The sequence below is a fragment of the Flavobacterium denitrificans DSM 15936 genome (assembly GCF_000425445.1).
Taxonomy (GTDB): domain Bacteria; phylum Bacteroidota; class Bacteroidia; order Flavobacteriales; family Flavobacteriaceae; genus Flavobacterium; species Flavobacterium denitrificans.
The window spans coordinates 898,098-955,768 of record NZ_KE384377.1 but is presented as its reverse complement, the minus strand read 5'-3'; the positions used below and the strand labels follow the sequence as shown (position 1 = coordinate 955,768).

Genomic DNA, 57,671 nt, shown 5'->3' with positions numbered 1-57,671 from the left:
GTAATTGTAAAAACACTTCCAGAAGGAACTAAATTTGTTACTCTTGATGATGTTGAAAGAACATTGCACAAAGAAGATTTAATGATTTGTGACGAAAAAGGACCATTGTGTATCGCCGGTGTTTTTGGAGGAAAAAAATCTGGTGTTACAGAGGGAACTACTACAATCTTCTTGGAAAGTGCTTACTTTGACGCTGTAAGCATTCGTAAAACAGCAAAAAGACATCAATTAAACACTGATGCTTCTTTTAGGTTTGAAAGAGGAATCGACCCAACAATTACAGAATATGCTTTGAAACGTGCCGCGCTTTTGATTCAGGAAGTTGCAGGCGGTAAAATCACTTCAGATGTTGTTGAAGTGTACCCTAAAAAAGTTGAAGACTTTTCTGTTTTATTAAATTTCAGTCATGTTTACAAAATCATTGGGCAAGAAATTTCGAAAGATACTATCAAAAAAATATTAGTTTCTTTAGATATAAAAGTTAACAGCGTATCAGATTCTGGTTTAGGCTTGACTATTCCTGCCTACAGAGTTGATGTACAACGTGAAATTGATGTTATTGAAGAAATTTTGCGTGTTTACGGTTATAACAACATTAATTTTTCTAAAAAATTCAATGCAACTGTAGCAAATTCGCCAAGAACAGAAGATTATAAGGTTCAAAATGTAATTGCCTCTCAGTTGAATTCTCAAGGTTTCCATGAGATGATGGCAAACTCCCTGACAACAGCTGCGTATGCAAAACTTTCAGCTTCTTTAAAGGAAGAACATAATGTGACTATGTTGAATCCTTTAAGCAGTGATTTGTCGACAATGCGCCAATCGTTATTATTTTCTGGATTAGAGGCTATTTCATATAACATCAACAGAAAAAATTCGGATTTAAAATTATTTGAATTCGGAAAAACATATCATAAATATTTAAGTGGATATGAAGAGCACAAACATCTAACTTTGTCGATTTCTGGAAACAGAAACAAAGAAAGCTGGACAAACCCTCAAAAAACGACAGATTTTTTCTTGTTAAAGGGTTATGTTAAAGCTGTTTTGGCTCGTTTAGGAATAGATAAGGTTTCAAATGCTCCTGTTAAATCTGATGTTTTTTCAGAAGGAACAGCAATTTACTACAACAACGATACTTTAGTTGAAATGGGCGTAGTTAAAAAATCAATTTTAAAGCATTTCGGAATCAAACAAGATGTTTATTTTGCTGATTTCAATTGGGATTTAGTATTGAAAATCATCACAGGAAAAATCAAATATACTGAAATTCCGAAATATCCAGAAGTTCGCAGAGATTTAGCATTATTGATTGATCAAAATACTACTTATGAAAGTATTTTCAATTTAGCAAAACAGACAGAAAAATCACTTTTAAAAGATGTGAACTTATTTGATGTTTATGAAGGAGACAAACTCCCTGCAGGAAAAAAATCGTATGCACTGAGTTTTACTATTCAAGACAATACAAAAACGCTTACAGATGCTCAAATCGACAAAATCATGACGAAATTACAACAGACTTTCGAAAATGAACTTGGAGCAAGCTTAAGATAAAAGTTGTTTATAAAAAAATCCCGATTCTTTCTTCAGAATCGGGATTTTGTTTTTTTGTAAGCTTATCAGATTAGTAAGTAATAGCCGAAAAAATTGGGTGATCTTTAATTTTTTCTCTTCCATTCAAAAAAGACAATTCCATCAGGAAATTGCATTGAACAATTTCGCCTCCTAATTTTTCTACCAATTCACAAACTGCTTTTGCTGTTCCTCCTGTTGCCAAAACATCATCATGAACTAATACACGATCTCCATTTTTAATAGCGTCTGTATGCATCTCTAAACTATCGAAACCATATTCGAGCTCGTAAGATGCCGAAATCGTTTCAAATGGAAGTTTTTTTGGCTTTCTCACCGGAATAAAACCTGCATTTAATTCTTGTGCCAATAACATTCCGAAGAAAAAGCCTCTACTTTCTGCCCCTACTACTTTGTCAATTTTCTGACCTTTTAGGGAATCAACTAAAATTTTAAGGCAATTTGTTCGCGCTTCAGGGTTATTTAGCAAAGGTGTGATATCTTTAAACAAAATTCCTTCCTTAGGAAAGTCCTGAATATCACGTATATAATTTTTTATGTTCATTTTTTTTTATTTTTATCTAAATTTTCTCTTGTATATCTCACATTTATGTCTATCTTTGCACCCGCAATAAGCAATCAACAAAGCTACAAAAAAATAGCTAATTGATAACAAAAAAGGCCTCGTGGCGCAACTGAATAGCGCATCTGATTACGGCTCAGAAGGTTACTGGTTTGAATCCAGTCGAGGTCACTACTCGGGACAAAAGAAAAATATCATCTTTTGTTCCGTTTTTTTTTTGCCCGTAATCTATTGTTTACCAAATAGATACAGTTAACCGATTGAAACGGATAGAGGGAAAAAGCTCCTAAAAAAAATTATATACAATTGAGACGGGACTGAGCACAAAGTCTGCTTTGTCATTATACTGCCACTCAGATGCAACGCATATCGGGAAGAACTCCCAAAAAATAATATTAAACCTCAAAGAAAATTCCCAGAGATCAAAATCTGCTGATGCATGAATCCGGACCGCACAGAATTCTTCCTGCCTGCATCTCAAAAAAAAAAAAGGATTATTGCTCAAAATCAAAGCCTTAAAAATCACAAAAGCCAGGTAAGGCTTGAATAGACCCATTTTGGTTTTTACCCCTTGCCTGCCATTTCCAGTCGCTTTCCAATATCTCCAAAAGCACCTCCTTGAGCCCCGAAAAGGAGCTGGGCTTCACGGCATACAGGTCGGCCCCCAGCTCAAAGGCCCGGCGATATTCTCCGGCGAGCCGCTGGTGGATAGCACCACCACCTTCACAGCCCTTAAGGGCCCCTCTGTTCTTCTGATCTGCTCCAGGCATTCAAAGCCGCCTATTGCGGGCATATTGATATCCAGGAATATGATTTCAGGGAGCTGTACAGGCTTATGGAAAAGCAGATCCAGAAGCTTCTGCTCGTCTTCTGCCTGCTGCACACTGACTGGCAGATCAAGTTCATCCACGGCATCGGTAAAGAGCAGGCGGTCGTCCTCATCGTCATCTGCGTGGTAAATAGTCTTAATGGGGCTGCAGCGTTCTGTCATCGTTTTCAGATTTAGGGCAGTCCAAGGCAAGAGCCTAAGGATCTGCAGAGTGTTATACTAAAAAAAAATACAAGACTTTGTAAACAAGCAAACGATCGATTTATGTTTTGTGCAGGTGCGGCTGGTGAAAAGCAAAGATACGGCTAATTTTTAAGAAAAGTACTAAAAATCATGCAAATCATCCAGGACCGCCCAAAAAAAAGCAAAGCCATGACACCAAGCGATCCTTTTCTTGGCATAAAGCGTCCGCTGCAAAGCCGATCGCAGGAATGCAATTCCTGCAAAACCGCTTTTGCGTAAATTCTGAATAAAGCGTTTTAGACAATCAAAAACTGTTTTTCGAATGCCCTGAAAAATAAGGTTTTTTAAATTTTGTTATTATTTAAAACATTCAATTTTTAAAAATTGTTACTGACTGTACTAATTTTGACAAGCATAAAATGATCAAGATTATGAACCGGGCAATTGTACACATTGACATGAACACCTTTTTTGTCTCCTGCGAAAGGCTTGCCAATTCAGAGCTTAACGGCATTCCGCTGATCATCGGCGGCGGCGAAAGGGGCGTCGTGGCCTCCTGCTCCTATGAGGCGCGACGTTTCGGGGTGCGCTCGGCCATGCCCATCGGGGATATTAAGTCAGACGGTTGACACAAGGCAAACGGACGATGGCGTATGAAGTATAATGATTAGGCCATCATTGATCAAGTCCGATGATGTTCTTAGACGGCGAATATGAACTCAATTGAATGAATTCCTGAACTCAAGCGGTGAAAAATTGGTTTTTGCTTTAAACAGTTTATTGAATGACTGCGGGTGCTCAAAACCCAATTCATAGGCGATCTCACTTATGGTAAGTTCAGTTGTGGAAAGTCTCTCTTTGGCTTTTTCGATTAATTTTTCATGGATGATCTGCTGCGTTGTTTGGCCTGTAAGCGATTTGAGCAGTCCCCGCATGTATTGTGGAGACATATTCAGCGTTTCGGAAAGCAGTTGTACCGTAGGCAGGCCATGCTCGATAATGTTTTTTCCTTCAAAATAATCCGAAAGGAAATTTTCGAGCTTCTCCAAAAACTGATGACTGCCTTTCTTACGTGTTATAAACTGGCGCTGGTAAAAACGCTCAGAATAATTAAACAGGGTCTCCAATTGGGAAATGATAATGTTTTGGCTGAACTGGTCTATATTGCTCTGATATTCCTGCTGGATGTTTTCGATGACCTGCTGCATTTTTTGTTCCTCTTCTTCTGATAGGAACAGCGCTTCATTAACCGAATAATCAAAAAACTCATATCTTTTGATCGAAGCGGAAAGCGCCGTATTCCAAAGAAAGTCCGGATGGATCATCAGCATCCATCCGGAAGGATTCTTTCCCTGTTCTTGACGTATTACACTTAAAACCTGATACGGGGCCATGCAGAACATCACGCCTTGATCAAAATCATAGTCATTCTGTCCATACCTGTACTTGTGGTCCATGTCACGTTTTACCGAAATCATATAAAAATCAAACAGCAGGCTCTGTTTTCCGGCCTTTGCATGCTCGCCCATATCATCAAAATTGATCACACTGATCAGCGGATGCTTAGGCCCGGGCAAACCGCGCAGTTTGTGAAAATCGGAAATGGTCTTAATACGAACGGGCTTATTATCGGACATGGAATTATCTGCTTTTACAATTAAATAGATGAGAACAAAAATACAGATTATCGGATTTCCGAAAAATAATACGAACCTTTTAAATCTTCCAGTAAAGTTGGATGTACCGGGTTCCAGCCCAGCGTATTTCTTGTCCATTTGCTTGAACTCACGTTATCAAGCTTTGCAAAATGAGTAAACCACGAAAAATGCTGTTCAGCTTCCTGAGAATTCAGTGAGATCAATGGAATATTTAAACGCTCCGCAATTTCAGAGGCCACAGTCTTAAGCTCAATTCCCTCTTCCGATACTGCATGATATCTGGTTCCACTATCAAATGGTTTTTCCAGCGCCAAACGATAAAGCCTTGCCGCATCCAGGTGGTGCACAGCTGGCCAACGGTTAAATCCATCGGCAATGATTGCTGAAACGCCTTTTTCCCTTGCAATTTTAATAAATAGCGGAACAAAACCGATTTTATCTCCTTGGCCATGCACAGATGGCGGTAACCTAATAACGGCGGCATGCACGCCTTTCGCGGCCTGATCGTCTGCTGCATTTTCAGTTGCAATCCTCGGATGCGTGTTATTGACACTGCGATCCTGCTCTGTTGTAATGCCATCTTTTGAAAAAAGCGCGGTGCCTGAAGTGATCAGAAAGGGCTTGTCCGTACCGGTCAGAGCATCTCCTATGGCGCCGATTACTTGCTTATCCAATTCACACATTTCCTGAAAGCGGCCAAAATCATGAACAAATCCTAAGTGTATAACAGCATCAGCGACATTAGCTCCCGATTTTAGACCTTCAAAATCAGTAAGCTCACCATGGTGAACCTCTGCTCCTGCTTTAATTAACTTCTTTGCAGATTCTTCCGATCTTGCAAGTCCGAGAACCTCGTGACCAGCTTCTAATAATTCCTACACTACAGCTGTTCCAACGAATCCTGTAGCGCCTGTAACAAATACTTTCATCTCTAATATTATTTATGAAGCAAAGTTCAGGATTCTTATACCGCTAAATGTATCCAAAAATAGTTTTATTGTAGCCAAAACTACCAATGTAGTTAAAAGTGATAAGGTCTAATATATGCATTTGTCTTTTGAGATAATTCGCATTTAATCAGTTAAAGCAATCGTCTGTTTTGCTACAAGATCCAAAATGAATTGTGTATTGCAGCATTTTGCATATCAGTTATTTAGAAATAACAATATCAATCCTTTCGATGCGAAAAACCTGATTTGAAGCAATAGAAACATCACTCCGTCATGAAGCCGTAATGGCTTTGACCATATTTGAATGCAGCATCAATGCTGCAGTTTATAGAAATATAATATAGGGCAAAGACAAAAATTTTTGTTGTTTATTTCTTTGGGACATGCAGCTTTACATGTTTATTGAAAAAAAAATATTTTCAAATTGCGCACTGTATAATTATACTCTAAATGTGCAAAGATTCTCTATGAATTCGGCTTATATAAAATATTCTCGAACATCCTCTTGATATAAGTAAGCTGGTTTTAACTTGTCATTTATTTTAAAGTTAATGTTTTTGTTTTAAAATAAAAACTGGAATGAGCCAGAAAACAGTTTTCTTCTGTAAATGGCATAATTGATTCTGGATTGCTGTCTGCAACACAAATCATGCTGTTTAAATAATTGCCTTTTTGATTGCTAAAAAGCATAATATCTTCGCCGACTATTCTAACTTTAAAAAAAATATTATGAAGAATACCTCTTTTATTTTAATGTTGCTATGCTGCTTTTCTTTAGCAATTAATGCTAAAAATACAGAAGTTTATCCAACAAATTGGTGGGTAGGAATGAAGACCAATTCCATTCAATTATTAATTCGAAGTACTGATGACTCTTTTACTACAGATAAAATCAACATCAATTATCCGGGAATAGCGATAAACAAAACTTATTCCTTTCCAAATTCAAAATACATTGCGGTAGATATTACTATTTCACCCGAAACTGCTGCTGGTGATGTAATTATTGAATTGAATCAAAAATCTGGGAAACAGAAAATAAAATGGCCTATATACAACCGAAGAGCTGGTAACGGAATACAATATGCTCAGGGAGTGACTTCCAGCGACTTTATCGAATTGATTATGGTTGATCGCTTTAGTAATGGAGATACTGCCAATGATAAAATCAAAGGAATGCGTGACCAGTCCCTTAATCGAAAAGAAATGTATGATCGTCATGGAGGAGATTTGCAAGGTGTGATTAATAATCTGGACTATATTCAGGGGCTTGGAGTTACAGCATTGTGGTTTACTCCGGTTATGGAAAATGATATGGAGAAAAGAACTGAGCATGGTTACGCAATTACAAATCATTACAAAATTGATCGAAGATATGGAGGAGATGCGATGTATGAAAAATTGAGCAATCAGCTTCACTCAAGAGGAATGAAGCTTATTTTTGATGCAGTTTATAATCACATCGGATCGTTTCATTTTCTAGAATTAGATCCTCCTGCAAATGACTGGGTTCACCGCTGGCCAGAATATACTCAAACCAATTATAGAGAAATCCCGCTTTTTGATCCTTACGGAACAAAATCTGACAAAAAGAAAATGAGCGATGGCTGGTTTGATAAAATAATGCCAGACATTAATCAAGATAATCCGTTTATGGCCAATTTCATTATCCAAAATTGCATTTGGCATATTGAAAAGTTTGGTATTGATGGAGTTCGCCTTGATACTTATACCTATAATGACCTGAATTTTGCCAACCGCTGCAACAAAGCTATAATGGATGAGTTTCCTAAGATTTCCATTTTTGGCGAAATCATGGTGCACGGGGTAGCAAATCAGGCTTATTTTGAGCAGAATAATATAGATACACCGTTCAAAAGCAATTTGCCTTCAGTTGTAGATTTTCAGAGTCTGTATTACGGAATCATTCCAGCTTTGACAGAACCTTTTGGGTGGAAAGGCGGAGTCAATCAATTGTATTATACTTTGAGCAGTGATTTTTTGAGTAAAAATCCAATGCAGAAAGTATTGCTTTTGGACAATCATGACGAGGCTCGATTTTTTTCATTAATGGGAGAAAATGCAGAAAAGCAAAAAATTGGGTTTCAGTGGCTGCTGACCTGCAGAGGAATTCCACAGCTATATTATGGTTCTGAAGTTTTGATGAAGGGATTTAAAAATCCAGATGGCTTACTAAGAGCTGATTTTCCAGGAGGATGGAAAGAAGATGAGAAAAATGCTTTTACAGGAAAAGGAATGACTGATGACGAAAAATCGACACAGGAATTGGTTCGCAAGCTGGCTAATTTTAGAAAAAATGCATCAGCAATCAAAACGGGAAAAATGATGCACTATACGCCTGTAGATGGCTTATATGTTTATTTTAGATATGATGACAGCCAAACAATAATGTGTGTGATGAATACAAGCAATTCTGAAAAAGAAATTGATTTTCAAAAATACAATGAAAGGACAGCCGGTTTTGCTTCTGCTAAAAATGTTATTACAGAAGAAAAAATTTCGACTTCTCAAAAAACAGTTATTCCAGCAACAAAAATGTGGGTTCTGGAATTAAGTAAATAAAAAAATCGGCAAAAATAACCAATATGGCTTTACAACGAATAAAGATTTTGCTGACAGTCTTCTTTTCAATTCAATATTGTTTAGCACAGGAACAGTCTAAAATTGAAAAAAGAAGTTATACCACAAAATCATTAGAAAATAATAAAGCTCCAATAATTGATGGAATTTTAACCGATTCAAGCTGGGATATCGTAGATTGGCAAACCGATTTTATAGAGAATCTTCCCGATGAAAATACAGCTCCAACAGAGCAGACTAAGTTTAAAATTCTTTACGATGCTAAATTTTTATATGTTGCTTTCAAGTGTTATGATAAAGAGCCCGAAAAAATTGTAAAACGTTTGTCAAGACGAGATGGTTTTGACGGCGATTTTGTCGAAGTGAATATTGATAGTTATCACGACAAGCGTACTGGATTTTCGTTTACTATTTCGGCATCGGGAGTTAAAAGCGATGAATTTATTGCAGATAATGGGAATAACTGGGATGCAAGCTGGAATCCGATTTGGTATGTAAAAACAAATATTGACTCAGAAGGCTGGACTGCTGAAATGAAAATTCCGCTCAGTCAGTTAAAATTCAGTGCGGGCAAAGATCAAATTTGGGGTTTTCAAGCTACGCGCAGGTATTTTCGAAAACAGGAGCGATCGGTTTGGCAACGTATCCCGGCTGATGCGCCGGGCTGGGTAAGTGAATTTGGAAATTTAGAGGGTTTAGCCAATCTTAAACCCCAAAAACAATTGGAAATTCAGCCTTACTTTTTAACGCAGCTTGATACATATGAACAAGAAAACGGAAATCCATTTAGAGACGGGGAAGATCTCACATTAAATGCGGGACTTGATGCTAAAATTGGAGTTACAAATGATTTGACGCTGGATTTGACTATAAACCCTGATTTTGGTCAGGTTGAGGCCGATCCTGCTGTAATTGCTTTGGATGGATTTCAGATATTTCTTCAAGAGAGACGTCCTTTTTTTATCGAAAACAAAAACATTTTCGATTGCAATTTTGGAAACAATGAAGACAATCTTTTTTATTCCAGACGTATCGGTCGAAGTCCGCAAGGGATAATTACAACTCAAAAAGAAGATTTTATCAAACGTCCTCAAAATACAACCATTTTGGGTGCCGCAAAATTTAGCGGGAAAACAAAAAATGGTTGGTCATTAGGAATTATGGAAAGCGTTACGGCAGACGAATATGTCAAAATCGATAACGGTCAAGAACGACAAGAAGTTCATGTAGAACCGCTTACCAATTATTTTGTAGGCCGTGTTCAAAAAGATTTTAATGACCGAAATAGTTTTCTGGGAGCAATCTTAACGGCAACCAACAGAAATACAGATGAACCGCAATTTCTACTTTTGCGAAAAGCAGCATATACCGGCGGATTGGATTTCAAGCACAATTGGAAAAATCGGAAATATTTTATAGGTGGAAATGTAATTTTAAGTCATGTCTTAGGTTCAAGAGAATCGATTACGAACACGCAGAAAGAAATTTCACATTTGTTTCAAAGAGCAGATGCTGATTATGTTTCTGTTGATGAAAGCAGAACGTCACTTACGGGGACGGGAGGAAAGATTGAAGCAGGAAAAGCAGCTGAGGGACACTGGCGATATAATGCGACACTAACCTGGCGTTCGCCGGAATTGGAGCTCAATGACATTGGCTTTCTGCGTCAGGCGGATGAAATCAAGCAGACTTTCTATGTAAGCTATCAATCTTTAAAACCTTTTGGGATTTTCAGAAGCGGAATGGTGCGTTTAGAACCTTTTGTAACCTACGATTTTGGAGGTTTTCACAATCGGACTTATTATGATCTTTTGGGGAAATCAGAATTTAAGAACTATTGGTGGGCGAATATCGGTTTTTCTTATAAACCTAGAATCTATAATAATGCCTATTTGCAGGGCGGGCCAAAATTTAGATTTTCAGAAGAATTTGTAAGCTATAATACTTTTGGTTCGGATCCGCGAAAAAAGCTTCGTTTTCAAGCTGGAGTGTTTTTCGCCCAAGGAAAAAACAATTCTTTCTCGTATAAGGCAATAGATCCTAGTGTGACGTATCAGCCAACAAATGCGTTGTCGATTACTTTGAATCCAAATTTCAATGTTAATCAGAGTAAAACACAATATGTAACGCAATCAAATTATGAAAACGGAATTCGATATATAACTTCGCATTTGGAACAGCAGACATTAAGCGCTTCATTGCGGCTCAATTATAGCATAAATCCCAATTTTACTATTCAGTATTATGGACAGCCATTTGTGTCAACTGGAAAATATTCAGATTTTAATTACGTTACCAACCCCCGTGCAGCCTATTTTGCAGATAGAGTTGTAACATACAATCAAAAGCAGATTTCATTTGATAGTGCAACAAATATTTATAATGTTGACGAAAATCAAAATGGGACCAAAGACTATTCCTTTCGTAATCCTGACTTTTCATTTGTTCAGTTCCGCTCCAATTTGGTTTTAAGATGGGAATATATACCAGGCTCAGAAATTTATTTGGTTTGGTCGCAAGGAACAAATGGTTCGGGAAATCCTATGGACGATTTATTTGTTAATCTGGACACACAAATTTTAGGCAAACAACCGCAGAATACATTTATTTTCAAAATGACCTATCGCTTTTTGCTATGAAGAAAAAACTAATCTCTAAAAAATAAAAAATGTTTAAAAAAAATATACTCTTACTTCTGATTCTTTTTCCTCTTTGTATCTTTTCGCAATCGGATGAGATTGAAAAATCAGTCCAATATTTATCCAATAACAAAAATACGCCAGAGGAATATATTGCTTCAAAATTTGCTCAAAAGGATATAATCCTTCTGTCAGAAGAGCATCGGGTTAAGGAAAACCTTCAATTTGTAAAGAGTTTGATTCCTGTTTTATATCAAAATAAAGTATATAATTTAGGAATGGAATTTGGCGCAAGTGAAAATCAAGCGCAATTAGATTCTTTAATTTCTGCTCCTGAATATAACAAGGATTTAGCTCGAAAATTAATGTTTAACTACAATTCAGGGTGGGCTTTTAAGGGGTATACCGATTTGTATGAGGCTGCATGGTCATTTAATAGATCCCTTCCTAAATCTTCGAAAAAATTTCGTATTTTAAATTTAAGCTATCGTTACGATTGGTCTTCCTTTTCTGGACAACGAACTTCTGAAAAAATGAAGAAAGTTTTTTACAAAGGAAACACTGAAACATATCGATTCTCTATTGTAGAGAAAGAAATTGTTACTAAGAGAGAGAAAATTTTGATTCTCACCGGAGATGTCCATGCATTTACAAAGTATAAATTTCCAGTTTATGATTTTTTGGGTACTGATTTTATAAGATTTGAAGATGGCTATTTTGGGAATCAGCTTTATGCTAAATATCCACGATTAGTTTATTCTGTTTTATTGCATAAACCTTTCAGTAATCGTCCTGATACAAAACCGAATTTGATTTCTCCGGCAGATGGAAAAATCGAAATTATAATGGAGAAAATCAATAATACACCAGTTGGTTTCGATTTGGCTGATACTCCACTTGGAAAGCTTAAGGATAATAGTTATTATTCAATGGGATATCAGGACTTTACTTTGGAAAATTTTTATGATGGCTATATATTTCTGGCACCAATAAATAAACTTTCTGGTTGCGATATTGATCCGAAATTTTTAACTGCGAGCAATTGGAATGAAGCCCAGGAAAATGTAGCAGATCCTGATTGGAGGCCAAGGCCAAAAAACATGGAGGAATATTGGAAACAGATTCGGGAATATGGAGATATTGCAAAGAAATATGGTGAGGTAGACAAGTATTGAGGTTAAACGCATTCAAATTAAAAATCCCTATTTCATAGCAGGCCACCGCTTTGCAAGAAACCATACATTATCTAACCGAAGTCATACTGCATAAATGCGGCCTTTACAAATAGCGGTACATGAGAATGCACCGCTAATTGACGCAAAACCATCTATGCCACCAGCTATTCCTCGATTGCTTCGCCAGTTCGTTTTGCTAATGTGCAGTGGAAATCCCTTTGTGAACGCACAGTTGGAAAAGCTCATGAAAAACAATATTAAACCTAAAAAAACATTAAATACAATGACGATACTGATCACCCAAATTAGATTCCGCTGACCATTGCTGATACTAATTAATTTACCGGCCAGATTATCTGATAGCTATTTTAAGCGTTACCCGCATAACTGGTCCAAACCTTCCTCCAAAAAACAATAGTAGAAATAATTAAAAAAATAAAATGACAACACAGATCTACCGGAAAATGTCGGCCATGATGGCAAGAATTTTAAAAATAAAAACAAGAGGTTCTTACAAATCCATCTTGATTTTTTTGTATATATAATAAATCGAGTTATTGACCATCCATGCATAAGCACATAAACCTTGCCATAGTTTTTGAAAGCCCACCCTTGGGTACGGAAAACCAATAGTCCAAATACGTCAGTAGCTCATCCATATAACTATTGCAGCTCACGGGTATAGCACCTCAGAAGATTACAAGTACATTTAACCCTGCAGATAATCATTCTGTTTTCAATAAATTTAGTAAAAATCAACATCAGTTATATAATATAACCTTTTCGGTCAAGTAAAGATGCAGCCATGCCAGAAAAAACACAAACCAATACCGACAGATGGTGTATTCTAATACCGATTTTTGCTCCAATAGAGATTCCTGCCAGAACCATACTGCTGGAAGAAGGCAGTGTTTCAAAAACAATGTTTTTCATTGAAAAAGGATGTCTTAGGACCTGTACCTAAATCATACAAGTCATCCCACAACATTACATTGCTTCCTATTTTAGGCATCACATCTATATCGCTCATCAGGGTTCTCAACAGGCGATAAAAACTTTTTTTTAAAACAATTGTTATCGATAGTCTGTCTAGTGATTTGCTAATTTTGCGGTTTATCCTTACAGAAGAAAATTACAGAACCATGATACACGCTTTTAGAACATTAGTCAAAAAAAGACACCGATCAATAAAATAAAATCTGTTCTTAATTCAAACTTACAGGACATACAGTCAAATTTTGACCTCGAAGATTTCGATAAAATTCTGCGGATTGAAAGCAGAAAAAAAATAACTTATAATAGATGACTATTTAGCGGAAACATATTACTATTTAGCATTAGCATACAAAAAAGAGAGCAATATAAGTTTGTTCAAAGATTTTTTTAAAAGGCAAAGATTTTTATAAGAAAGGATATGCAATTAAAGAATAATTACACTTATCCCTTGATAAAATTTACTATCAAGAAATAGAAAAATTGTTAAAATAATTTCTTGCCTGATTCTGAAAATAACATGACAAAAAGAATCAGCGAAGCCGATCGAGAAGTGAGCATTATGATTCAAAATATTGTAGCTACAGCAGTGAGGACTATCAAAAAAAAAAAAAAGAATATAACCTAACTACGAACAAACTATTGATTGGCAGTAATTTCGATTTGTCCCGATAGCATTATTAAAAAAAGGCCATCCTAAGATGGCCTTTTATCACAATGGAAAATTAATAATTTTTTGTAACAGTGTAAGTTTTTGCAGTGAAGTCAACTACAATAGTATAGTTTCCTGTTGTTACAATTGGAATATTCGTGCCGCCTGCATCTAAAGTTCCATCACTTCCATTATCGCCGTAATTTGTTGCCCAGTCATCATCTAATCTAAATTTGATTTCCCCCGCGGCTAAATCCATCGTGATGGAATATTTTTTAGAAGCTGAATTATAATTTAAGTCAGCATCGGCTGTCCAACCGTCACCACCTGTTGTTGCTGCCGTCGCGCTACCAATTATGCCCCAGTTTGGCCATGCAGGGTATGGCGTTACGGTGATAGTGTAAAAATTAGATGTTTGCGGCAGTGCGTTAACTGCACCGACTGTAGATCTAATTCGTACATCCAGCTTTCCTTCGACAAAAGATGTAAGCCCAGCATTTAAAGCGACGGCATTTAATTCTTCAACTGTAAAGCTTTTAAATGTAGCGGTGGTTACACTCGCTATAGTAGGATTTTTAAAATCGGTACCAGCTTTTGCCACTTCAATTGTATAATTAATAACTGTTTCAGTTCCCTCATAATGTGCTTCATTCCAAACAAAAGTAGTCGCTAAGCTTGTAGCATTGGCATTTTCGAGCACAATATTAAAATTAGATTGCGGAGTGAGCAGTACTGGCGCAATCCCCTCAGTGATTACCGGTCTGTTTTCAACATCATCAGCATTACATGACACTATTAATATGGCAATTAATGCAGCCAGAATTTTATATATATTTTTCATTTTATTATCTTTTATATGTTAGTTATATCCAGGGTTTTGTTTTAAAGTCGGGTTAGCTTGAATGGTTGTGCTGGGAATTGGCATAATATCTCTGTAGGATTGTGTAGAAGTCCCATTTTGAATGCCTCCCTTCCATTGCCATAGTTTACTTGAACCGGTAAATTTGTCAAATCGAATTAAATCAGTTCGCCTGTGGCATTCCCAAAACAATTCTCTTGCCCTTTCCGCAAGAATAAAATCTAATGTTAAATCGGAAGTTGAAATACTAGTTGCATTAGCTCTTTTTCTGATTTTATTCACGTAACCTAAAGCTGTTTCGATATTGCCGTTTGATGCACCTCTTAAAGTTGCTTCAGCATACATTAAATATGCATCTGATAATCTAAACATCGGAAAATCTGTATCTGGAATATCATTTCTTTGCGCTGCGCTTCCATCAGAATTTACATTAGTGTACTTGGTAACTGCGTAACCGTTTGAAAAAGCACCTACGTTAGCAATATCTAAGGTTTGTCCATTGGTATAGAAAGTGCCTCTGACATCTCCAGTAGCATTTTCATCGGGAAACAATTGAACAAATTCTTTTCTTGTTCTGATGCCTGACCAGCCCCCATCCATCCCTTGGGTCGCGGCATCCATTGTTCCTCCTATAGAAGCGTGCAAAATGAAGCTCATACCTCCGCCTGTAGCTCTAATAGCATTACCGTCATTGATCACCGGGAAAATAAATTCATTTTGCGCTCCATTGACATTATTGTCAGCTGCAAATAAATATCGGTATGGCACATCTGCAAAACTGTAAGCTGAATTAATAACATCATTGCAGGCCGCTATTGCCTCATCATTCTTTGCCGTTCCGCTATATACTTTTGCATTAAGATAAATTTGCGCCAATAAAAATTTAGCAGCTGTTTTATCTATTCTTCCGTATTCATTTGCTCTTGAAGCGGCAAGGCTTTTGTCTAAATCTTTCAATTCGGATTCAATGAATGCAAAAACTTCTGCTCTTGCTTTTTGTTCGGGATAGAAAAAACCAACTGGGTCCTTCTCCGTGATAATAGGCACATTACCAAAGAGATCCATCAAATTATAGTATGAAAATGCTCTTAAGAAGCGGGCCTCTGCCCTAAAGGTGGTAATTTCACTTTTCAGGCTGGCATCAACACCTCTTTCTGCTAATTTTTCATCTGTGGTTTGCCTTAAAAATTCATTAGCAATACTAATATGGTAAAAAGCTCTGGAATACAATCCATATAAGAATTGATTATTGGTGCTCCACGTCTGAAAATTTAATGCTGGCAGACCATCATCTCCCCACGATACAATAGCTTCGTCCGTTGTAAACTCTTGCATTGCAAACAATAACCTCAAATAGCTGCTAAAATCTCCTCCAATTCCAGCAATATCAGCAATTCCATCACCATCATTTCCTCCGACATATAAACCTGCATACAGCTTAGCCAATCCTTGTTTATAGGATGAGGGGTCTTTAAAAAAGGAATCTGATAAAAATTCATCATCGTCTTTTGGGGTCACTTCTAGGTCGCTTGTACACGAAGTAAGCACCATATTTAATCCAAAAATGAATAGAAGAAAATAAGCTATATATTTAAATGATATTTTCATTTTTATTTTTTTAAAATTTGTTCATGAATGTACTATTACAAATTGGCATTAACTCCAAAGAAGTAAGTTCTGGCTCTTGGATAAACATTACCATCAATGCCATTAAACTGTTCAGGATCCAAACCGTCGTATTTTGTGAAAGTCAAAACATTTTGAACTCCTGCAGAAAATCTCAATGCGGCAGACTTTAATATCTTTTTCCCTAATGCATAGCCTATTGTCAGGTTATCTAATTTTATGAAAGATGCATCTTTTATGAAATAATCAGAATAGTTGCGTTGGGTTCCATTTGAATTAGTTTCAGCATCAAAACCCGTGTTATAATAATCTATAGTAACATTGGCCAAATCAGTTTCTCTTCTTAAGCCTGCCTGCAGGTATCCTTTATCAGAGCTTATATTGTCAAAAACATAATTTCCTAAACTAGCTCTCCAATTCATTGTAAAATCAAAATTTTTGTAATTCAATGTGCTGACAAAGCCAAACGTATAATCCGGTGCCGCTTTGTGAAGCCTGTAACGGTCCTCGGTGTTAATTTGCCCGTCTTTATTTCTATCTGCGTAAGCTCCTTGGATCGGTCTTTTATTTGCATCATATAGCTGCTCATAAACATAAAAGGTATTGGGAGCAAATCCTACAGAGTTAATTTGTATCTGATTACCATTACCACCTGCAATACCTCCAGTGGTATATCCTTGAAAACCCGGAACAGTAAAGCCTAAATTGGTTATTTCCTGTTTAATATAAGTTGCATTAAAAGCTAAATTCCAGTTTAAATTATCATTTTTTATAATGTCTGATTCGATGCTAAATTCAACACCATCTGTCTTTACGCTGCCTACGTTAGAAAAACCCTGATTTCTCATATTCGCGCCATCAGGATAAGCAATAAAAGCTAAAAGATCATTTGACTTTTTATTAAAATAGTTGATGGATCCTGTTATTCTATTATTGAATAATCCATAATCTAAACCTATATTGGCTTCAGCTAATTCTTCCCATTTAATGTCTGGATTATAACCTTCAGTTCTTGCTACCCTGTAGATAGTGTTTCCAAAAATATACTGAGAGTTCACCGTGCCCAAAGTCACTCTTTTTAGATAATCGTACGAAGCACTAATATCCTGCTGTCCAGTCTCACCGTACCCTAATCGTAATTTAAGATTTGATAAAGCACTATTATCTTTCAAAAACGACTCACTTGAAATGTTCCATGCGAAAGCAGCGCCTGAAAAATTACCCCATCTGTTTTTTTCAGAAAAACGCGAAGTACCGTCTCTTCTATAATTCAATGTTAATAAATACCTGCCATCATATCCTAGATTTACACGACCAAAGTAAGACTGCAAATTAATATCTGGATCCGTTTGAACATCAGGCTCAGTACCGGGAACTCTTATATTATTAGTTGTAAATCCTTCTCTTTGAAACATTTGATAGTTATAGCCTGCCGTAACATCAGTTTTAAACTTTCCTAAATCTTTGCTATAATTAAAATAGGCATTTAAGTTTTTATTTTGGCGCGAGTCCGTATAATGCGTATTTCCTCCTTTATTCACCCAATTTCCTGAGCTAAAAACATTAGGCTGATATCCAGTGGCACTTTCAGTGCTTATATCTATAAATCCGTTGCTATCAAATTTATCAATGCCCAATTCAAGCACAGCCCTTAAATCTTCAAAGAAATGCAAATTATAATCTAACCTTACATTTCCCCATTTTCTAGTAGAGGTTGAACTGTTGTTCGTCTGATCTAATAAAGCCACAGGGTTCCTTCCTGGCAATAAGGGTAAATTGCCATTTGCTTCTAACCATTCGAAATATCCGCCATAACGAGATCCCGTCTGGTATACTGGCTGCGTAGGATCAAATCCTATTGCATTGCCAATCACAGCGCCTTGATTTTGAAATCTATTTTTACCAAAAGACAAATTACCGTTAATATCAACTTTTAAATGGTTATCAAATAAAACAGGATTCATAGTCAATGAAGCAGTAGTCCTCTCAAAGCTTGTATTTTTTAATATTCCAGGGTTGTTTGTGTTGCCTAAAGAAAGCCTAACAGGAAGCTTGCCAAATAGTGCACCGCTTGCGGATACATTATTGTTGGTTGTCAGTACAGTATGAAAAATTTCATCTTGCCAATTTGTATTGGCAGTGCCTAACAATGCCTTCTGAGCTGCTGAACCTTTTTCATTTACTAAATTCCGAAATTGATCAGCACTCAATACATCGACTGTATCAGCAACAGTATCCACGCCGGTTTGAGAATTGAATGAAACCTTCATTCCAGCCTTAGAGCCTTTCTTTGTTGTAATTACAATTACACCATTTGCAGCCCTAGATCCATAAATTGCAGCCGCAGATGCATCTTTTAAAACTGTAAACGACTCAATATCATTAGGATCTATTGTAGCCAAAATACTTGTAGCTCCGTTAGGTACCGCATTACTAGTGGGAAGTCCGTCTATTACAATTAAAGGTTCGTTTGAAGCATTTAACGATGAGCCTCCTCTAATTCTAATGTCCGCTTTTGCTCCAGGCGCTCCTCCGCCTGTTATATTCACGCCTGAAATACGGCCCTTAATTAAACTCTCAGAAGTAACGTTAATCCCTTTATTAAAGTCTTTTGCTGCAATTTGTGAAACAGAACCTGTTGCATCTTTTTTCTTAACAGTTCCGTAACCTACCTGAACTAGAACTTCTTTGAGCTGGTTTGCATCTTCTTCTAAAAAAACATTTAATGTTTTTTGTCCTGTGTAATCAATGGTCTGGGTTTTGTATCCAATGAAAGAAACAACAATTTTGTTTCCGCTTCTAACATTTGACAGTTGGAAATTACCGTCAAATCCCGTAGATGCACCGTTTGGAGCACCTTGTACATTTAAATTTACTCCCGGTATTGGCTGACCCGTCCTTTTGTCAGCAACAGTACCGCTTAACGTGTTCTGGGCTAATACTGTAAAAGGCACCAATAGGAATAAAAATAACAACTTTCTGTAAATTGTTTTCATAAGTTTGGTTTAAATAAGTTTGGTTGTTAGTAATACTGTTTTTGCAAAATCGCTATGATCTAAGGAGAGATTATTTCGATTTCGCTGACACAAAATTATGAAGCGTTTAAAGTCTTAATTTTGACAATAAAAAAAATGTAGCTAAACGAGTTGTTACATACACGCAAACACCTTAAAAACAAACAATTAACACCATTTAACACCTGTAAAAAGTAGTACCTATGTAGTAAAAAATCAGATTTGAGCTAGGCAAATCGCATTTGCAAAAAAGTTAGTTTAACATTAGATTTATTACGCTAGTAAAAATTGTTAATTCTTTAATGCTCTGCGCTTCAATCGAAATATTTTAAATTAAAATGCCTTAAAAAAACTAATTGGTTTGATCTCTCTCAATAATCCTGAAGGCACAAAATCTAATATATTTTGTAGAAGATTTTCTGATTTGATCCTTAAGTGTTGATAATGCAGAATATGCAGGAAGATTTTTAATTCTGCCCACCGCCAAAGGTTTGTTTCAATAGTTTTTTCTTGCTAGGAATCTCCAAAAAAAAAAGTCACAAAACAGGAAGGAGAAACTTTAAGTTATCAGCCTAAATACGCAATTACAGATCAGAAATTGAATTTTCAGAGTAGCATCCTTGCCGAAATGGCGGGATCTTTTGAGGCTGATATACCGAATATATCTTTTAATTGTGAATATGATCCGCTTTTGAATGCTGATGGCTAAAAAGCCATCTATCATTAAAAACTTGAAGGAGACTAAACTTATAGGAATATTCAGCACCATAATCGTTGGAGGCTCAACTGAAAGAAAGCATTCTAGGAAGCACTTATGGGGATGCATCTTGGAATTGAAATTTTCCGAGTTGAAGTAAAAAGAATATGAATAGGACTGTTTGCACAATGAAGATAAAAACCCCTCAAATTGCTTTGAGGGGTTTAGGGATAATAAAACAGCTTTGATTTTATTTAAACAATTAAATAGGTAAAATTAATTTCCAAAGTCATTAGTCTCTATTTCAATTCAATAATACTTATAGCATAACCGCCTCCCGGAGCAGTATATTGCGCTAATTTAGATTTACTATCAACTTTTATCTTTCGAATAATATAAGCCTGCGGATTGGTTTTGTAATGCGCTTCTTTTGCATCTGCATAAATGGTTGCTTGGTAATTTTTACCTTTTTTTAGGAAATCCAAAGTAATAGATGAAGTTCTTGATTTTTCACCATTTACGTTACCTATAAACCAATCCTCCGTTCCTTTCGCTTTTCTTGCAACTGTGATGAATTCTCCAGGGTCAGCTTCTAAATATTTACTCTCACTCCAGTCTACAGCAACATCTTTAATAAATTGGAAAGCATCTGGAAAACGCTCGTAATTTTCCGGCAAGTCAGCAGCCATTTGCAATGGGCTGTACATTGTTACGTACAATCCTAATTGATTTGCCAAGGTGCTGTTTAAATGCGAATTGTTTTCTGGATTAATTTTGCTGATATTCATTTCAAAAATTCCAGGAGTATAATCCATTGGGCCGCCAATTAATCTGGTAAATGGCAAAATTGTAACGTGATTAGGCTTGGATCCCCCAAAAGCCTGGTATTCTGTTCCTCTAGCCGATTCATTTCCAATTAAATTTGGATAAGTTCTGCAAATCCCTGTTGGACGAATCGCTTCATGTGCGTTGACCATGATTTTATAGTCTGCCGCTTTTTCAATTGCAAACTGATAATGATTGACAAGCCATTGATTATAATGATTTTCACCGCGCGGAAGGATTGGCCCCACATAGCCGCTCTTTACAGCATCATAACCATTGTCTTTCATAAAACGATAAGCTTTGTCCATGTGACGTTCATAATTGCGTGTAGAGCCGGAAGTTTCGTGATGCATGATTATTTTAATCCCTTTCGATTTGGCATACTCCTGAATTCCTTTTACATCAAAATCAGGATAAGGGGTTACAAAATCAAAAACATAATCTTTAGACTGGCCAAACCAATCTTCCCAGCCTTCGTTCCAACCCTCTACCAATACCGCACTAAACCCATTTGCAGCTGCGAAATCAATGTATTTTTTTACATTAGCCGTATTGGCGCCATGTTTTCCGTTGGGTTTAGCTTTTGCATAATCGGTAAGCCCTAATTGCACTGTTGGATATTCATCGGTATAGGCCCAAGTGCTTTTCCCTGTAATCATTTCCCACCAAACCCCAACGTATTTCATTGGTTTAATCCAAGAAGTATCCTCGATTTTACAAGGATCATTTAAGTTCAAAATCATTTTTGAAGCCAAAATTTCCGTGGCATCATCACTTGCCATAATAGTTCTCCAAGGCGATTGGCAAGGTGCCTGCATATAGCCTTTATCACCTTTGGCGTCTGGCGTTAACCACGATTCAAAAACCATATTCTTGTCATCCAAATTCAAATGCATACATGAATAATTAATTAAGGCGGCTTCATGCAGATTGATAAAAAGCCCATCTGCTGTTTTCATCATCAGGGCCGTCTGGACTCCTGTCGGCGAAAAAGATTGCTGCGAAACATTTTCGGTAGTGGCTTTTTTAGTCAAACCTCTTATTTCAGACAATTTAGAAGTCGTATAATCGTATTCCTGAGTATCATAATCTCCTGGAATCCAGAAAGCGGTATGGTCTCCATTCATTGCAAACTGGCTTTTTTCTTCTTTAATAATAAAATAAGTTAGATTTTTTTGCAAAGGAAATTCATAGCGAAAGCCTAAACCTTCGTCAAACAATCGGAAACGGATAACCAGCTGTCTATCGGTTCCTTTTTGGTTTAGGGTTACCGCCAATTCATTATAATGGTTACGAATGCTGGCTACTTCTCCCCAAACTGGCTTCCAGTTTTCGTCAAAAGTACTCTTGGCAGAATCAATAACTGTGAAATCATTCAGTAATGATTTTGAATCATTTTTCAGCTCCAATCCCAGTTTGCTCGGCTTAATAACTACCTTGTCCTTATAATTCAAGCTATAAATGGGTGTGCCATCACTTTGTAAAGAAAACTTCATTTGAAATTTTTGATTGGGAGATTTTAATTGCTGCGCCAACAAGCTATTAGATGCCAGGCATAGCAAGGTCAATAGTAAGAAATGTTTCATTTGAATTGAGTTAATAAAATTAATGGTTTGTTTTAGCTTTTTTAGTTCCATCAAATTTAAAGCGTTTTTTCGGCCACAATTCTTGCTATGATGGTTTGGTAGCAAAAAGTCAGCCCTAAAAAGCATAATGAATTTATTTTAAATAACTTAACGATACTTAATCCTACGAAAAAGTAGTAATTTGGTAGAATAATAAAAGCCTTTTTACTATAAGAAGAGTAAAAAGGCGGCAAATTTTAAAAAAAACTATATATTAGTCTCTATTCGCATCACATTTGCTTCAAATTTATCCCGAGGACCTAAAGCTTTATTTCTTAGTTTGGTTCTGTAATTATAAATCGTAGATAAAGAATAGCGCAAAAAATCCGCAATTTTTACACTATCTGAAATTCCTAGTCGGATTAAGGCATATATTCGCAATTCAGTATTCATCAACTCTCCGGGTTTTATTTTAATACACTCATTATCAATAAGCAATTCATTAAATTCTTCAATGAAATTTGGAAAAAGAGACAAAAAAGTCTTGTCAAAATTTTTGTAAAATTCTTTTAATTCCACTTCAATGAATTCTTTAGATTTCACGGCTTTGACTAATTCGGCTGTTTTTCCACTGGAAAGAATAACATTCAATCTACGCTGATATTCCTCTAACTTGCTAATATATAGCGAGCACTGATCCATATAACGCCCAATGTAAATTTCCTTAACCAAATTAGCCTCTATAAGCGTTGAGTTGGCATAATTTAATCTTTCATTAAAACTGTTCAACTCTTTATTTAATTCAACGAGCTTACTGTTGGCCAAACTAATTTCCCTTTTGGCTACGGATTTTTTTTTCATCTCTTTAAATAGCAAAACCAAAGCAACCATTAACAATAGAGATAAAATACTCACACTTATTAAAAACATTATCAATTGCCAACGGTTGGTTTCATTCTGTTTTTGATAAGCTAGATCGATGATAGACAGCATTCTAGAAATTTCGTAGGTCCTCAAACGGGCATTGCAAAAAAGCGCATCTTCCAAAGAGCGTTGGATATATTTATAGGCCCGGTCTACATCATCTTCTTTATACATGATAAAAGCCAAAGATCGAAGTGAAATGTATTCCCTTTTATCTAATTTCAAATCTGAAATTGCCGATTTGATTAACCACTTTTTCTCCTGATGGAAATTTTTCTTCTTTTGGTAGGTTCTAGATATAATATAGGCTACGATTGCTCTATCAGGATCATTTTTATCCATTTTATAAAAATAATCGTGTAACATTTGAAGGGTCTTGTCATATTGCCTTTTTTCAAACAAAATATTCGCTTGAGTAATAACATTCGATTTTGACTCGTACTTAAAAACGGAATCCCGAAACTGTTCGCTCAATTGTTCGTAGCTTTTTTTTTCCTGTTTGGAGGCGGCATATATGGACATATACAGATACAGCGAACTATGTACGCCGTAGTAGAAGCTTTTAATTTCAGGCGTAGAATGTATATCGATCCCTTGCAAAATATCGGTTTCTTCTTTATACATCCCCAAAGTTCCCATAATAGATGCTAAATTCAATTTTGCAGTATTAATTTTGGTTAAATCCTTTAAGATGTTAGCTGCTATTAAACTTCTACGGGCATAATTTAAAGCTGAATCTGACTGATAAGCCCTGTATTCATTATATAACTTTTCAAATATCTCATATTTCTGAACGTTCGTAGAAGTTAATTTCTTCAAACTGACAAGTTTACTTATTTCAGTTTCCTTTTTATTATGATAGATTTCTCTTTTATCAATAGCAGCATCTAATTCATCTAACAATGAATTAATTTCATCTTGAGAATATAGTTGTGCAGGAAGGCAGATAATAAGGAATAAAGTCCAAAATTTATTCATTCTGTGTTTATTTTGTTTAGATTAAGTTTATAGTTTAATATTATTATCTTGCATTATGAAATCCAACAAAATCAAAAGTTGTGGCTCAAAACGCATCATCATGAAAAGATTTTAAGGATTGATCACTACATAAAAAATCTGCTTGATTTCATCCCCCTGACACAGAAGCCAATATCGTTGAGCTCCAATTCCGGCGAAGGCCAGGTTAGTGTCGCATTATATCGCCAGTGTCCTTCAGCGGCCTTTCCTGCTTCAATCTTTCCTCCCGTCCCCGTAAGTGACGTTCTGCTTTTATCAACAGAAATATAATCAGCATCTACTCTTTGAAACAAATGTGAAATTTCTCTCTGCGTGTTCGTAATCGATTCTCTTGAACCTAAGACATGGCTGGAGATTGCATTTCCACCAATAAAATATTTCCTGTTTTTCCAATTGTGCTTGAAATCCAATCCGCCGGAATACGCTGCTTTTCGCAAAAGCAGAAATTGCGGTTCATCCGTATTTCTGCTGGTTGCCGTTACAATTGCTCCCAAAAAACTATTTCGGCCGTTAAAATCCTTTTAACATAACCAACAAGATTATTGGTAAGCGGTTCTATATGCACTTCTTGTCGTTCTTGACCACTATCGATTTTGACATACTAGTCTGTCATTACACTTTCCAGAATACCGAGAGACCAACCGTTCTTTAAATTAATCACTCTTTACTCTCGATATTTATGGCAAATGAGAACCCCGGTCTTTTATCATGGTAGCTGTCAGTATTAACGTCAACCGACCGCCATCAAAGCCATCACTTCTCGACAAACGTTTTATGATTATCCGGTTCATTACCATATTATCTAAAAGCAAAGTACAGGAATTTGGAATCACAGAGTATTTTAGATTTCGTCTGCTCTGTTGGCGGTGTATTCTCATCAGAAAGATTTCCTATAAAATCTGTTTGCCCCCTCAATATCCAAACAGGCATCGTGTTCCTAATGATTTTATGGCATTAACTTTCTTTTCGATTTTGGAAATATCCTATCCTAAACAAATAAAAAGAGAATAGGAATGCCAGAAAAAAAACCGCATTTCATTGTATAGCCGTACAATTTTATTTGGGTTTAAATTATTTGAATTTTGGGTATGAATTATTTCTTGATTTTAGCCCAATTGCGTAACAATTCCCGTCAGCGCTTCCAAAATAAACAGTGTTATTGGAAATAAAAGGAGAAGAAACAATGGAGCCCAATTTATAAAATTGATCCATCACGGTTTTATTGACATCGTAAAAAGAAAAATCAGCCCCTTTGGCAGCATAAGAAAAGTCAAGGAAGCCATTATTTAATATTTCAGAGGCATATAACATTCTGCTATCTGTGCTGAAACAGTTCCATTGCTTGCCCGAAGATTGAACGTTTACTGCAAAGAAATTACCGGTAAAATCTCCAAAGTAAGCCGTATCACCAGCAATCGCCGGAGAAGAATATACATAACCGTTTGCTTTAAACTTATATAATTCTTTTCCACTTTTTGCATCCAGGGCCAACAGTGCAAAAGTGTCGGATGTGCCGACATACAGAACGTCATTCGCTACAACTGGCGAACTGATAATCCAGGAATAAGCCGCGTCATACTTCCAAACCAATTTTCCGGTTTTGGCATTGAGCGCAAATAAAAAAGGATCACGAGCGCCAAAATAAACCATATCATTAGCAACTGCTACGCTAGATTCAATTCCTTTAAAGCCCAATTGCATTCCTGTTGCAAATTTCCATTGCATTTTTCCAGTCTCTGTATCTACGGCATACAGATTAGCATCCCAACTACCAATATAGAGTGTGTTCTTATACAGGACAGGACTGCAGTGAATCGATCCTTTTGCCGCAAATTTCCATTCCAACTCTCCTGTATTTGCATTGAGTGCATATACATTCCCATCACTGCTGCCAAAGAAAATTCTTGGATTTTTATCGTCGGGTTTTATAACAGGAGAGGACAAAAAGAAATCCCACAAATCATCCATGCATTTGTCCACAGGCTTAAAACTCAGAAAACCTATTTCGTCAAACCACTTTTCTCCACCTGTTTTGAATTTCCATTTCATATGACCTGTGTGGATATCAAGAGCATAATAGTAGCCATCAAAACTTCCAATATAGACAGTGTTTTTGAAAACTGCCGGAGAGCTGTGTACCGCACCTCCCGTTTTAAATTTCCAATGTGTTTTGCCCGTTTTCTGATTGATAGCATAAAGATTGCCATCCTCACTACCTATATAAACAATACCATTATAAACAATAGGTGAAGAAAATATTTTTCCACTTGTTTTAAAAGCCCATTTTAAATCGCCTAATAGCATGTGTTTATCTCCGTTAAAAACGCGATTTTGAAATACACTTACAGTTGTGTTTTTTTTCTGCTGTCCAAAAACTGGTAAACTGCTTATTCCAAAAAGAATTCCTATTACTGCAATTAAATACATTGGCTTCATGCTCGGTTTGGTTAGTTTTTTTTTATGACTTGTAGAATTTCTAGCATTTGCAATAAATGCTAAAGACATTAAAATCAAGAAAAAAAAGATTTTTTTTTTCATCTTTGGTTATTTTTTAAGTTAGTTTTTGAACGAAAGTTATTTTTCTTTTTCATTCCAAAAAAAGAATTTATTTAAACAACATGATTTGCATTGCAGACAACAATTTTGATTTGAAATAAAGCCTTATTTTTGCATTAATATAAAACTTGACCAATTGGGGCAAATCAGCTACAATCCCGAAAACAAATCTCAAAAGATAAAACTCTATACCTTGTACTGGTTGGGTTATATTTTACTCTTTAGTATGATCCAGGGACTTCCGGAAGACGATTTCATTATGGCTTGGCGAAACGAATGGTACAGCGTTTTGCCTAAGATACTGTTCGTGACTATTATTGTTGAGTTTTTAATGCCTAATTTGTTATTTAAGAAAAAAACTGCCATTTTTATCGGTTGCTATGTTCTTCTGATTCTAGTTTTTGCATTCTTGCAGCGGCTAATTGACAATTATATAATATTACGTTATTATATGACTTTCTGGAAGAGAGAACCTCTTTTGTCGGCACCAGTCTTTTTGTACAATGTGAGTAAATTACAATTTGTAGTTACAACGCCAATTGCATTTAAACTTTTATATTATTTAGCAGAAGAAAAAAATAAGGTCCAGACGATTTTATCCGAAAAGCTTCAAGCAGAATTATCCTCGCTCCGAAACCAGTTCCATCCACATTTTCTATTCAATGTCCTGAATAGCTTATACTCTAAAATTTTGAACAAATCAGATGATTCTGCTGAAATTGTGATTAAAATATCGGATCTGCTTCGGTTTTCGATTTACGATTTGAACAATAAAAGTATCTCTCTGCAAAACGAAATAGATTATCTCAAAAATTATATTTCGTTACAACAGCTGCGTTTTGAAAATCAGGTTCAATTGAGTTTTAGTCTTTATGGAAATGTTGAGAATCATTTTATTGAGCCTTTTTTGATACTTCCATTTATCGAAAACAGCTATAAATATTGTTTAGATGAGAACAATCAGGGCTGGATTACAATTGCTATTAATGCAAGTGATGACTGGCTTGTAGTTAAAATTGAAAATAGCCTGCCTGAGCATTATAATACTATAGGAGATAATGTGCGCAGCGGAATTGGAATTGCAAATGTAAAAAGGAGATTAGAGCTGCTATATCCTGCAAAACATACTTTGACCATAAAAAATGAGATGTTAAGTTTTTTTGTTTCCTTAAAAATAAAGATAAAAGATGTCAGCAATTAATTGTATTATAATTGAAGATGAATTACCGGCCTCTATTTTACTGGAACTTCATATTGCGAAGTTTGATTTTCTGGATTTGAAAGGAAAATTTACCAGTGTTTCCAATGCGCAGAATATTTTAAAATCGCACAAAATTGATCTTATTTTTTTAGATATAAATTTACCGGGAAAATCAGGAATAGAATTTGCCAAAAGTCTGCATGCAGAAACCGCTGTAATTTTCACAACTGCTTATACAGAATATGCTGTCCAAGGATTTGAGATTGATGCTCTCGATTATATTTTAAAACCAATTTCGCTAGAACGTTTTACGAAAGCTATAAATAAATACAGTAAAGCCAGAGAGTTCAATGAAACGATATTACATTCTAAAAAACAAGAGAAAGAAAATCCGTTTATTTTTGTGAAATGTGAAAGAAAGATGGTGAAACTTTTTCTGGAAGAAATAAGCTATTTTGAATCTCAAGGCAATTATTTGTTGATTTTTACCACTACAGAATGTTATAAGACCTACCAATCCATTACTGAAATGCAAGAGAAACTGCCTGAAGGATTGTTCTGTAGAATTCATCGTTCATTTTTAGTGGCAACAAATAAAATAACAGGTTTCAGCACTAGTATTGTCAATATCCAAAATAAGCAATTGCCTATCGGAAGATTTTATCATGCATACGTATCTCGTATCTTAAATTCTTTACATAATTACCACTGATTTCTGTCGATTCCACTCCACTTCTTATGGATGTAATATCCATTACTATTACAGGGGTATGTTATAAAAGTGCGATATTGGTTATTTTAATTTGCCAGATTGGTAAAGCGCAGAGTTTAAATCAGAAAGTTATTGTTTTACCTGAAAACACTTCGGTAGAAGATTTCTCTTTTTTAAAGGAAGAAATAAAAGAAGCTCAAGTGGTAATGCTTGGCGAAAAAACACATTTTGACGGAAATGTTTTTGAAATGAAAACCAAGATTGTTGAGTCCTTGCATCAAGAAATGGGTTTTAATACCATCTCATTTGAGTCTGGTATTTATGATGTTTGGAAAGCGCAAAAAAACATTAATAAAGGAGTTATTACTAAAGAAGCCCTAAAAAAGTCATTGTTTACAATTTGGGCTAAACGAAAAGAATTTCAAAATTTCATCAATTATTTTGATCGCAACAAAAAAGATTTAAGCTTTATAACCTCATTTACCGCCCACCTATTTCCACACATTTATTGCAGCCCAGCTGCAGTCAAAAATTGTTTTGTCCATCCTTCTCAATCATGATAATCGGGAGATATCAAATAAAATTTTCTAATAAATAAAGTCAAACCATTGCTTTTATGGCATCGTTTGTTTAAATTTGTGACTCTTATGAAAAATTGGTGCACAAAATTTTTACTTTCAATAGTCATTCTCTTAAATGGATATGGGAATGTTTATGCACACAATAACATTGTTTTATATAAAAAGTTTTCGTTCTGTACTCTTGCAGATCATACTCAAAGTGAATCCAAATTAAATCGAGGACGTTCATTTGAATCTTTTAAAAGAAAAATATGCCTTTTCGATAATGAAGAAAACGAGGATAATTTTTCGGCTACCCAAAAACAGCTTGTAAAAAACAACTACTTTTTAATTTTTCATACAAGTAATCATTTTGTCGTTTCTGCGACTGCTTTTACCCAAAAAGTAAATAACTGCAAAATTTTCAGTTTACTTGACAATAAAGTATATCTGTTATTTCAGGTTTTTAGAATTTGATTTTTAACGCTATTGCTTGCCAATAGCCAATCACTTTATAGTTTTATCCTCTGTGTTCTTTAGTTAGATAATAGACGGATATGAACTTCTATAGTCTATTCCCAAAGACCTTTTTATCTAAAATCAAAAATAAATTACGTTTTAATGCTGAAATAATTATGAAGAGAATTTTCATGATCATGACTTTATGCGCCTTAGTTTTTGCGGGCTGCAATTCTAAAAAAGAAGAAGAAAAAGAAGAAAAAACCAAATTTCTGGTTACAAATCCAATCGAAAAAGATACTACCATTACAAAAGATTACGTATCACAAATACATTCTATTCAACATATTGAGATAAGAGCTCAAGAGCGCGGTTATCTTGAAAAAATATATGTAGACGAAGGACAAATGGTAAAAAAAGGTCAGCTCCTATTTAAAATCATGCCTGCTCTTTATGAAGCCGAATTAAAAAAATCAAAAGCTGAAGTAAGTTTCAGTTCAATTGAATATCAAAACGCTAAAAAGTTAGCTGATGAAAAGGTGGTTTCTCTAAATGAACTGGCAATGGCAAAAGCTAAATTAGAAAAAGCAAATGCTGAAATGGCTTTAAGCAAAGTTCATCTTCAGTTTACAGAAATCAGAGCGCCTTTTGATGGAATCATTGACAAGTTTCACGTACGTCAGGGAAGTTTAGTTGATGAAGGAGAATTGCTTACAGAATTGGCAGATAACAGCTCAATGTGGGTATATTATAACGTTCCAGAATCTGAATATTTAGATTATCAGGAAAAGACCGGAAAAAGCGGTAAAATGAAAGTTAATCTTTTGATGGCTAACAACAAAAAATTCCAATATCCTGGAGTTGTAGAAACCATTGAAGCCGACTTTGATAATGAAACCGGAAATATTCCTTTTAGAGCCACTTTTCCTAATCCAAAAAGATTATTAAGACACGGAGAAACAGGAAGCATTCAAATGCCTATCGAACTTAAAAATGCTATGCTAATACCTCAAAAAGCGACATTTGAAGTTTTAGACAAAAAATATGTGTATGTAATTGATAAAAATAATGCTGTAAAATCTAGAGAGGTTGTTATTGCTGCCGAAATGCCTCACCTATTTGTAATAAAGGAAGGTTTGTCTCTTCATGATAAAATACTTTTAGAAGGGCTTCGTCTTGTAAAAGAAAATCAAAAAATAGACTACGAAGTGGTAAAACCGCAATCGGTTATGTCCAATTTAGAATTGTATGCAGAATAACCGAATCTAAAAAAAGAACACATGTTTAATAAATTTATACATAGACCCGTTTTTGCAATTATAATTTCGATTATAATTGTCTTTATAGGTACGCTGTCCATCAAACAGCTTCCTATATCGCAATTTCCACAAATTGCGCCCACAACCGTAAATATCTTTATCGCTTATCCAGGTGCAAGTGCCGATGTACTGGTAAAATCTACCTTAATTACCTTAGAGAATTCGCTTAATGGTACACAAGGTGTTCGTTACATGGCTACAGATGCAACGAGTGCCGGAGAAGCAACACTTAGAATAATTTTTGAACCAGGAACCGATCCTAATGAAGCTGTAATTAGAGTTAAAACAAGGGTAGATCAGGTAATGCCATTATTACCTGAACTGGTTCAGCGTGAAGGAGTCGTTATTACTCCTATTCAACCGAGTATGTTAATGTATATCAACCTTTACTCGAAGAGCAGAAGCATGGATGAGAAGTTTCTCTACAACTATGCCGATGTAAAAATGATTCCAGAAATTAGCCGTGTTAAAGGTGTTGCGAGAACTCAGATTCTTGGAAGCCGTAAATACGCCATGCGCGTTTGGTTGAATCCTGATAGAATGAGAGCTTATAAAATTTCTGTTGAAGAAGTTATGCAAGCACTTCAAGAACAAAGCATTATTGGTCGTCCTGGGCGATTAGGACAAAGTTCTGGTATTGCTGCACAATCTTTAGAATATGTGCTGACGTATAAAGGAAGATATGATGAACCTAAACAATATGAAAATGTAATTGTACGTGCCAATTCTGAAGGTGAAAGCATTCGATTAAAAGACATTGCAAAAGTTGAATTAGGAAGCGAATTCTTTGATATTTATTCGAATCTAGACGGTCATCCTTCTGCAGCAATTGTATTAAAACAAAACTACGGAAGTAACGCGAGTGACGTAATTAATGATGTTAAAGCAAAGCTCGAAGAAATGAAAGCGAGTTTTCCTCCAGGAATGGATTATAAAATTAGTTATGACGTTTCTCAATTCTTAGATGCTTCTATCGACCAAGTTGTTCATACTTTGAGAGATGCTTTCATTTTGGTTGCTTTGGTTGTATTTATATTTTTAGGAGATTGGCGTTCTACTTTAATTCCAATTATTGCCGTTCCAGTATCTTTAATTGGCGCTTTCTTTGTGATTCAGCTGTTTGGAATGTCAATCAACTTGGTTACTCTCTTTTCATTGGTATTAGCAATCGGAATTGTAGTCGATAACGCTATTGTCGTCGTCGAGGCCGTCCATGCCAAATTTGAAGAATTTCCGCATATTACACCTTATCATGCCGTTAAATTAGTATTGGGCGAAATTGGAGGTGCCATTATTGCTATTACAGCCGTTATGGTTTCTGTATTTATTCCTGTTTCGTTTATGTCTGGTCCCGTGGGAACTTTCTACAGACAATTTTCGGTTACGATGTCGAGCTCAATTATTATTTCTGCCATTGTAGCTTTGACCCTTACTCCTGTTCTCTGTGCCATTCTTTTGAAAAACAATCATGGAAAACAGAAAAAAGGAAATATCCTGACAAAATCTCTAGATGCTTTTAACAGATGGTTTGAAAGACTTACAGGCCGCTATGTTGTGGTTTTAAAAACAATTGTAAGCAGAAGAGTTTTAACTTTCGGAATTCTAATTGCCTTCTGTGCTTTTATTTTTATAGAAAATAAAGTACTTCCTTCTGGATTTATTCCGAGTGAAGATCAGGGAACCATTTACGGAATCATTCAAACGCCTCCTGGCGCTACTTTAGAAAGAACCAATCAGGTTGCTCAAAAATTGCAGAAAATCTGTGAAAAAGTCGAAGGCGTTGAATCTGTTTCTTCTTTGGCAGGTTATGAAATCATGACAGAAGGTCGTGGTTCTAATGCTGGAACCTGTTTGATTAACTTAAAATCATGGTCTGACAGAAAACATTCTGTAACAGAAATCATGGAAGAATTAGAAAAGAAATCTAAAGATCTAGGTGCTGTCGTAGAGTTTTTTGAACCGCCTGCAATTCCAGGATTTGGTTCTTCTGGCGGTTTTTCTATGCGTTTACTAGACAAAACTACCAGCACCAATTATCAGGAATTTGATAAAATCAACAAGCAGTTTATGGCAGAACTAGGCAAACGTAAAGAGCTTTCTGGTTTGTTTACTTTCTTTGCCGCCAATTATCCGCAGTATGAATTGGAGATCAATAATGATTTAGCAATGCAAAAAGGCGTTTCTATTGGTAAGGCAATGGAAAACTTAAATATTTTAATTGGAAGTACCTACGAACAAGGTTTTATCAAATTTGGACGTTTCTTTAAATTATATGTGCAATCTGACCCGAAATTTAGAAGACTCCCATCAGATGTATTGAATCTCTTTGTAAAAAATGATCATGGAGAAATGGTGCCTTATTCTGCTTTTATGACTCTTAAAAAAACACAGGGACCTAATGAGATCACGCGTTACAACATGTATAATTCTGCTGCTATTCAGGGTCAGCCTGCAAAAGGATACACTACTGCAGATGCCATTAAAGCGGTACAGGAAACCGCTCTTAAAACACTTCCTAAAGGGTATGATATTGCATGGGAAGGTCTTTCTTATGATGAAGCTGGAAGAGGCAACGAATCGCTTTATATCTTTTTAGTGGTATTGGCTTTCGTTTACTTCGTATTGGCTGCACAATATGAGAGTTTTATTATTCCGTTGTCTGTAATTTTATCTATTCCTGTTGGAATTTTAGGTTCGTTTGTCATTCTACAAATAATGGGCTTGCAAAACGATATTTACGCTCAAATCGGATTGATTATGCTGGTCGGATTGCTTGGTAAAAATGCCGTACTGATCGTCGAATTTGCTGTATTAAAACATTCGCAAGGCGCGACAATTCTCGAAGCTGCAATTGAAGGCGCCAAAGTTCGTTTTAGACCCATCTTAATGACATCATTTGCCTTTATTGCTGGTTTGATACCGTTAATTTTTGCTTCTGGAGCGGGCGCAATTGGAAACAGAACTATTGGAGGATCTGCGCTTGGCGGAATGCTTTTCGGAACCATTTTCGGAGTAATCATAGTTCCTGGACTATATTACATTTTTGGTTCATTGGCACAAGGCCGAAAACTAATTAAAGGAGAAGAAGAAAGCTCTTTATCTGATGATTTCATACATCATGTAGATGATTTTTCAAAAAACAATCAAACGGAGGAAAATGAAGAATAACAGAAATATAAAATACGCAGGTCTTATCTGCGTATTACTCTCTATAGCGGGTTGTAAAACAACTTCTATTGTAGAAAAAACAGAAAATAAAACGGTACCCGAAAACTATGCTGATAATGGTTTAGACACTCTAAATACCGGAAAAGTTAAATGGAGAAGCTATTTTACAGATGAAAATTTGGAGAATCTGATTGATATTGCATTGAAAAACAATCAGGAATTGAATATTACGCTTCAAGAAATTGAAATTGCTAAAAGCGAAGTAAAAGCACGAAAAGGAGAATATTTGCCTTTTGTTGGTTTTAGCGCTGGTGCCGATTTAACCAAATCTGGAAGATACACCAGCACAGGTTCTGGCGAAGCAACAACAGATATTATGCCTGGCAAAGAAACACCTGATCCGCTTCCTAATTATCGTTTTGCACTGACTTCAAGTTGGGAAATAGATATTTGGAACAAACTTCATAATGCAAAAAAAGCCGCTTTAAACCGTTATTTAGGTTCTATTGAAGGAAAGAATTTTGTGATTACCAATTTGATCGCAGAAATAGCCGATTCGTATTATGAACTTTTAGCATTAGATAATCAACTAGAAATCACCAAACAAAACATTGACATTCAAACCAATGCTTTAAAAGTGGTTAAAATACAGAAAGAAGCTGCAAGAGTGAACGAACTGGCTGTACGTAGATTTGAAGCGCAGATTTTGAGTACGCAAAGTCTTCAGTTTGATATTCAGCAGCAAATTACCGAAACGGAGAATAAAATCAATTTCTTATTAGGGCGTTTTCCTCAAAAAATTGCTAGAAGCAGCAATACTTTCAGCACTATTACTCCGGCAGATATTCACGCAGGAGTACCTTCCCAGCTTTTAGAAAATCGTCCAGATATTAAAAAAGCAGAAATGGAACTAATTGCCGCAAAACTGGATATTAAAGCTGCTAAAGCGAAATTTTACCCTTCGCTAGGCATTTCAGCAGGGATTGGATATGAAGCTTTTAATACCAAATATTTACTGACTTCTCCAGAATCTTTGTTGTATTCTATAGCAGGCGATTTGGTTGCTCCTCTAATTAATAGAAATGCAATAAAAGCAGAATATCTTACCGCTGGAGCTAAGCAAATTCAGGCTGTATACAATTATGAAAGAACATTGGTAAATGCTTATGTTGAAGTTGCCAACCAATTGTCTAAAATTCAAAATACGGCAAAAAGCTATGACTTGAAGTCACAGCAAGTTGATGCTTTAAACGAATCTGTTCAGATATCTAACAATTTGTTTAGTTCTGCCAGAGCAGATTATATGGAAGTTTTATTGACTCAAAAAGATGCTTTAGAATCTAAATTTGAACTTATCGAAACCAAAAAACAGCAGATGAACGCCTTTGTTAATGTTTACAGAGCATTAGGAGGTGGCTGGAATTAGTAGTTTTCATAAATATTTCCATCAGAAAATAGGCCTTCTTTTGTGAAGGTCTATTTTAATTCGGAATGGAAATTGCTGCATTATATTAGAGATATTAAACCCTTTAATTAAATTGATAAAAAAATGAGTTTTAAAGAAGTTATAATTAATGCAGGTGCCCCAAGAGATTTACGGCATCTGCTTAGTTCTTTGCATATAGACCACCAGCAGTCGTTAGAATTATGCTGGGCAATCCGTGGCAGAAAATTGCCCCTTAAAGAATTAAAAATTACGCCGACTGGCATTACAGCAATGAATTGGCCCAGCATTTTGAGATAGAGAAAGAATTTATTTTTCCTATATTAGGAATGGAAAATGAACTCATAAAAAAAGCATTATCTCTGCCAGAAGAATAAAAAAACATTTTAAAAAAAATCTTGAAATTGAAAAATCATTAAGCCGCATTGAGGAAGATCTTGAAATATTGATACGTTTCGAAGAGAAAAATATATTTGTTTTAATCAGAAACAATATGGCATCTAATCAAATTACAGTAAACACGAAAGTTTTTTTTACAAATAAAATAATAAAGAATGTGAAGACCTCTTTTGGCTTTAAAAAAATCTTTTAACAATCTACTACTAAATTTCTACGTAAAAAATAGAAATTATAAATAACATATTTTAATACATAACCTTGTTTTTTTTAAACAAAAAATATTTACCCGCTCAATGGAAAGACACAAGATAATTCATCGAAATTACTTTAAACTTATGCTTATATCTATTTTTGTTGGGCTCTGTGGGGCATTGCTCGCATTTTCACTAAAAAAGCTGACAGAATTTTTTGAACGCTTCCTGTTTAATATTGCCAGCAATTATTCAATAGGAATAATTTTATTTCCTACCATTGGAATTACCGCGATTTATTTTTTGAGAAAATATGCATTCAAGAATAGGAAAAACAAAGGAATAACCGAAATATATAAAACACTTGATCAGCGCAAAGACCATTTGCCGCTATTTAAAATCCCCTCGCATTACATCAATGGATTTCTAACAGTAATATTTGGAGGGTCAACAGGTATAGAAGTATCCACTGTAGTGGCTGCGGCCACTATTGGGAACTTTGCCTACAAAAAGGATCTGTCTGCAAAAATATATAAAACGGAATTAATCTGCGCGGGAGTGACCGCGGGAGTTGCTGTTTTATTTTGCAGCCCTCTAGCCGGCTGGCTATTCGCAATGGAGGTTATTGCAAGGAAAATAAACAGAACACTGGTTATCGCCTGTACCTGTTCAGCATTGGCAAGTTGGCTGTTTATTTCTTTGTTTGATAATAAGCCTTTGCTCTTATATACCATTGCAGATTGGAATTGGACGGCTTTTCCGTTTTTTATTATTTTAAGCCTTCTTTCAGGGTTATTGGCAGTTTATTTCACACTTTTAGTTACCCGGATTAAAGGCCTTTTCGGGACTATTTCGAACAATTTCATACGCGTTAATTTAGGGGCTTTAACTGTTGGTGCATTAATTTACTTGTACCCAGGCTTATACGGCGATAGTTATGATGCCCTTCATGAGGTGCTGCATGAATCCATAAAGGCACCAGGCGTTTCATTTTTTTTCTTATTAATCATTACAATGCTAAAACCCCTGGCGGCATCCCTTACACTTGGAGCAGGCGGAGACGGAGGCGTATTTGCGCCCAGCATTGTTTCAGGAGCATTTCTAGGGCTGCTTGTCGCCTCTATTGGCAATGCTTATTTTTCAGCAGATTTAATCCCTTTAAACTTTGCCTTGGTAGGGGCGGCGGCTGCTTTATCGGCTTCTCTTTCCGCTCCCTTAACTTCTTTGGTTCTGATCTGTAATCTGCTTCCAAACGGATATTTATTGTTTGTCCCTATTGCGCTTGGAACTGTAATTTCGTATTTTTTTTCAAAAAAACTGCTTCCTTATAATGTATATTCATATGACTTTTATCTAACAGCAAAGCAATAGCCGATTAAGTACAGGGAATGAAATTTAGCCTGAACCGCTTTATTTAAAATTAGTTTTTTTATGCCAGCTCAAAAAAACATCAGTTTTTTGCCGCGAAGCAATCAGAATCGGAGGGATTTTTATGGCTGGCACATTAGGTATTAATCCCTCCTTCTAATTATGGTTTGTCGCTTCGCTTTAATAATATTCGAATACATTGGCAAAACTTGTAGCTATACTGTAAATAGTGCTGTCCGGGAACATCATATTATACATGATGGGTAATTGAAAGTTCAAATCTATCGGAAAAAACAATAAATTTAAAAAACATTGCACTTTAAGCTCCAAATAAATAAAAACTAAATACTGTTTTGCCATGCATTCTTTTTGTTGGCACACTTAAGAAGGAGAAATAATCTGTCTGCATTATTTTACACCTGTTGGCTATCAAATAAAAATAGAATTGAGGAACTACTAAAATAACCTTCGAAGTATTTTATTGAAAACATGCTGTTTCATTTTTCGATTCAATTACAGCTCTCAGTAAAAAATTTGGATTGGCTATATAAAAAAGCCTTTAATCGAATTAAAGGCTTTTAATCAACCAAAGTTAGGTTTTAGTATTTACTAGAAGTATTTCAACTATGCTCTATTTTTTTTACACGTACATAGGTTTATAAAACCACGAATTTTAAGAGTATCATTGGTGCCAAACTTTTTTTGGACTTGATACTATGAAAGGGATTACTTTTGTACCACAAAACTTAAATCGCATAAAGTAATTCATAAAGCTAAAGAAAGACAATCCTACCTTAACGATAACAATATTTTCAAATCCTCCATAAATATTTGTAGAATTGTATGCCATAAACCAATTGAGTTTTTATATTTTTTTACATCAATCCCCAACAGGACATCTAAACCAAATTTACAAAGCCAATGAAAGACAGACACTAAATATAGTAAGCCAATTTCTTCAAATCATCCAAAAATGATGTTGTAATTTGTCCCGTCCCCGTCACTCAGCCAGATGGCGCCAATTGAAGACAATTGGCGCCATTTTTTCATTTACACTAATAAATACGGTGGCTTTGAGTCATTTTTGCTTTTATTTTCTTTCTCTAAAATAATAGAAAAATTGCTTCAGCGTGTATATTTAGATCAAAAATAATACAAATAGTTAATTTATCATTCGATAACTTAACAGGATTCGAACCCCCAGAATATTATAGAAATTGACTCTATATAATCTCCAAATTGCTTTCAATTACTATTTAATGACAAATAATGAAATCTGATTTCAAAACGTATTTAAGTATATTATTGCTATATTTGCTTAAGAGCCTGCCAGCGATGCCATTCCGATTAAAAAAGCTGGCCGAACAGTCAAAACCAATATGTCATTTACTCCAGATGTCCAATATACTCAAAAACCATATAGCCAAATTTGCACAGGTATCAGACAATGACTTTGAGCAAATCAAAAAATTCTTCGACATAAAACAAACGTGTAAAAAAGAGAACCTGCTAAAGGAGGGACAGATCTGCCGTCATCATTATTTTGTTTTGGACGGCCTGCTTAGAAAGTTTTATATTAACGAGAAAGGTACCGAACAAACCACGGAATTTGCCATAGAAACATGGTGGCTTACCGATAACTTTGCCTACGAGAACCAGCTCGCGACAGAATTTTATATTCAGGCAGTAGAGAAATCAACATTGCTTTACATCACTTTGGAGAAGCAGCAGAAGCTACTGGAAGAGTTTCCGGTAATGGAGCGCTATTTCCGTTTTGTCTACCAGAGGGCTTATGCAGCCGCACAGAAACGCATCAAATTTCTTTTCTCGTTCTCTAAGGAAGAGTTTTATTTCCAGGCAGTCAGAAACCACCCCGAATTCATCCAGCGTGTTCCCCAATACCTCATCGCTTCCTATCTAGGATTCACGCCCGAATACTTGAGCGAAATACGCAAAAGGCTTCTTTCTTAAACCAGTTTAAGTTTTTTCCTTTCCCTATTATTGAATTTTGCATTGAACAATTTTAAAAGAATAATACAATGCAAAAACGACTTAACATTAAGCAGGCCGCTCCGGATGCACTAAAAGCGATGATAGGACTTGAAAGCTACCTTTCAAAAATTTCCATATCCAAGACAGCCAAAGAACTCATAAAGATACGTGCCTCGCAGATCAACGGCTGTGCCTACTGCATCAACATCCACACTCAGGACGCCGTTAAAAACGGCGAGTCAAACCAGCGCATTTTTCTCTTGAGTGCTTGGAGAGAAGCTGGGGACATTTTTACAGAAGAGGAAAAAGTGGTGCTCGCGGTAACTGAAGAGATAACATTAATTCATGAGAACGGATTAACGGATGAAACCTATACAAAGGCCTTACACTATTTCAGTGAAAGCCAGATAGCAGATATAATAACGGCCGTCATAACAATCAATCTTTGGAACAGGGTTGTTCTCAGTACCCACCTCCGAATAGGAGAAAGTCTTGCATAACTTGCAAAAAACTAGTTTAATTACGATGCATCCAAAAGTTTAGAATTATAATTAAATTTGAAGACAATAAGCCCGATTTGTTTCGGGCTTATTGCTTTTACGAAAAACTCATTTAAAAGCACCAATTAGGATAGAAATGCTCCAGTGGAACAACAATCAAATAATTCATACAGCCAAAGAAAGACAATCCTGCCTTAACTTAAACAATCTTTTAAAATCCTGCATAAATTTTGTAAATTTATATATCAGTTTAATGCGATGGATCAATTGAGTTTTTACAATTTTTGCATCAATCCCCAACAGGACATCTAAACCAAATTTACAACGCCAATGAAAGACAGACACTATAGTAAGCCAATTTCTTCAAATCATCCAAAAAAGATGTTGTAATTTGTCCTGTTCCCGTCACTACTAAAAAAACGCTAAAACTTAGGTTTTAGCGTTTTTTTTTAGAGCTTTTCAATATTATTCAACAAGCTTTTACTTCAAAAAATTACTGATCTGCCAATCCTACTAAGTTAATAATTAAGAATTTTAACCTCTGATAAACCGTACAAATACAGAGAAATTACGCTAAAAACAATTTAACAGTTAAAAATTTAAATAAAAAAACTATTCTTATTAAATTTTATATCGTAATATTGCAATATAAATATAATACAATGGGAGCAACAAAAACAGATCATTTTACAGAAAGCCAGAATGAGCTGGCTATTTTAGCGAAAGCGTTAGGACATCCTGCGCGTATTGCCATTATGGAGTATTTATTAAAAGTGGATGCCTGCATCTGCGGAGATATTGTAAACGAGCTTCCTCTTTCACAGCCGACAGTTTCCCAGCATTTAAAAGAATTAAAAAATGCCGGCCTCATTAAAGGAAGCATCGAAGGAAATTCAATTTGCTATTGTATCAATGAACCAGGGCTCGAAAAGATAAAAGGATTCTTCGAGTATATATCAGAACATTTAGCAAAAAAGAAAAATGAATGCTGTTAATTTTAAACATATGGAAATCAGAAAACTTTTAGCCGAAGACTGGAATCAAGTAAAATTAATCTATCAAAAAGGAATTGATACTGGCAACGCCACGTTCCAGACCAGCGCCCCTTCGTGGGAAGACTGGGATCAGTCGCATCTTACATCCTGCAGAATTGTGATGGAAGAAGACTCCATAGTAATAGGATGGGCTGCCCTTACGCCTGTTTCATCCCGTTGCGTATATGCTGGAGTTGCGGAAGTAAGCGTATATGTGGATCCTGCGCATTCAGGAAAAGGAATTGGTCTTGCTCTCTTAAATGAACTTGTAAATCAAAGTGAAGCAGAAGGCATCTGGACGCTTCAGGCAGGAATATTTCCTGAGAATATAGGAAGCCTACGCATCCATGAAAAAGCAGGTTTCAGGATACTTGGAATAAGAGAGAAAATTGGAAAACAGAATGGTATCTGGAGAGATACTGCGCTTCTTGAAAGAAGAAGCCCTGCCATTATTTAATAAAAAATATAGTTTAACTAAATAGAAAAAATCATGAAACTTTCAGAAATTAAAGAAGTGCTTAAGACGGTTGAAGCTGTAAATTTTGAACTGCCTAACGGCACATTTGTACCAGAATATTTTCACGTAACTGAAGTAGGTTTAGTTACCAAAAATTTCATTGACTGCGGAGGAACAGTTAGAAAAGAAACAGTTGTAAACTTCCAGCTTTGGGATGCCAACGACTACGAACACAGGCTTAAACCGCAGAAACTGATCCATATAATCGAACTTTCAGAAAAAGTGCTTGGAATTGAGGATCATGAAATTGAAGTGGAATACCAAAACACAACTATCGGTAAATACGATTTAGATTTTGATGGACAAAACTTCACTTTACTTAACAAGCAGACAGCCTGTCTTGCTCAGGAACACTGCGGTATTCCATCTGATAAGCCTAAGGTAAAATTATCTCAGCTAAATTCTGATAACGGCTCTTCGTGCACTCCAGGTGGAGGATGCTGCTAATACATACATTTATGGATAGAAAAGAACATTGGGAAAACGTTTTTTCAACTAAAAAAGAAAATGAAGTAAGCTGGTATCAAACAAATCCTGAAACGTCGATAAAAGCTATTCTAAATGCTAATTTGCCAAAAAATGCAAAAATTATTGATATTGGGGGCGGTGACAGCTACCTAATTGATAAATTGCTTGATTTAGGATATACGAATCTTTATCTTTTGGATATTTCTGAAAAGGCCATCAATCGAATCAAAAATCGTCTGAACGAGAAATCTCAATATGTATCATTTATTGTTTCGGACATTTTAGAGTTTGATACTGATGAAACATTTGATTTTTGGCACGACCGGGCTTCATTTCATTTCTTAACTTCTAAAGAGGAAATAGAAAAATACAAGTCAATTGCTGAAAAATACACAATTGCAAATGCCAATCTTTTTATGGGAACTTTTTCAGAATCTGGCCCCACAAAATGCAGTGGACTGGAAATAACACAATATTCTGAATCAAAACTAGATAAGATTTTTTCTGATACTTTTCTCAAAATGGAATGCTTTACCGAAAATCATCAGACTCCCTTTGAAACAGTACAGAATTTTATTTTTTGCCATTTTAAAAAGAAACCATAATGTATGCAGATTTAACAAAAACAATTGAATCTTTGCCTTTTGCATTCTTGTCTGAAGACAGAAAACAAATATTGCAGCCATTAATTGAATTTATTCAAGTCAAAACAACCAATCAGCAGAAAGTACGACTTAATTTGATTTGTACCCATAATTCGAGAAGAAGCCATTTGTCGCAGGTTTGGGCACAGACTGCAGCCGCATATTACAATATAAAGAATGTTTCATGCTATTCTGGAGGAACTGAAGCTACTGCTCTATTCCCAATGGTAGCTGAGACCTTAAAAAGTTCTGGCTTTAAAATTAAACCAATTTCAGAGGGACCAAATCCTGTATACTCGATAAAATATTCAGCTGATGAACCACCTGTTATCGGTTTTTCTAAAACCTATGATGATGATTTCAATCCTGAAAGCGGATTTGCGGCAATAATGACCTGCTCGCAGGCTGACGGCGGATGCCCATTTATAGCAGGTGCCGAGAAAAGGATCCCGATTACTTTTGAAGATCCTAAGATTTCTGACGGAACTCCTCAACAGAAAGAAATTTATCTGGAACGAAGCCTCCAAATAGCAGCCGAAATGTTTTATGTGTTTTCACAAATAAAAAAATAAAATGTCAGCAAATAAGTGCGCACCAGCTGTCGGACGCAAAAAATTAAGTTTCCTTGACAGCTTCTTAACCCTGTGGATTTTCCTTGCTATGGCTATAGGCGTGGCAATAGGATACTTAATTCCTTCCAGCGGAGATTTCATCAATTCTTTCTCCAGCGGAACTACAAACATTCCATTGGCAATAGGTCTGATCCTGATGATGTATCCACCTCTGGCAAAAGTAAAATACGAACAGATGGGACAGGTTTTTAGAAATACTAAAGTCTTGGGTGCTTCTTTATTCCTGAACTGGATTGTAGGCCCTGTTTTAATGTTTTTACTGGCGCTCCTGTTTTTAAACGGATACCCTGAATATATGATTGGGGTGATCCTTATTGGTCTGGCGCGCTGTATCGCAATGGTTGTGGTATGGAATGATCTGGCAGACGGAAACCGCGAATATGCTGCAGGACTTATTGCCCTTAACAGTATTTTTCAGGTGCTGCTTTACAGTGTATATGCATATATCTTTATAACCATTCTCCCTCCCTATTTTGGACATGATGGTTTCGAAGTGAACATCAGCATAGCTCAGATTGCAGAGAGTGTAGGTATTTACTTAGGAATTCCTTTTGCTCTTGGAATTATCAGCCGTTATGCTTTGATAGCTTTAAAAGGTTCTGAATGGCTTGAGAATAAATACGTACCATTTATCTCGCCAATTACACTTATTTCGTTGCTCTTTACAATCATTTTAATGTTCAGCCTGAAAGGAGAACTGATTGTTCAGATTCCAATGGATGTTGTGCGAATTGCTGTTCCTCTTATAATTTACTTTACTGTGATGTTTGTCATCAGTTTCTTTATCGGCAAATATTTTGGAGCTGACTATTCAAGGGCGACATCTATAGCCTTTACGGCCACAGGCAATAATTTTGAACTTGCCATTGCGGTGGCAATCGGCGTGTTTGGAATAAACAGCGGCCAGGCTTTTGCAGGTGTTATTGGTCCTTTGGTAGAAGTTCCTGCTCTTATAGCGTTGGTAAATCTTGCATTTTGGTTCAGAAAAAGATTTTATTCAAACTGAGCTTTGAGTCTCTTAATCTATTTTAAAAAACGAGAATGGAAAAAAAATCAAACAATTTTTAAAAAGCATTGAGCCTGTAAACAATAAAAAATTTGGAAATAAATACTATTCACAATCAGTTTTATATCATTTTAGGCAAATACATAAAGGCCCGTATAAATGATACCGACGACGCATCTGATGTTTTGCAGGAAGTTTTTATAAAGATAAACGAGAATTTAGGATCGCTGACGGATGATAGCAAATTAAAAAGCTGGATTTTCACAATCACAAGAAATTCTATTATTGATTATTATCGAAAAAGTTCCCATCAAAAAAAATCAGAACTCACGGAATGCATGATGCAAAAAACAATGCAGGAAACAGATTTTGATAATTCGCAAAGCCTAGACTGCTGCATTATAAATTTCATTGAGCGCCTTCCGGAGGAATATCAAGGAATTATCATGGATAGCGAAATACATGGAATCAAGCAGAAAGACTTAACCGAAAAATACAGCCTTGCCTACCCTTCCATTCGCTCTAGGGTGCAGAGAGGCAGATCCAAATTAAAGGAAATGCTGCTGGATTGCTGCAGTATTGAATTAGACCGCCGTGGGAATGTTATGAATGTTACGTCTAAAAAATCATGCAGCGGAGGAAAATGCTGATATCACCGGATCATTTACGGAAGATTCACATGTAAAAATTCAGGCTATTAGAAAAAAAATCAGCAAAGTCTGCATCATTTTTAGATTAGTACGTCTTAAATGGTATTAATCATTAAAAATTAAAATTATGAAAAACAAAATGTTCCTTACTCTCGCAGCAGTATTATTAACCGCTGGAAGCATCTTCGCTTATGCGAACTTATCAAAATCTGATGCTAAGAAAATCTGCACTGAAAAATGTTCAACGCATTGCTGCAATGACGATCCAGGAACTTGTGCACCGAAAGATTGCAAAAAGTAACTTTTTTTCATTTTACTACTTAAAAGACAACTCAAAAAGTTGTCTTTTTTTATCTGATAATCTATGAAATTTCCCAAAAAAATTAAGTTTACTTCTACAAATTTGATTTTGACTCATTTTTCATCTAGTATTTTACTAGCTTTTTCAAACAAAAGTTTGAAAGTACTTCAGAATAATAATTTAGGGAAACAAAAAAATCTATCTTTTTACCTATGATTTTTCTACGGCAGTAATTTTTATATCATCTTCTTGCAACGAATTTAAAAAATCGCTCGCATCAAATGCTTCTCCCAGTGTCTTTACTCCTTTTGAAGCCGTTTTTCCAGATAAAATTCTGTTCACCGCCTCTACAACTAAAGGAGCAGTCACAGCATAAATATCTTGCCCTTGTGCCGAAATTCTTTTTTCTTCATTATCTTTTAACGCAACGACCTCAAGACTAAATTGCTGTGAAGACCTGTTTTTTTCATCTATCGGTTTTGGCTCTGGCGTACTGTTGTTTCTAAGATCTTCTAAAGAGTTCTGGCTCAAGTACGTATTAACCGTATTCACTTTTAAATGGCTTGAAATCGTAATGATTTCTGAAAGAGGCAGACTTACCACTTCTTTGCTGCCTATTGGTTTTTTAAAATTCCATTCTTTTGAAGGAGTTGGCTCAAGTTCTGTTAAGCGATTGTCTTTGAATGTTAATCTTTTGTAGTGATTTCGATCTCCTGTCAATCTCGTCCCTTTTGTAGGATGCCAGGAATCCAGACCAATATACACGTTGATTTCATCTGTATGCTCCCACTCCTTTGTTAAGTGCGTCGCTAATATATCCGCCAATCCACCATAAAAGGCTACTGCTGGAATTACTAAAATTTCTTTATTTTTAGCTTCTTCTGAAAATTCATCAATAACATCCAACACTGGTTTTTGTTCTGCCGATAAATCAATATAGTGACTGCCAGATCTTAAAGCTGATTTAATTATAGGTGCTGCAGTATCTAAATTTGGGCCAGCTGCGTTTATAATAATTTTGGCATCTTTAAAAGCTTCGTCTAATGATTTTCGATTATTGATATCTGCCACTTTTATTTCTGAATCCGGAAAAAACGGAAGCAAAGCAGTCAATTTTTCCAAATCTCTTCCAGAGAGAATCAAATTTCTATAACCTTGTCTGTAAAGTTCTGCTACAATAAACTTTCCTGTGTGTCCATATGCTCCGTAAACTGCAATACTATTTTCCATAAATCGTGTTTTTTAGATATTACTCCATCAGATGATTATTAAATATTTGAAAGGTTGTTTTTTTTATTGCACAAGCATTAAGGTATTTTGTGTTGTGATTAATTGCTGCATTGATTGTTTCAGCTGGTCGCTCATTTCATTGATCAATTTTTGTTTTAATTGATACTCTTTTTTATTTTCAAAAGATGTGATTGAAACCAAAAGATTTTTGTCCTGAAAAGCCGGAAGTCTGGGAAAATCATTTTCTTGCATTTCACTAACCCAAAGTGTAGTATTATTGACCTCAATACTTTCTAAATAAGGTATATATTCAGTATTAAAAAGAGCAATTACTTTGTCTAATGTACTGTTGCAACTATAAAAATTTACCACAACAATTTTATGACTAACCTCCATAAAATTGACAGAAATACTTGTAGCAAGCGGACGTAGCAAATAAACGTTATCTGAATTGATCATCATGTCATTGGCTCCTTTTCCATAGTCTTTCCAAGTTTTACTGTCAACATAAAAATCATTTAGGAATTTTACTCTTGCTTCCATATCCTTAAAACCTCTAAACCAAACAAATCTATCATTTGCTCTATCAATTTTAAATTGTCCCAAAGTAAAGCCACCAAGATTATGCATTGGAGCGACAAAATACGTATTGAAGTACTTTTTAAACTCGTCAGTCATATTAGGCATTAATAAATAATTGCGAAGCTCTAATACTCTAATGTGTTGATTATTTGATTGTTGGATATTTGTCATAATTCTAAATTCTTAAAATGATTAAAAATGGAGCAAAAACAATCTATCACGAATAAAAATCAGAATCTGTTTGATAAATTATGTTAATAATTCCTCTAACAAAGAAAAGAATATAATATCTTTACCACAAGTACGTACAAAAAAGTACCCTACATACCAAAACCATACTAATACTGAAAATCAGCATTTTAAAAATAAAAAAAATGGAAAAAAAAATAAACATAAAAGCATATTGCCCTGTTGATTACGCTTTTCAGCGAATTGGAGGAAAATATAAAGGGCGGATTTTGTGGTCGTTAAAAGATGACATCTTGCGCTATGGCGAACTAAAAAAAGCCATTGAAGGAATCACGCCAAAAATGCTCACACAGACTTTAAAAGAATTAGAAGCTGACGGATTGATTTTCAGAAAAGTATATCTCGAAGTACCGCCTCGAGTTGAATATTCGTTGTCTGAAACAGGTATTGAGTTAATTCCTTTCATCAATCAAATGAGTGCTTGGGCTGAAAAGCAAATGGCTTTGATTGAGATTTAAAATGCAATAAAATAGCATCGAGAATTTGAAAGTTGCCGTGGAAAAAAGTCATTATTATACGAGATACTAAAAGTTGTAATTAGGCAGAAATTTTACTATTCAAAATCAAAGATGCTTTTAAAAATTTAACTCTTACAATACATGCAAACCGCTCTGAAATCAAAAATAAAAGTAATTATCTTCCAAAGTCTGCTTCCTTAAATCATTCATAAAATGGTTTCTAACAATAACAAGATTCTAAAAACACTAAAACCCGCTAATAGCGGGTTTTTACTGAACATTATTTTAAGAACCCGAAACTTTAGCTAGCAGATTTGTTTTTGTTCTAATAGAAGTATTAATTTTTACACAAACTTCAAATTTGCAGATTTCTTTGACTTATATCCCATATAAATGATCACACAAAAAGAAAAGACTAAATAAAAGAGGTTTTCTTTTTTATCATCTATCTTTATTCCTTCACTTTAAAAACTTTATAAAATACAAAGAGAATCCCTAGCCAAATCGGAATCAACTCTACAGATATCTCCATATTCGTCATCCACATAATGGCTAAAATACCTAATAAAAAGGCGAAACAAATGTAATTGCTTACCGGATAAAATATAGAAGCAAACTTCGTTTTGGTGTTTTCCTTGTCTTTCGTTTGTCTAAATTTTAAATGCGTGTACGAAATCATAACCCAGTTAATAACCAAGCAAGAGACTACTAAAGACATTAAAATGCTAAAAGCTTCTTCTGGAATTACTTTATTTATTAAAATACAAATCGCGGCAAAACAAGAAGAAATTAAAATAGCATTAACAGGCACTGAATGTTTGTTTAACTTCTTTAAAAACCTTGGCGCGCTTCCTTGATCAGCTAAGCCAAATAACATTCGGGAGTTACTGTAAACACTGCTGTTATAAACTGATAAAGCGGCGGTTAATACAATTAAATTAAGCACATTGGCAATCAGGCTAGTAAAAAATATTTTGTAACCAAACAACTCAAATTCCATTCCGTTTAAGTTTTGAAAAACCATCACAAACGGACTACTGTCTGTCGTAATTTGTCTCCACGGTGACAAAGCAAATAAAATCACTAATGCCCCAACATAAAATATCAGAATTCTGTAAATAACCTGATTGGTCGCTGTTGGAATGTTTTTTTCTGGATTTTCAGCCTCAGCTGCGGTAATTCCAATTAGTTCTAATCCGCCAAAAGAAAACATAATCAGTGCCATTGCAGACAATAATCCTTGAAAATCTCCTTTTCCTGTTCTTTCAAAAAAACCTTTTGGAAAGAAACCTCCATCGTTATACAAATTATGAATTGTAGCATGCTCTCCTCCCGTTCCGCTTATTAGCAAATAAGTTCCAAAAAGAATCATCGCAATAATCGCAACTACTTTTATGATGGAAAACCAAAATTCGGTTTCTCCGTATACTTTTACAGAAGCAAAATTCAAAGCATTAATCACCAAAAAGAAAAACAAACTGGATGCCCAAAGCGGAATTTCAGGCCACCAAAACTGTACATAAACGCCAATGGCTGTAAGTTCGGCCATACTCACTAGAATATACAAAATCCAATAATTCCAACCTGAGGCAAAACCGGCAAATGAACCGCAATATTTATAAGCAAAATAGCTAAAACTTCCTGAAACAGGCTCTTCAACAACCATTTCTCCAAGTTGTCTCATTATGAAAAAAGCGATAATTCCGGCAATAGCATATCCTAAAATAACCGATGGCCCTGCTAATACGGCCGCTGGACCAATGCCAAGGAAAAGACCTGTTCCTATAGAACCTCCTAAGGCAATTAACTGAATATGTCGGTTTGTTAGTCCACGTTTAAGCTGAGTCTCTTCTGCAGCATCATGATTATTTTTCACAGATTAGGTTTTTAGGAATTAAATGTTTTCAGAAATGTATAAAAAGCGAAGATAAGTTAAAAATGGAATTAGGCAAAGCTTCCTCTACTCCTAATCTTTAGAAAAAGTAAACCCTTTAAAAGTCTTTTAAAGGGTTTTACATATTTAAAATGTTAAAGTCATATCATGCCAGACTTCTCCGCCATGTACCGAGGCCGAAACTCCCCTATCAACAAAACCAAAACGCTGATAATACGGAATTAAAGCCGTTTTGCAAGTTAAGATTACGCCCTTACGATTTTCTTTTTTTGACTCTGCAATTAAATGATTCATCAGTTGCGTAGCAAAACCTTGATTTCTGTGGTGTGGCGCAACAGCAATTCCGAAAATGCTTTGCCATTTTCCGTTTTTATCATGAAGCTCCGCGTCTCCAAATAAGTCGTCGCTTATCGTTTCTTGATTCGTTACCATTCCGTTTACAAAACCCATCAATTCACCGTTTGATTCTAACAGCCAAAAATGCTCGGGATAAACTTGTATTCTTTTGGTAAATGACTCCGCTGTAGCTGCTTCATTTGGTGGAAAACAAACATTTTCTACAACAGTTACCGCTTCAAGATCATTTAATGTTGCATTTCTAAAGGTAATCATGGCTCTTTTTTTATGCAAAAATAAACAAGAGTAAGTGATATAACTGTTAAATTATATAAACCTCCGGCTGAATTCTATAATTAAAAAGGCTGCAGTATATTATAATTTTGAATAAAGATTATAAACAAACCTAATAACATATTATGAAATCATTAATAGATCTGCACCACACTTTCAACTCAAATAAATCTTCTGCTATTTTCTCTAATAATAATTATATAGATGCAGAATTTCATACTGAAAAACAGTATGCATCTCAATTCATTAATTTATATCAGAAACATGAAGATGAGCCAGATTTTGACTGCGAATTTTTACCAGGTATTAGTTGTAATCTAGAATCAATTTATTAGTACTCCAAAATTCTCGTCATCTTATCGACAAAAAAAGCCAACGTCTTAGAGTTTAAGCGGACTGGATGAAAAATCCGAAAATTTAGAAATTAATTCCGAAGGCTCTACATATTGCGAATTCTTGCTGATCTTTCCGTCTCTGATGACGTAAGGATGCGTGAGCAATATATCGGCAAGTGTATTTGAACTGAAGCTATTTATATCGTACATGCATATGAGTGATACGGCGTGTTTTGGAGTAAGCACATTCAAGCTCGCCTCGTATTCTAAAAGTTCATCAGTTCCTGGCAAATTTTTGAGAGCCCAGACCATATCGCCGCAAGCCCTTACACTTTCATAACCCGATCTCGATGCCGATAATAAGGTCTGTTCGAGCATTGTATACATTTTTTCAGCAGCAAACTCGCCATCCTTTATGTAAGTATTTTCAGAAGCCAATACTTCGAGTTGACCACTCGCTAGTTTTTCGGCAATTGATATTCCACTATCAGCCAAACATCTGCAATGCTCACCATGGCGATTTCCTTCAAGAATGTTAATCACTTTGTCATTTGCTTTCAAACCCTCCATAATATAAGGAACTATTACCTCATATTGTTGCTCTTTTGAATCAAAAAATCCACAAATGTGCATTGGAGCCGACAAGGATTCCCCACATACCGAAAAAGATGTTTGTTTGTTCATACATCAAATATAAGCAATTAATTTCCTACAGCACAAATAATTTCTTCTTAACAAATCAACAGCAGCCTATATTCGCCTTCATTTTCTATTGGAGCTCGATGAATACAAGGAAGTACCTTTTGTTTTGGATGATCCACAGCCAGTCGCCAAAGATGCATCTGTCCTAAATTGATAGGTTCAGCATCTTCATCCAACTGATAATGCAAATCAAAGTAATTCTCTTTTAAAAACTCTTCAAATTCTTCCTCTGTTCCATCATGAAGCTCTCTTAGTTTTTCGCGAACTTCTGGAATCACTATTTTTTGTTTTGCTTGCGAATTATAAACAATATCACTTGATGCTCCGTGATAAGTACACAAAAAAGTATCTGTTGCAATGGGAGAGCGATCTACATGAAAGGAATACACATCGGTAGATATGAAATCAAATTCGTCATCGCGCTCATAACATTTCAACAAATTAAGGGATGGCGATGCTCCAAAATCAGTTAATAATTGAAGATCATTTAAAATTATTTCCCTAGCTAGATTTCCTTTTTCTGATAATTGGAGTGCTTGTAAAGCTTTAGGTGAAATTTCAGTTATATTTTCTTTTAAAGATAGCTTGGCAACAATTTCGTTAAAATCGCCATCCAAACTTCTGTACCAGCAGAGTGCATTCATTTCTCCTTTAAAATCGGTATTTACAAGTTCGGAAAAAGTGGAAACAACACCTATTTGATTTTTGACAGAAAATATATTGCTCATTAGTATAAAATAAGAAGCTAGTTACTTCACGGAGTACAAAATTATGCAATAGTTAGTTAGTTGTAGCATTTTTATAGCAGTTTTGGAATTGGCTTTTTATAATTCTTTTTGACATCAACAAATCAAATTTTCAGCTGTTTTACCAACCCTAGCAAGCTACTGATTTACAGGATTCAAAAAACTTAAATGCTCTTTTTTCAGCATATGAATAGGTAGAATTACGGAGCGGAAAAGCACAATGCCCTCCATATTTTGGAGTTTCAAGATAAACATATGCGCTCTCCTGAGCGATAGCTCTTGGATAACATCTTTCACTTAAAAAAGGATCGTCAAGCGAATTGATAATCAAAACCGGTGTCGTTATGTTTACAAGCGAAAATTCAGGAGAAACGCGTTGATAGTAATCATCTCGACTAGCAAAACCATGCAAAGGCGCAGTGAAATACTGGTCAACTTCATCAAAAGAAGAAATTTTGTCAATCTGATCACTATTTATAAAATCCGGAAATTGTGCTGCTTTATACTTTAGCTTTTTCTTGATGTCTATTGTAAAGTTTTTCAAGTAAACTCTATTAAAACCCTGTTTAAGTACTTCTGCACTTGTTGCAATATGAGTTGGCACTGAAATCGAAACAGCCGCTTTTATGCGTTCATCCACCTTTGTCCATCCCAAATAATTCAGCAACTGAACACCCCCCATCGAATATCCAATCAAATAAACATCTTTGAATCCTTTTTTCAAAACAAACTGAACCACTTCATCAAGATCGTCAACAGCACCGTGATGATAAAGTCTTGGCAAACGGTTCATTTCTCCTCCACAAGTCCTATTATTCCAAGCAAAAACCGAAAACTCTTTTTGCAGAAAATACGCCGCACAGCTATTATTATACGTTCTTCGAGAATCACCCTCAAGTCCATGACACAAAATAACTGCTTTTGAGGAATCATTTAAAACATAGTCGATATTGATAAAATCGCCATCATTCAATTCCAGCTTTTCTCTCGTGTATTCAGGCACATCAAACTTTTTAAACAAAGCGGCATAAATAGTTGAAACATGCCTATTGCGATGCATAATAGAAGGAAAATTATAATCTGATTGTTCAATTATCGGCATGACAAAAAGTTTTGTGGTACTTATTACAAATCTAAGAAATGAATCAATATGTAGTTTAATTCTTCGTTTTTTTCTTTCAAATCTTTATGTTTTTAACACTACAGCAACTTAGAAAAGAAAGCAATATGAAAATTTAAAAAGTCCTTTTGAAAATTGTATAAAATTACGAGATAGGAAACGAATTATCTTTAAATATAGTCTTACTAAATATAACTTCAACTAAAAACATTTATTATGAACTCCCAAAAAAACAACTACATACTGCCAGAAATAGAATCTCAAACATTTTCAAATAAAGAAAAGCTTTTATTGAATTACGATGCCTATTTGCAGGGCTCACTCGCCAATGCTCTCACATTACAAAATTATTATAGTATGGAGCTCGAAGAAGATCTTGAAGATGACTTTGAAGCTGAATATGACGAAAATGATTGGGAAGAAGAAGAAGAAGAAGAAGAAGAAGAAGAAGAAGAAGAAGAAGAAAATGATGATGAAGAACAAGAAAATGATGAAAATGTTCCTGAACCCGAAACTTTTTCCGATGATGGCCTAAAAGTCGATTAAGCAAATGCTTGAACTTATTGAACAAAAAAGATAAATAGAAACTCAAGTAATATCAGTTAAAAAGCTGTAAAACAAATAGTTCAACAGTCAAAAAAAATCACTATTTTTAACTAACATTCATTTCTTTACTATGACTGATACATCTCAACTTCGAAGCTCCATTTTCAGACATCTCGACGGTTTAGCTGTTGCTCCAGTAGCAATCGCATTAAAAAACAAAGCAGTTTTAGATTATCTCCTAAGAAAAGAGCAAACAAAATTGGCGGAGCTCACATCAGCTTTTAAGGCAAATGAAGGCTATTTGAATGTTGGTTTGCGGATTTTAGCTTCGCAAGGATTTTTGGATTATCACGTTGATAACGCTACTCAGGAAATTATAATTTCTGTAAATCAGAAAACAAAAATTGCTTTTTCTCTGTTTTATCTTTATGAAGATGTTGTTGATTTGCTTCAGTTTTCATCTCATTTTCATCCACGGCTTTTTGAAGATGCACCGTTTGAAAAACTTAACGTCATTTTCGAGAAATATAAAAAGAATTACGAAATACAATCTTCAAATGACAACCTGAGCAATGCGATCCAAAATCAAATTTTAAAACACATTGAAGGTTATTTAATTGGTCCAACGATAGTTCGTCTGGCAATGAAAGGAATGTTTCATAAATACTTTATGGAAACGTCTTTCAAACCGGAGGAATTTCATAAATCTCCTGATAATTTTAAAAAAATACTAGACTTCTTTACACATCTGGGATGGTTTTTAGAAAAAAAAGGCAACTATCAATTCACCGAAGTGGGCTTGTTTTTTGCAAAAAGAGCCAGTGCCTATGGAGTAACTGTTTCGTATTTGCCAACATTTGCCAAAATTGAAGAATTGATGTTTGGCGATCCAACGGTTTTAAGAATGATAGCCGATGGTGAAAATGAAATTCATGTCGATCGTGAAATGAACGTTTGGGGGAGCGGAGGCGCGCATGATACTTATTTTAAGGTTGTAGATGAAATTATTGTCAAACTATTTAATTTGCCAATTGAAGAACAGCCAAAGGGAATTTTAGACATGGGATGCGGAAATGGTGCTTTTTTGCAACACATCTTCGAGGTAATTGACCGACAGACTTTAAGAGGGAAAATACTTGATGAATATCCTTTATTTTTAGTTGGAGCCGATTATAATCAAGCTGCGCTGAAAGTAACAAGAGCCAATCTTATTAAAGCAGACATTTGGGCAAAAGTTATTTGGGGCGATATTGGCCGTCCAGATTTGCTCTCAGATGATTTGAGAGAAAATTATAATATTGACCTAAAAGACTTGCTCAACGTGAGAACCTTTCTGGATCACAACAGAATTTGGGAAAATCCAAAAAAAATAAATACAGAAAGAATCAGCAGTTCTACTGGTGCATTTGCTTTTAGAGGAAAAAGAATCAGCAACAATCTTGTTGAAGATAATTTGTTAGAGCATTTACAAAAATGGTCGCCTTATGTACGAAAATTTGGACTGCTTTTAATCGAACTGCATACTATAAATCCAAAACTTACCGCAGAAAATATAGGCAAAACGCCAGCGACTGCATATGACGCCACACATGGTTTTTCTGACCAATATATTGTTGAAATTGATGTTTTTAATAAAATTGCTGCTGAAGCAGGTTTATTTCCTGACCCCTCTTTTTTCAGAAGATTTCCTGATGCTGAAACCGCAACTGTTAGCATTAATTTATTGAAGGGGAATTAAAATTAATTTTGCTCTAAAGATTATTTTGTATATTAAAATGCTTTATATAAACTTTTTATTAAACAAAAAATTTAGCATGCAGATCACTTGGACATAATGCAACAAAATCATTATTTAGTCTAGGGTTTTCTCTAAACATAATTCTTCGTGCTTCATTATATTTATCTTTTGGGACAATTATATAATATTTTCTATAGATTGGAACAGAAGTTCCCAATGCCCTAGTTGATCCAATTGCTTTCCCTCGTAGACTTAACTTATCCAATCTCATAAAAGAAGTACTATTTAATTTTAATTCAGCAAAAACTAAAAACTTTTCATTATTATTTTCGTTAATTGCAAAAATTACATCTACAGATTTATTTTTATTCCCAAGACTTCTTCCATCTAATACACAAAAATGATTCTCCAAATAATCCCCATTAATTATCTCATTTTCTTCGTTATGAAATGGAGAAGACGCCTCTAGTTTACATCCATCTCTTAAAAATAAATCATAAGCATTTTCAATAATAGCAGGAAAACAAACTGATTTTTCGTGACCGATTGTTGTGTTTTTACAATATTTCATCACTATTACCGTATAAATCCATTCTATCTAAAGCGATATTAAAAGATGCAAAAATTGGGTCTATATCCTGTGCCAAGGGTATAAAATTATAGGAAGAAGGCTTTATTTTTTCAGCTAAATAATAATTTAAGTTTTGGCTAATTTCTTCCTTTTCCGAAATGTATTTAATTGCACTTACCATATCAGGATTATGACTAGCAATAAGAAATTTAGTACCTATAAATTTATTCATCAAAACAATTAATCGAGCATATTCTATAATCCATTGTGGGTGCAAATGTGATTCAGGCTCATCAATTATTAAAAGTGTTTTATTACTAATGACTCCATTTTTCAGCAACAATTGAATAATACTAAAAGATTTTACTCCTGTTGCACAATCTAACAAGTCATAAACTGTACCTTCTTTTGTTTTGAAAGTGTAACTATTATTAGCCAAAAAATTACTGTCGTAGTTAGCTTCACCATCTAATATTTCATCTCTGATGATGTCTGAAAAAAAATTCTTATTATGACTACTTCCATCAAAATCTCTAATTATATTATTCAAATCTTCCCAGTGATTATTCTCTAATGTTTCAACACCTAATAGCATCGGAGTATCAATATATATAACATCTTGAATAATATACGGTATAGCCAGATTATTTTTTGTAAAACTCACAATTTCTTGACCAAATTCTGAAACACTAAATTTCTTAGGAAGATTGTCATCATGAAAAATATTAATTAACTCATTTTTAAAAATTGTAGTTGACCTTGATTTTTTAAATCCTGTAGCCTCTTTAAATAATTCATCAACATGTTCTTTTACAATTTCGAAAAGTTCTGATGTTCTATTAACATTTGCAAAAGACTTTTTTGTAATATCGTTTACAATATATTTCAATCTATTAATAACTTGTATATCTACATTTTCTTCAAAATCAAAATTTGAAGAAATCTGTATTTTTGTAATAATATCAATTAACCTATCAATATTATTACTACTCAATCTACCATATTCAAATTCACGCTTAATTATACTAAGCTCATTTTGCAATTCATTCCTTAAAAGCCGATCATTTTTTTTATTTAATAAATCATTTATTGAAATACGCAAAAAAGTATAAATATTTTCTAATTCATGGTTTAAGCCTTCACTAATTATACCGTCGATATTTGTGATTGTCTTATATAAATAATAAACTAATTTTGAGATTGTGCTTTTTCCAGAGCCATTTTCTCCAGCTATGACTGTAATGCCATCAATAGAAATTTCCGCTTTATTAACAGCTCTAAAATTTTCTATATTGATATTGAGATTTGAAGTGTTTTGCATACTAGGGAGTCTACTTACATTTTTGAAGTAAACAAAAATATAAAAATAATCCTTATTAAAAGC

Annotated in this window: 44 protein-coding genes, 1 tRNA gene and 2 pseudogenes (1 of these 47 only partly in view); 26 read left to right on the top strand and 21 right to left on the bottom strand. The window is 35.1% G+C overall.

Translation table 11 applies throughout. The features are described 5' to 3' along the window. Positions 1–1,557: the 3' portion of a phenylalanine--tRNA ligase subunit beta gene (gene pheT, locus H600_RS0116080; RefSeq protein WP_026729744.1), read on the top strand. 864 nt of this gene lie to the left of the window's left edge; 1,557 of the gene's 2,421 nt are visible here — the last part of the coding sequence; its start codon lies off the left edge, out of view; its stop codon occupies positions 1,555–1,557. Between the two features lie 70 nt (positions 1,558–1,627). Here pheT and H600_RS0116075 read toward each other — a convergent pair whose 3' ends face one another. Next, a complete protein-coding gene (locus H600_RS0116075; protein WP_026729743.1) occupies positions 1,628–2,140 on the bottom strand; it encodes an adenine phosphoribosyltransferase in 513 nt (170 codons plus the stop codon). Positions 2,141–2,255: 115 nt separating this feature from the next. On the opposite strand from H600_RS0116075, the gene H600_RS0116070 reads away from it, so the two are divergent. Continuing rightward, positions 2,256–2,329 (top strand) — tRNA-Arg (locus H600_RS0116070). 472 nt (positions 2,330–2,801) lie between these two features. Here H600_RS0116070 and H600_RS22200 read toward each other — a convergent pair. After that, positions 2,802–3,149 carry a response regulator gene (locus H600_RS22200; protein ID WP_051234442.1) on the bottom strand — a complete coding sequence of 116 codons (348 nt, stop codon included), beginning with the start codon at positions 3,147–3,149 and terminating at the stop codon, positions 2,802–2,804. A gap of 452 nt (positions 3,150–3,601) precedes the next feature. Between H600_RS22200 and H600_RS22760 the strand changes: the two are divergent. Continuing rightward, positions 3,602–3,775: pseudogene (locus tag H600_RS22760) on the top strand (Y-family DNA polymerase); the annotation flags it as partial. A 114-nt stretch (positions 3,776–3,889) separates the two neighbouring features. Here the strand turns inward: H600_RS22760 and H600_RS0116055 are convergent. Then, positions 3,890–4,807, bottom strand: a complete 918-nt coding sequence (locus H600_RS0116055; RefSeq protein ID WP_026729742.1) for a helix-turn-helix domain-containing protein — start codon at positions 4,805–4,807, stop codon at positions 3,890–3,892. 47 nt (positions 4,808–4,854) lie between these two features. Then, positions 4,855–5,688 (bottom strand): annotated as a pseudogene (locus tag H600_RS22195) (SDR family oxidoreductase); the annotation flags it as partial. 819 nt (positions 5,689–6,507) lie between these two features. On the opposite strand from H600_RS22195, the gene H600_RS0116040 reads away from it, so the two are divergent. From H600_RS0116040 to H600_RS22190, 3 genes are read left to right on the top strand one after another with little or no spacing between them, the layout of a single operon-like run. Next, positions 6,508–8,361, top strand: coding sequence for an alpha-amylase family glycosyl hydrolase (locus H600_RS0116040; protein WP_026729741.1), 1,854 nt, complete (start codon positions 6,508–6,510; stop codon positions 8,359–8,361). Positions 8,362–8,384: 23 nt separating this feature from the next. Then, positions 8,385–11,018 (top strand): DUF5916 domain-containing protein, encoded by a 2,634-nt coding sequence (locus tag H600_RS0116035; protein ID WP_051234441.1) that lies wholly within the window; start codon positions 8,385–8,387, stop codon positions 11,016–11,018. Between the two features lie 29 nt (positions 11,019–11,047). Continuing rightward, positions 11,048–12,193 carry a ChaN family lipoprotein gene (locus tag H600_RS22190; protein ID WP_051234440.1) on the top strand — a complete coding sequence of 382 codons (1,146 nt, stop codon included), beginning with the start codon at positions 11,048–11,050 and terminating at the stop codon, positions 12,191–12,193. Between the two features lie 765 nt (positions 12,194–12,958). On the opposite strand, the gene H600_RS22960 is transcribed toward H600_RS22190, so the two are convergent. The 8 genes from H600_RS22960 to H600_RS0115980 all read right to left on the bottom strand — a co-directional run bounded on the left by H600_RS22960 (position 12,959) and on the right by H600_RS0115980 (position 26,903). Then, positions 12,959–13,126: a hypothetical protein gene (locus H600_RS22960; protein ID WP_157509937.1), complete on the bottom strand. Its 168-nt coding sequence runs from the start codon at positions 13,124–13,126 to the stop codon at positions 12,959–12,961. A 785-nt stretch (positions 13,127–13,911) separates the two neighbouring features. Further along, positions 13,912–14,679, bottom strand: a complete 768-nt coding sequence (locus H600_RS0116010) for a SusE domain-containing protein (RefSeq protein ID WP_026729738.1) — start codon at positions 14,677–14,679, stop codon at positions 13,912–13,914. A gap of 18 nt (positions 14,680–14,697) precedes the next feature. Next, positions 14,698–16,305, bottom strand: coding sequence for a RagB/SusD family nutrient uptake outer membrane protein (locus tag H600_RS0116005; RefSeq protein ID WP_026729737.1), 1,608 nt, complete (start codon positions 16,303–16,305; stop codon positions 14,698–14,700). A 35-nt stretch (positions 16,306–16,340) separates the two neighbouring features. Continuing rightward, positions 16,341–19,319: a SusC/RagA family TonB-linked outer membrane protein gene (locus H600_RS0116000; protein WP_026729736.1), complete on the bottom strand. Its 2,979-nt coding sequence runs from the start codon at positions 19,317–19,319 to the stop codon at positions 16,341–16,343. A 1,014-nt stretch (positions 19,320–20,333) separates the two neighbouring features. Continuing rightward, complete coding sequence (locus H600_RS0115995; RefSeq protein WP_026729735.1) at positions 20,334–22,445, bottom strand: glycoside hydrolase family 97 protein; 2,112 nt, start codon at positions 22,443–22,445, stop codon at positions 20,334–20,336. Between the two features lie 246 nt (positions 22,446–22,691). Further along, positions 22,692–24,326, bottom strand: a complete 1,635-nt coding sequence (locus tag H600_RS0115990; RefSeq protein ID WP_026729734.1) for a DUF6377 domain-containing protein — start codon at positions 24,324–24,326, stop codon at positions 22,692–22,694. 125 nt (positions 24,327–24,451) lie between these two features. Continuing rightward, positions 24,452–24,859 (bottom strand): hypothetical protein, encoded by a 408-nt coding sequence (locus tag H600_RS0115985; protein ID WP_026729733.1) that lies wholly within the window; start codon positions 24,857–24,859, stop codon positions 24,452–24,454. A 577-nt stretch (positions 24,860–25,436) separates the two neighbouring features. Next, complete coding sequence (locus tag H600_RS0115980) at positions 25,437–26,903, bottom strand: outer membrane protein assembly factor BamB (RefSeq protein ID WP_239457777.1); 1,467 nt, start codon at positions 26,901–26,903, stop codon at positions 25,437–25,439. Between the two features lie 154 nt (positions 26,904–27,057). Between H600_RS0115980 and H600_RS0115975 the strand changes: the two genes are divergently transcribed. The 17 genes from H600_RS0115975 (at position 27,058) to H600_RS22955 (ending at position 45,486) form a co-directional block, all read left to right on the top strand. Beyond that, the gene (locus H600_RS0115975) at positions 27,058–28,122 is read left to right on the top strand and encodes a sensor histidine kinase (protein ID WP_157509936.1); all 1,065 of its coding nucleotides are present in this window, start codon (positions 27,058–27,060) and stop codon (positions 28,120–28,122) included. Then, positions 28,109–28,834 (top strand): LytR/AlgR family response regulator transcription factor, encoded by a 726-nt coding sequence (locus H600_RS0115970; RefSeq protein WP_026729730.1) that lies wholly within the window; start codon positions 28,109–28,111, stop codon positions 28,832–28,834. Before H600_RS0115975 ends, H600_RS0115970 begins: the two co-directional genes overlap by 14 nt. A 77-nt stretch (positions 28,835–28,911) precedes the next feature. Next, positions 28,912–29,394, top strand: coding sequence for a TraB/GumN family protein (locus H600_RS0115965; protein ID WP_157509935.1), 483 nt, complete (start codon positions 28,912–28,914; stop codon positions 29,392–29,394). Between the two features lie 635 nt (positions 29,395–30,029). Beyond that, positions 30,030–31,112: an efflux RND transporter periplasmic adaptor subunit gene (locus H600_RS0115955; RefSeq protein ID WP_026729727.1), complete on the top strand. Its 1,083-nt coding sequence runs from the start codon at positions 30,030–30,032 to the stop codon at positions 31,110–31,112. Between the two features lie 21 nt (positions 31,113–31,133). After that, positions 31,134–34,340 carry an efflux RND transporter permease subunit gene (locus H600_RS0115950; RefSeq protein ID WP_026729726.1) on the top strand — a complete coding sequence of 1,069 codons (3,207 nt, stop codon included), beginning with the start codon at positions 31,134–31,136 and terminating at the stop codon, positions 34,338–34,340. Beyond that, positions 34,330–35,766 carry a TolC family protein gene (locus H600_RS0115945; RefSeq protein WP_026729725.1) on the top strand — a complete coding sequence of 479 codons (1,437 nt, stop codon included), beginning with the start codon at positions 34,330–34,332 and terminating at the stop codon, positions 35,764–35,766. Before H600_RS0115950 ends, H600_RS0115945 begins: the two co-directional genes overlap by 11 nt. Before the next feature lie 752 nt (positions 35,767–36,518). Continuing rightward, positions 36,519–37,745, top strand: coding sequence for a chloride channel protein (locus tag H600_RS0115935; RefSeq protein ID WP_342446976.1), 1,227 nt, complete (start codon positions 36,519–36,521; stop codon positions 37,743–37,745). A gap of 1,392 nt (positions 37,746–39,137) precedes the next feature. Then, positions 39,138–39,713, top strand: coding sequence for a Crp/Fnr family transcriptional regulator (locus H600_RS0115925; RefSeq protein ID WP_026729722.1), 576 nt, complete (start codon positions 39,138–39,140; stop codon positions 39,711–39,713). A gap of 68 nt (positions 39,714–39,781) precedes the next feature. Then, positions 39,782–40,234: a carboxymuconolactone decarboxylase family protein gene (locus tag H600_RS0115920; RefSeq protein WP_026729721.1), complete on the top strand. Its 453-nt coding sequence runs from the start codon at positions 39,782–39,784 to the stop codon at positions 40,232–40,234. Between the two features lie 662 nt (positions 40,235–40,896). Further along, positions 40,897–41,229, top strand: a complete 333-nt coding sequence (locus H600_RS0115915; RefSeq protein WP_026729720.1) for an ArsR/SmtB family transcription factor — start codon at positions 40,897–40,899, stop codon at positions 41,227–41,229. Positions 41,230–41,239: 10 nt separating this feature from the next. After that, on the top strand, positions 41,240–41,725 hold the full coding sequence (locus H600_RS0115910; RefSeq protein ID WP_026729719.1) for a GNAT family N-acetyltransferase: 486 nt from the start codon (positions 41,240–41,242) through the stop codon (positions 41,723–41,725). 33 nt (positions 41,726–41,758) lie between these two features. Next, complete coding sequence (locus tag H600_RS0115905; RefSeq protein ID WP_026729718.1) at positions 41,759–42,232, top strand: DUF6428 family protein; 474 nt, start codon at positions 41,759–41,761, stop codon at positions 42,230–42,232. Between the two features lie 11 nt (positions 42,233–42,243). Beyond that, positions 42,244–42,858, top strand: coding sequence for a class I SAM-dependent methyltransferase (locus tag H600_RS0115900; protein ID WP_026729717.1), 615 nt, complete (start codon positions 42,244–42,246; stop codon positions 42,856–42,858). Next, complete coding sequence (locus tag H600_RS0115895) at positions 42,858–43,469, top strand: arsenate-mycothiol transferase ArsC (RefSeq protein ID WP_245176581.1); 612 nt, start codon at positions 42,858–42,860, stop codon at positions 43,467–43,469. Before H600_RS0115900 ends, H600_RS0115895 begins: the two co-directional genes overlap by 1 nt. A 1-nt stretch (position 43,470) precedes the next feature. After that, positions 43,471–44,535, top strand: coding sequence for an ACR3 family arsenite efflux transporter (gene arsB / locus H600_RS0115890; RefSeq protein WP_026729715.1), 1,065 nt, complete (start codon positions 43,471–43,473; stop codon positions 44,533–44,535). 92 nt (positions 44,536–44,627) lie between these two features. Beyond that, positions 44,628–45,185 (top strand): RNA polymerase sigma factor SigZ, encoded by a 558-nt coding sequence (sigZ, locus tag H600_RS0115885; protein WP_026729714.1) that lies wholly within the window; start codon positions 44,628–44,630, stop codon positions 45,183–45,185. 127 nt (positions 45,186–45,312) lie between these two features. Further along, positions 45,313–45,486: a hypothetical protein gene (locus H600_RS22955; RefSeq protein ID WP_157509934.1), complete on the top strand. Its 174-nt coding sequence runs from the start codon at positions 45,313–45,315 to the stop codon at positions 45,484–45,486. A gap of 210 nt (positions 45,487–45,696) precedes the next feature. Here the strand turns inward: H600_RS22955 and H600_RS0115870 are convergent, their stop codons facing one another. Beyond that, on the bottom strand, positions 45,697–46,716 hold the full coding sequence (locus H600_RS0115870; protein WP_026729713.1) for a saccharopine dehydrogenase family protein: 1,020 nt from the start codon (positions 46,714–46,716) through the stop codon (positions 45,697–45,699). A gap of 63 nt (positions 46,717–46,779) precedes the next feature. Next, a complete protein-coding gene (locus tag H600_RS22585; protein ID WP_051234438.1) occupies positions 46,780–47,469 on the bottom strand; it encodes an NIPSNAP family protein in 690 nt (229 codons plus the stop codon). Positions 47,470–47,672: 203 nt separating this feature from the next. Between H600_RS22585 and H600_RS0115860 the strand changes: the two genes are divergently transcribed. Continuing rightward, complete coding sequence (locus H600_RS0115860) at positions 47,673–48,005, top strand: winged helix-turn-helix transcriptional regulator (RefSeq protein ID WP_026729712.1); 333 nt, start codon at positions 47,673–47,675, stop codon at positions 48,003–48,005. 451 nt (positions 48,006–48,456) lie between these two features. Here the strand turns inward: H600_RS0115860 and H600_RS0115855 are convergent, their stop codons facing one another. The 5 genes from H600_RS0115855 to H600_RS0115830 all read right to left on the bottom strand — a co-directional run bounded on the left by H600_RS0115855 (position 48,457) and on the right by H600_RS0115830 (position 53,414). Further along, positions 48,457–49,881, bottom strand: coding sequence for an amino acid permease (locus H600_RS0115855; RefSeq protein ID WP_026729711.1), 1,425 nt, complete (start codon positions 49,879–49,881; stop codon positions 48,457–48,459). 144 nt (positions 49,882–50,025) lie between these two features. Further along, positions 50,026–50,511 carry a GNAT family N-acetyltransferase gene (locus H600_RS0115850; RefSeq protein WP_035108690.1) on the bottom strand — a complete coding sequence of 162 codons (486 nt, stop codon included), beginning with the start codon at positions 50,509–50,511 and terminating at the stop codon, positions 50,026–50,028. A gap of 398 nt (positions 50,512–50,909) precedes the next feature. Next, complete coding sequence (locus tag H600_RS0115840) at positions 50,910–51,548, bottom strand: MEDS domain-containing protein (RefSeq protein ID WP_026729708.1); 639 nt, start codon at positions 51,546–51,548, stop codon at positions 50,910–50,912. Between the two features lie 47 nt (positions 51,549–51,595). After that, positions 51,596–52,294 carry a hypothetical protein gene (locus H600_RS0115835; protein WP_026729707.1) on the bottom strand — a complete coding sequence of 233 codons (699 nt, stop codon included), beginning with the start codon at positions 52,292–52,294 and terminating at the stop codon, positions 51,596–51,598. 148 nt (positions 52,295–52,442) lie between these two features. Continuing rightward, positions 52,443–53,414, bottom strand: a complete 972-nt coding sequence (locus H600_RS0115830; protein ID WP_035108689.1) for a YheT family hydrolase — start codon at positions 53,412–53,414, stop codon at positions 52,443–52,445. Positions 53,415–53,789: 375 nt separating this feature from the next. Between H600_RS0115830 and H600_RS22950 the strand changes: the two genes are divergently transcribed. Next, complete coding sequence (locus H600_RS22950) at positions 53,790–53,978, top strand: hypothetical protein (RefSeq protein ID WP_157509933.1); 189 nt, start codon at positions 53,790–53,792, stop codon at positions 53,976–53,978. 130 nt (positions 53,979–54,108) lie between these two features. Beyond that, complete coding sequence (locus H600_RS0115820) at positions 54,109–55,716, top strand: class I SAM-dependent methyltransferase (protein WP_026729704.1); 1,608 nt, start codon at positions 54,109–54,111, stop codon at positions 55,714–55,716. Between the two features lie 58 nt (positions 55,717–55,774). On the opposite strand, the gene H600_RS0115815 is transcribed toward H600_RS0115820, so the two are convergent. Continuing rightward, a complete protein-coding gene (locus tag H600_RS0115815) occupies positions 55,775–56,287 on the bottom strand; it encodes a hypothetical protein (RefSeq protein WP_026729703.1) in 513 nt (170 codons plus the stop codon). After that, positions 56,274–57,608, bottom strand: a complete 1,335-nt coding sequence (locus H600_RS0115810; protein WP_026729702.1) for an AAA family ATPase — start codon at positions 57,606–57,608, stop codon at positions 56,274–56,276. The genes H600_RS0115815 and H600_RS0115810 overlap by 14 nt, the downstream gene beginning before the upstream one ends. Between the last annotated feature and the right edge of the window lie 63 nt (positions 57,609–57,671).

Coding starts and splice junctions, on each gene's coding strand:
- H600_RS0116075 (WP_026729743.1), bottom strand. CDS start 2,140: ATGAACATAAAAAATTATATACGTGATATTCAGGACTTTCCTAAGGAA.
- H600_RS0115920 (WP_026729721.1), top strand. CDS start 39,782: ATGCAAAAACGACTTAACATTAAGCAGGCCGCTCCGGATGCACTAAAA.
- arsB (WP_026729715.1), top strand. CDS start 43,471: ATGTCAGCAAATAAGTGCGCACCAGCTGTCGGACGCAAAAAATTAAGT.
- H600_RS0115925 (WP_026729722.1), top strand. CDS start 39,138: ATGTCCAATATACTCAAAAACCATATAGCCAAATTTGCACAGGTATCA.
- H600_RS0115895 (WP_245176581.1), top strand. CDS start 42,858: ATGTATGCAGATTTAACAAAAACAATTGAATCTTTGCCTTTTGCATTC.
- H600_RS0115935 (WP_342446976.1), top strand. CDS start 36,519: ATGCTTATATCTATTTTTGTTGGGCTCTGTGGGGCATTGCTCGCATTT.
- H600_RS0116055 (WP_026729742.1), bottom strand. CDS start 4,807: ATGTCCGATAATAAGCCCGTTCGTATTAAGACCATTTCCGATTTTCAC.
- H600_RS0115995 (WP_026729735.1), bottom strand. CDS start 22,445: ATGAAACATTTCTTACTATTGACCTTGCTATGCCTGGCATCTAATAGC.
- H600_RS0115970 (WP_026729730.1), top strand. CDS start 28,109: ATGTCAGCAATTAATTGTATTATAATTGAAGATGAATTACCGGCCTCT.
- H600_RS22585 (WP_051234438.1), bottom strand. CDS start 47,469: ATGACAAATATCCAACAATCAAATAATCAACACATTAGAGTATTAGAG.
- H600_RS0115870 (WP_026729713.1), bottom strand. CDS start 46,716: ATGGAAAATAGTATTGCAGTTTACGGAGCATATGGACACACAGGAAAG.
- H600_RS0116005 (WP_026729737.1), bottom strand. CDS start 16,305: ATGAAAATATCATTTAAATATATAGCTTATTTTCTTCTATTCATTTTT.
- H600_RS0116000 (WP_026729736.1), bottom strand. CDS start 19,319: ATGAAAACAATTTACAGAAAGTTGTTATTTTTATTCCTATTGGTGCCT.
- H600_RS0115950 (WP_026729726.1), top strand. CDS start 31,134: ATGTTTAATAAATTTATACATAGACCCGTTTTTGCAATTATAATTTCG.
- H600_RS0115945 (WP_026729725.1), top strand. CDS start 34,330: ATGAAGAATAACAGAAATATAAAATACGCAGGTCTTATCTGCGTATTA.
- H600_RS0115840 (WP_026729708.1), bottom strand. CDS start 51,548: ATGAACAAACAAACATCTTTTTCGGTATGTGGGGAATCCTTGTCGGCT.
- H600_RS0115915 (WP_026729720.1), top strand. CDS start 40,897: ATGGGAGCAACAAAAACAGATCATTTTACAGAAAGCCAGAATGAGCTG.
- H600_RS0115835 (WP_026729707.1), bottom strand. CDS start 52,294: ATGAGCAATATATTTTCTGTCAAAAATCAAATAGGTGTTGTTTCCACT.
- H600_RS0115815 (WP_026729703.1), bottom strand. CDS start 56,287: ATGAAATATTGTAAAAACACAACAATCGGTCACGAAAAATCAGTTTGT.
- H600_RS0115850 (WP_035108690.1), bottom strand. CDS start 50,511: ATGATTACCTTTAGAAATGCAACATTAAATGATCTTGAAGCGGTAACT.
- H600_RS0115810 (WP_026729702.1), bottom strand. CDS start 57,608: ATGCAAAACACTTCAAATCTCAATATCAATATAGAAAATTTTAGAGCT.
- H600_RS22955 (WP_157509934.1), top strand. CDS start 45,313: ATGAAAAACAAAATGTTCCTTACTCTCGCAGCAGTATTATTAACCGCT.
- H600_RS0115910 (WP_026729719.1), top strand. CDS start 41,240: ATGGAAATCAGAAAACTTTTAGCCGAAGACTGGAATCAAGTAAAATTA.
- H600_RS0115980 (WP_239457777.1), bottom strand. CDS start 26,903: ATGAAAAAAAAAATCTTTTTTTTCTTGATTTTAATGTCTTTAGCATTT.
- H600_RS0115905 (WP_026729718.1), top strand. CDS start 41,759: ATGAAACTTTCAGAAATTAAAGAAGTGCTTAAGACGGTTGAAGCTGTA.
- H600_RS0115830 (WP_035108689.1), bottom strand. CDS start 53,414: ATGCCGATAATTGAACAATCAGATTATAATTTTCCTTCTATTATGCAT.
- H600_RS22950 (WP_157509933.1), top strand. CDS start 53,790: ATGGAGCTCGAAGAAGATCTTGAAGATGACTTTGAAGCTGAATATGAC.
- H600_RS22200 (WP_051234442.1), bottom strand. CDS start 3,149: ATGACAGAACGCTGCAGCCCCATTAAGACTATTTACCACGCAGATGAC.
- H600_RS0115820 (WP_026729704.1), top strand. CDS start 54,109: ATGACTGATACATCTCAACTTCGAAGCTCCATTTTCAGACATCTCGAC.
- H600_RS0115990 (WP_026729734.1), bottom strand. CDS start 24,326: ATGAATAAATTTTGGACTTTATTCCTTATTATCTGCCTTCCTGCACAA.
- H600_RS0115955 (WP_026729727.1), top strand. CDS start 30,030: ATGAAGAGAATTTTCATGATCATGACTTTATGCGCCTTAGTTTTTGCG.
- H600_RS0115900 (WP_026729717.1), top strand. CDS start 42,244: ATGGATAGAAAAGAACATTGGGAAAACGTTTTTTCAACTAAAAAAGAA.
- H600_RS22190 (WP_051234440.1), top strand. CDS start 11,048: ATGTTTAAAAAAAATATACTCTTACTTCTGATTCTTTTTCCTCTTTGT.
- H600_RS22960 (WP_157509937.1), bottom strand. CDS start 13,126: ATGAAAAACATTGTTTTTGAAACACTGCCTTCTTCCAGCAGTATGGTT.
- H600_RS0116035 (WP_051234441.1), top strand. CDS start 8,385: ATGGCTTTACAACGAATAAAGATTTTGCTGACAGTCTTCTTTTCAATT.
- H600_RS0116010 (WP_026729738.1), bottom strand. CDS start 14,679: ATGAAAAATATATATAAAATTCTGGCTGCATTAATTGCCATATTAATA.
- H600_RS0116040 (WP_026729741.1), top strand. CDS start 6,508: ATGAAGAATACCTCTTTTATTTTAATGTTGCTATGCTGCTTTTCTTTA.
- H600_RS0115860 (WP_026729712.1), top strand. CDS start 47,673: ATGGAAAAAAAAATAAACATAAAAGCATATTGCCCTGTTGATTACGCT.